The organism is Nostoc sp. DedSLP03, from assembly GCF_034530815.1.
GTDB lineage: Bacteria > Cyanobacteriota > Cyanobacteriia > Cyanobacteriales > Nostocaceae > Nostoc.
On record NZ_JAVRCK010000020.1, the window covers coordinates 57,672 to 104,135 of the forward strand.

Below are 46,464 nucleotides of genomic sequence, written 5' to 3' on the forward strand. Positions count from 1 at the left end.
AATTTGAATGGGGAGTGGACAACGTTATTTACGTCGCAATTTTTACATGGTGGTTGGTGGCACTTAATCTCAAATATGGTGTTTCTCTGGGTTTTTGGCAACAATATTGAAGATCGATTGGGTCATGCCAAATATCTAATTTTTTATTTGGCGTGTGGTGCTTTAGCTGCCTTGTGCCAATGGTTTATTGGAATGAATTCTGAGATTCCTTCTTTGGGGGCAAGTGGTGCAATTTCTGGGATTTTAGGTGCGTACATTATCCGCTTTCCCCACGCTCAAGTCATGACTTTAATCTTTTTAGGGTTTTTCATCACCACAATCAGAGTCCCAGCACTAGTAATAATTGGACTTTTCATTGTGCAAAATGTAATTTCCGGTCTTGCTACCCTGCAAACAGCCGCTAACATGAGCGTGGAAACTGGTGGAGTTGCCTATTGGGCGCACATCGGTGGTTTTATTTTTGGGGTAATTCTCGCTCCCCTATTTGGCTTGTTTCGACGCGACTAAATACAGCATTTCTTAAATTCATAGCCAAAAAATTGCTAACTGTTTTTAATTGTTTTAACCTGTTACGAATAAACTCACACGCTTGGCTCAGTCTAATGGTGTGTAAATATCTTCCGAGTTAGGATTGAGATAAGGACGCTCTATGTCAAGCCCCAATCGCTCAAAGTGTTGGATGATATATTTGATCCGAGCTTCTTTTGATTCATCACCGTTTTGATGAGCTTCAAGCATTGCATTGGCAACAATTTCGCAGCGGTTTTCTCCAAACTGTTGTTGAAGTCCAAACTTCAGTTCGGAAGCAGGATGTTCGGCTAACCCAATACCCGGTGCGAGTACCTTGGTAAATATGGGAACTTGCTCCCGAAAGTGAGATTTATTTTCTGCATAAATCGTCTGTAAGACTGGTAAAAGAATTTCTTTGTATCGGTAAGACTCGTCTGGATTATAAGGAAACTTGAGAAATCCTGAGTTATACAAACTGTAGTTCAAAGGGTTGTGTAATACCTCGAAGGCGAAGGGAACTTTGACTTCATTCAATTTTGTCGTTAAATATTTCATAGTCCAAACAGCACCTTCTGGACTGAAGTTGAAGTAAACAACTATTCCGCCACTGTGAAATTTCATCGGCGGTAAACCACCTATGCGATCGCCATTTGCTCTATACCTATTTCCATGAATAAAGCTAGAAGGTAACAATACTGCTACTGGATCGTTTACAGTAGCTGATTGCAAAGATAAAGGAAGATGACGTTCTCGCTGGATGTGTAGAATCATACCATCAAACTCTGCGGCAAGGCTACCATCAGCTTCCTGTCTTATGATGCGGTATCCTGGATGAAAAAAACCTCTCCCATCATTGTTTTTGTCCAGTTGTTCATAAAATTCCCAGTCTATTTCTCTCGAATCTATTTCTTGTAGAATTTCTTTGTTTGTCTTAATTCCTGGGCTGATTTCTGTTGTACGCGAACCTTCAAAGTAAATGCTATATATAAATTTTAATAACTGAAAATTTAAATATTTGTATTGAATTGACTGAGGCATTTTTTGCAGTTGTGCCACAGTAGCAGCAGGAGTTTCTATAGGAGGATAGTGAGAATTACTGATGCGAAATTCTGAGAATTCTATTTGAATATTGCCAGCAATATCATGTAAAGTCTCCTGTAAAGTAGGTGGTAATTGCACGATAGTTACTCCCACATTCTATTTAAAAATCTCTTAATTTATTCCTTTATTCCCTGTTTCCAGTTCCCTTAATTTGTTAAATTGACAGAAATTTTTCTGGCTTACAGAGTAATTGTGCAGCAATGAAAAAATATAGTTGCTGATGGCTTAAAGCTATCTCTGGCTGAAGTTGAAATTCTGTAAGGAGTTGATAAATCAAACCAAGTCCAGCAAACTGAATAACTCGCTTGAGAAATTCTGGATAATCTTCTAAAACCTTTGGGTAAGTATTGATATAAGCTTTTGTCATGGCTATAATTGAAGGACGAACGACTTCTAGAGGAATTGTGGCTAGCTGTAGAGATTTTTTAATCTCAATAGCAGGATGCGCGATCGCACTGTTGAGCCAGAATAAAAAATAGCCAAGAATTGCTTTTCCTAAATCGCAAGCTGGATCTCCCCAACTATATACTTCCCAATCAATAATCTTAATTAGGCTTCGATCGGTATTCGGAATTTCCGATACTAACTTCTCCCAATGCTCAGGTATAAAAATCTTATGAAATTGAATATTATTGTGTGTTAAACAGCAGTGACGATGATTAAACACCAACTCTGTAACAATTTGCCTCACAGCTTCAGATTGTTGAAAAATACTAATAAATCTCCAAGAAAGGGCTTGACTCTTATTTAAACTCTCAGGTTCAATCCGGCTGACAAGATATTCAGAAAGATGATCGGGATAAGGCAGTTGGTAGTTAAGTTTAAATTCTTCCAGCTTAGTCAGAAAAGTGTAGCACGCCTGAGAATTCATCGTCTGTGAATGTAGCTTTGCTAAAGTTGTTCCTAGCAATTCTGCAAGCGGAATTGGGAAAGTTACTTGATTTTCATAATAACTTTGTAAGGTAATATAATCATTTTGGCATTTGTATATTAGTATCGAATTACTTTCATCAAAATGTAGGACTTCTGGAGTTAATGATGAGATGTAATCTAAATCTTTGTGAGACTGCAAAAAATTATAAAGCTTCCACTCTTTAGAAATCCCAAAATCGTAATCAATACTTCTGTAATAAGGTAACTGCTTAACAAATAGCTTGTCCTGATTTTCGGTCAACTCGATTACCCAATCAAAAGTCTTGCTATTAACATCAACTTTCAGATAGTCTAAGTCGTCTTTTTGGCATATACCAGCATCAATTAAGTAATCAAATAAGTTTTTATAGTTGAGTTTGATAGCCACAAAAAGTTTCTTTCTTCTTATCAGACGAGTATTTTTTCTGACCTACTGAATTGAATTAAATAAATCATAGAGTGGGCTAATACCCACTCTATATTTAACTAGGCAAAATTAGTTTTACCTGCCAAGTATCAAGCTTTGGATGAGCAATTAAGCTTGAGCACAGAGTAATAGGCTTAGTTCCTTCCCCCGCCGCCACATTCGACTGCACTTAGGTTGCTAAAAGCACCACCGTTTATTTGAACCAATTCACTATCGAGCAGTTCATTCAAGAAGTTTTCAGAATCGGCAAACAAGTCAGTTCCGGCGACTGCAATTTGATTATTTTTAGTATCGCTCATTTGAGTTTTCCTTTTAGTATGTGTTTAATTTATCTTGTAGATAATATTCTGCTTGAGTAATAATGCCTCTCTGCCACATGGAGGAATCTTCATTACAAGTTCAACGGTGTATATATGTCAAAGGAGGTAGGGTTGAGGTAGGAACGCAGTAATTCAACTTTCAAAAGTGAGAATTGCTTGAGAATAGAAGTCATCCGCCCCTCTGGGGAATCATCAAGCGAGTGCCAAGCCTCCAGTAAACCATTGGCAATAATTTGGCAGCGGTTCATCCCAAAGCTTTCTTGTTCTGCAAATTTGCTGTCTGGTTCCTCTGCTAGACCAAGCCCTGGTGCCAAGAACTTGGTGAATAGGGGGACATCTGGGTTAAAATACGCTTTTGTTTGTGCATAGACACTCTCAAGCACCTGCCGGACGGCTTCATAGTTACTCTTCTCGAAATACAGAACTCCTGAGTCATAGCGCCTGTATTCACCTGGATTGTATAGCACTTTAAAAGTAAAGGGAATTGAGATATCGTTCAACTCGCGTGTCAGACTACCCATGACCGCCACCGCACCTTCTGGGCTGAAATTGAAATAAATTCGCACGATTTCTGGCTCGCGGTTTGGATGACTATAACTTCGCGGCCCTGCATTGCCAACTGCCATGTAGAACCCGCTTTGCACAAAATTTTTCGGCATTCGGATAGCCACCAAGTCATCTATAGCGGGATTTTCGGCAAGTTGGAGATGCTTTTCTGGTTTAATATGTAAAGTTAAGCCGCCCTTAGTCACAGCAAAACTACCATCACTTTCTTGCCCCCAATTATTGTGTAGGAGAATGTTGTTGAGTTTGAGGTCATTGTGAGTCAAGCAACAGGGTTGGAAAACATCGGCAAGTTCTTTCATTGCTTGCCTTAAGCTTTCGTATCGCTGATAGAGCTTAAAGAATTTCAGCCCATCTGCGGGAACTACACCAAAAATTTCTGGTTCTATCCGCTCTATACTGCCAATCCAGTTAGGCACATGAGCAGGGCTAAGATTATTAGGTTTTGCCGAGAAGAATTCCTGATAGTCTTGGCGATTGAAAGTAACTCGATGGATAGTGGCGAGGACGGTGGCTAGAGCCTCAACAATTTGAGTTGGAAAAATCTTTTCTTTGCCGTAGAAATCTGCCAAATCCCGATAGTCATCCAAGTAGCTGAAAACAATGATAGAATGTTCCGCCTCAAAATGAAGCACCTCTGGCATCGAAGATCGAAGGTAGCTAAGTTCTGGAAATGTTTGTAAAAATTCTTGAATTCGCCATTCACTCAAAAACTCGCCGGCTGTTTTGCCTTCTTGATTGTGTCGTTCCTGCTTAATCAGTAGTTTCCTACTGTTTGGCAAAGTCAGTAATAAGTTAAAGTTTTTTGCTCTTATCGACTCAACCTGATACAGGGCTGACTCCAACTGAGTAGAGAATCCATGCTCAATTAAATAGTTAAAAATATTTTTATTACTTAATATAAATGGCATAAACTCTCGTCATTCTATGTATCCATCCTGCTGGCTTTGAGGAATTGTCCAACTTCTCCTCTTACACAACTAGATTTATGGGCTGTCTTACAGCGTATCATTTTTACTGATGTATCTAGCCCTATTAGAAGCTAAAGTCAGTAAATCACAAAGTTTTGGAAACCCCCAAGACTCTTACGGGTTCGCCAATAGCTTCAAGTTGGGAACCCGCCTTTCGCGCCTGCCTCACCGCACTGCCTTTCCCAAATTGTTTAAATTTCCACCCTCAATTCGCCAAGGTTTTACCCAAAGCTGTACAAGCAATTCACTATTTGGAAACTATTAGTTTTTGTTAGCACTCGCTGAAACTTCTTCTGAGTGTTCTACTTCAGATGTAAATGTTGATGATTTTGCAACTTCTTCAGGTACAGAAACGATGATATCAGCACCATTGATAATTGCTCCCAATAACCCTAGTTCCGATTCAACCAATTGATCGATAGCTTCACCGAGCATATTCTCTTGCGTATAGTTTGGTCGCGCCACTAGTACGATCCCATCGCTGTAGGGTTGAATTAACAATGGATCATTGGATATGCTGAGGGGACTAGTATCTAAAATGACTAAATCAAATCGCTCGCGGACATCTTCTATCAGCCGTCTCATTTCGCTGGATTCAAGAATAGCAGCGGATTGCCGTACTGGGCCAGGGCTGGGAAGAATGTATAAATTTTCCACATCAGGAACTAAACGAATACATTCACTCAAATTAGCGTAATAACGTAGGGGTTCAATAGTGGCTTCAGGGTCAGGGATTACTTTTAACGATGTACAACGGGAAGGCGATCGCAAATCTGTTTCGATAATTAAGGTTCTTTTACCTGCACGGGCAGAAGCGACACCCAAATTATAAGCACTTGCTGTTTTACCCTCTAGGCTACTGGTGCTAGTAATCAATACTACCTTTAAGTTTTTACCACCAATCCGGCGCATATTACTACGGAATTTCTCATAAAATTCTAAATAAGGAGAATCTTGGGAAAATACTACCGGTACAGCATCTGGCTCTAAATCATCAACTGGCATTAAAGGCAATTCTCCCAACAGTGCCACTTCTCGTTGCTTGAGGCTCTCGCGGATATCCTCCCTGGTTTTGAAAGTCCCTTCCAGCGCTCCTAACAAAAATATCACCCCGCCACCAATCAATACACCTAAGAAACCACCCACAGCAAGGGTAATAGGCACACTCTTCGGAGGTTTGGGATCGACAGTGACTGCGGGGCGTCTGGCAATACTGAGGCTGCTAGTAGTTTCTGCCTCTGCGGTTTTGGCATCGGTTAGCTTCGCCTGCATTTGGTCATAGATAGCTTTTTTGAGTCCAACTTCCTGTTCTAAACGCGATCGTTCTAATTGCTTATTAGGTATTAGAGCATACTCTCGCCGGAGTCGCGCTTCTAGTTGGATTTCTTGAGCTAGTTGTTGTTGTAGTGTCTCCCTTTGGGTTTGTAAAGACACCATTTGGTTTGCCAATTGCTGGCGTGTTGGATCTAAACTGCTTTGAGTCCTAATACCTGCAACGCTACCCTGAAGCGGAGCCGCCGTTCCACCACCACCTAAAACTTCAGCAGCACGTTGTTGTAGTAATTCCTCAGCAGCTTGTTTCTGACGCATTAACTGCACCATTGTTGGATGTTCCGGCCGCAAATCTTTTCTGAGTACAGCGATTTGCGATTCACTTTGATAAATTTGCGCTCGTAAGTTCCCAATAATTGGATCGGCACTCAAAGCAGAAGAAACATAAGCTTGTCCGACTGTTAAGCCTAACTTATTTTGTAAACTGCGAACTTGACCATCAACCCCAGAAATAGTTAATTGAATTTGCCGTTGGAGATTTTGGCTGGCAGTAATGGCGCTTAACAAGCTGCCATTCTCTGCGGCTAAGATTGCTGTTCGCTCGACGCGATCGTACTGTTCCAGCTTCTTTTCAGCAATTTGCAATTCCCGTTTAGCTTGTGGTGTGCGATCGTTAATCTTTTGAATAATTGCTTGTAAGCGCCCAGTATTGATGTCACTACTCAACTTGATCATTGCTTGCATCAATTCTGTCACAACCTGTATGGCTCGTTTGGCGTCACTATCTACATATTTAAGTTCAAAGGTAGAAGATTCTAATTCTCCACTCTTAGCATTTTTTTTAGGTAGAGCAAGAGCAAGACTTGCACCGAGTTGTTTCGGCTTGACACCAACTTTCTCCGCCACACCTGCAATTATCTGGTTTGATAGTAAAACTTCCTCATTTAGTTCCTTCCCTTGCTGTTGGATTTCATTACCCGTTGCAGAGAAAGAAACTGGTGGCCCACTATAAGTAAGTGCCCCAGATGCTATATAGCTAATAGGTGGCTCTGGTTGCATAGCTACCACAGTTGACCCAGCGACAACTAAACCAAAACTAGCTAGTCCAATCCATTTATATTTATCAAAAGCAATCAGATAGCGTTTAACAATTGGTGGGGTCATGGTCGCTTCACTCCAATTCAAAATTTAAAATACAAAATTCAAAATTTAGGAAGCACCAAACAAAGATAGTGGCTTTGATACAAGGACGCTATCAACTTCCTACTGTATATATCGATTGATATCTTTAAGATTTTTCCATTAATAAATTCAAAGATTGGTTGGAGATGTGGCTTCCTACACTTCAAAATATTTTCAGCTTGTATACTTCTTTTAATGTTACTAATTCGATCCACCACCGATGTTGTCAAAAAACCGGAGAAAGGATTGAACATTGAAGAAAGGCTGGGTAATAGTGGTCAGGAAATTAGTAATTCTACCAATGAGGTTCCGACCAACAACAATCACATCGTTATCTTGAAGTGCCACATTTTGAGACGCATCACCGCCTAGAGCTTTTTTAGCATCAAGTTTTTGGGTAATAGCTCTGCCTCGTTCCGAATCAAAGCGAACCAAAGCAATATCTCTCAGATTAGCAGTGTCTAGATTTACACCTCCTAAAGCATCTACAAATGTACTGCCGTTAGGCAGTGCTTGAATGGAAAGACCACCCGCAGCATAGTTTAAAACTCGGACTCTAATCTGTGGTGTGGCCAAGGATGAACGTGCTACTAAATTGCGGTCATAACCATCCTCACTACCAACTTCACGACGGGGCACGAGTATCGCATCTCCATCTTGTAAGCGTAAATTCGGGATTGAACCGCCATTTTGCAGTGCTGCGTATAAGTCAATCGTTTGTGAAATCACAGAACCATCGATTAACTTTCGGCGTACTTGCACTTGTCGCAGGTCTGCATTCAACGTTGAACCACCAGATACTAGCAAAGCATCAGCAACACGGGGTGTTGGTGAATTAATTGGATAAATTCCTGGTCGAAATATTTCCCCGCTAATGGTAACTTGAACTGGTCGCGTTCCTGCCAAGGATACTACCACGATTGGATCTGGGAAAAAGCGACTCAAGCCCAGGCGAATTTTTTCTTGAGCTTCTTCCAAGGTTAAACCTTTTAATGACACCGTTCCCACTTGTGGCACAATGATGTTGCCTTCTGGACTAATTACAGCTTGAAAACTGAGGTCTGGACGCTGCGTTACTAAAGCTAAAACTATGATTGGATCGACGACATAACGATTTAAACCCAAGCGAATTTTTTCTTGAGCTTCTTCTAGGGTTAAACCTTGTAAAGAAACTGTTCCCAATAATGGCACTGCAATATTACCTTCTGGGTTGATTAAAGCTTGAAAGCTTAAATCTGGAAAGCGCTGAACCGAAACGCTAATTCCATCTCCTATGCCTAAACGGTATGGGCCGGGAGGACGCTGAAGCACAACACCAATTGCATCTCCTGGCCCCAAGAGGTAGCGACTTAGTTGCGGAGAAATTTCTTCATTTACACCACTAGGTGCAACTTCATTAACTGGCACAGGCGAGGGGAATAGGTTTGGTGATTGTCCTTGAGACGGAAAAGGCTGGGCGACAACAAGTTGGATAGGTGTTGTTAAGAAAACTCCTACTTGAAGACTGACAAAACACAAGGCGCTGAATCCACGCATATAATAACTAGCATCTATGAACATTGGTGCAGAAAATATTTAGATAGAAATTAGTCGCGCCGAGTGGTTATTTTACTCTAAAAATGCCTTCAATGTCTCTTTTACCTACAAGTATTTACCAAGAAAAAGAGAATAATTTTGCTAAATTTAATTTCTAACTTGATGTTGTTAACATCATTTTAGATGAGTTTCAGCCTGAACACAATTTATAGAGATACTCTTGATAAATCTCTGCGCAAGGGCATCAAAACAGACTCTACAAAGGGCCTGCCATTAATGCAGCTTGAACTGTTTCCCCAATAGACTGGGCTAAAGACCAAGATGTTTCTACCTGCCCCAAAGGTTCCATTGGAATCAGAATGCTCACACCAACCCAAGGAGTGCGTTGTTTGCGCCATTGTGCCAGTTGATCTGCCAAGAACCAGTGAAAAGGTGATGGATTTCCACCGTCTGGCATCGCATACCATTGCAAAACAGCGAAGGTTTGCTGTGGTGTAGAGGCGCGAAAAAACCTAGCTTCTACTTTAGTTTCGACATTAGAAGCCAACTTTGCAGATGGTTTGACTGTAAAATTGGCAGAGCGAGATTGAGCTATATCCCACTTTCCCCAGCGTGACCTTCCCCAGCCATTAACATCTGTCCACTCTACCTCTGGTTGATCCATAGGCCCATTTTGCGGCAACAAAAGCAGGATTGCTTGGGATTCGGAACCTTCTTTTTTAATTACTTGCAAAGACCAATTATGTTCGCCAATTTGCTGTTCTGCTTGTTCAATAGTTTGCCAACCAGGAAGGGTTAACCCAGTCTTGCGGATCTGTTTTAATTCGTGGAGGGTAGGAACAGGGGGCGGTTGTTTCCATTGCCAGTGTCCTGTTAGATATCCGGGAACCCCCGCCATTGCTAGCAGCAGTAGCAATAACAAAAGTGCTGCTACCTGAGTCAATTGGTTTTCCTTGAAAAATTTAGAGAAGGAAATCATCAGTAAAATTTGCAATACTTAGGCAAAATCTTACTTTATAAAATCACATTGTGAGTTCAGTAATATTTAGGACTTACGTATAAGTAATGAAAAATTAAAGGAGTTGGGAGTGAAGAGTGGAGAACAAAAGAGAAGTTGCAGAAAATTTTCTTTAACTTTCTGCCTCTTGCTCAGTTTCTAGAGATGCTGAAAAATAGTTATTAATCCAATTCAGTAAGGGCACTAGTGACACCAGCATACAAGCAGAGTAGAGATCGCCACCCCAACCCTCATGTAGCCATTTAAAAGCCGCTTCTTGACCCGTGCCGTGAAAGAAAGTCAGTAAAGTATTACGAATGATATTGGCAGTAATACTAACGATCGCAGCAAGAGATAAAAACGATATAGTTGTCCGCCGTGAAGACAAAGCATCTGTCCAATAAAGCAGCATTAAGCCCACGTAGAGAGTCGTAAATAACATTTTCAGCCCTGCACAATAGGGAGCAACTTCTACAATCCGTCCTCCCACGTAAAGATTGATCTCATCTACGGTTACTTCCATACCAAATTGATTCAGTATGAAGCCTGCTGTGCCAGCGATGAAGCTTTGCAGAGGCAAAGTATAGGGAGCAATAAGATAGGGTAATGCTGTTGGGGTGGCTAAAAATACTAGTAGTAGGGGAAATCCTTGTAATTGCAAACCTGCTATTCCCTTAAACCACAAGCATAATCCGATTAATATCACGGGCAAGGAAAGGTTAACCCACTCTGTAACACCGCTAAGATAAAAAACTGCCCCTAATAACAATAAAACAGCGCCCAAAGGATTGATGGTATCTGGCAAACGTTTCCACTTTTTCCGGTTCATCCAGCCCAGATAAGCCGCAAATGGTAGGCCAATAATTCCGTGACTGAAATATTCGTGTTCTGTACTGATATTTTTGTGCAGCCAACCATCCAACCAGTGTAGCAATATTGGAGCATAAAGCAGCAGCAAAACGCCTAAAATAGCTATATTTAACAAGCCTGATGCGTTTATATTTTTAACCTGTTGCTGGAGTGCCATGATTTTCAGTATTAGTCATTGGTCATTAGTCATTGGTCATTGGTCATTAGTCATTGGTCATTTGCAAAGGATAAATGAGAAAAGACAAATGACAAAGGACATAGACGCGCCAGGGGCTTCCCGCAGGGTAGGACAAAGGACAAATTAAGTATGAATTAACTTCAGGCTACCACGCTGCCAAGGTTAGCAGGAGATAAATTGTCTGCCTGATAACTTGTTGAGACTGCATTGGCGATCGCTGCTACAACTTCTTTGACTTGGCTACTACTTAAACCAGGATACATCGGTAATGATAATATTTGCTTTGACAACTTCTCTGCTTGGGGAAAATCTCCCAGTTGATAGCCTAAGTTGGTGAATGCTGGCTGGAGATGACAAGGAATTGGATAGTGAATACCAGTTTGTATTCCCGCTGCTGTGAGTTTTTCCTGGAGTTGCTGGCGTTCTATTGGGCAAGAATCATCTACTTTAATCACATAAAGATGATAAACGTGTCCTGTATCACTTTGATTTTTTATAGGAATAATTCCAGTAGTTGCCAAAGGTGCTAGTTCATTATCATACTGCTGGGCAATAGTCAGGCGATCGCGATTCCACTGCGGTAAAGATGGGAGTTTTTTGTGCAAAATTGCTGCTTGCAAAGTATCCAAGCGGCTATTCGTACCTGGTTCAGTATGAAAATACTTTTGCGATGCACCATAATTTCGCAAGCGCACCATCTTCTGGGCCACATCTGAATCTCGTGTCAGCAGCATTCCCCCATCCCCAAATGCTCCCAAATTCTTGCTGGGATAGAAACTAAAAGCTGCTGCTATTCCTACTGAACCAGCATAATATCCGTCTCTTTGGGCCAGATGTGCTTGGGCGGCATCTTCAAAAATTAGGAGTTTGTAGGTATCGGCAAAGTTTATTAGATCGCGTGGTGATACCATCTGACCATAGAGATGCACGGGGATAATTGCTTTAGTCTGAGGCGTAATTGCCTTTGCTGCTTCTCTTAAATCAATTAAAGCAGTTTGGCGATCGCAATCTACTAAAATTGGCTTGGCGCCAGCACGTAGCACCCCAATTAAGGTGGCGACAAAAGTATTTGCGGGTAAAATTACTTCATCGCCAGCACCAATATTACACGCTTGTAATCCCAGAGCGATCGCATCTGTTCCTGATGCCACACCAACTCCATAAACAGTACCAGATACTGCCGCAAATGCTGCTTCAAAATCTGAAAGTGCTTGCCCTAAAATAAAATCTCCCCGTTCCAATACAGATTGGATTGCATCTTGCAATTGCGTTTGAATTGGTTCATGTTGTAACTTTAGGTCTACAAAAGGAACTCTAATAGTCATTTTATTCATTACCAGTCGTCCTCAAAAAATGTTTCCTCACATGGAAAAATAGAAAATCTTATACAATTTTCGGCATGAAATTGTCATAGATTTAATCTATTGGATAAAGGCTTAGATCAATTATTTAATCGATTATGGCTTTCAAAATTACGCCCTCTTAATTTGAGCGCCCGAAGTTGCCATCAGACTTCTCTCAAAATTCAAAAAGTTCAGAAACTGGGCTTTTCAATAATTTGGTAGTTTGCTAATCCGTGGAGAGATGGTTGGCCTATTTAGGTCATCCTGCATTAGGATTATCATCTCTAAGTGCTAGCTGTTATCAGTAAAATGTCTATATTTAATTACACTAACATCTATTTTTTAAGTAAATTTACTTTGAATGTTCTTGTCAAAATTTTCCCTTATATACATAAATAATGACAGCCCCTTTGTATTGTATCCTTAGCATTAGCTTACCCTGACTGAATTCAAATCTAACGCAGTCTGATTGCAAAATCTCAAGCAATAAAGACTACATCAGTGCTAAATAAAGAACATTCAGCACCAGTAACTAGTAACTAGCAGACACCACATCTTGGCTTAATGCAAGGGAGGAAAAATTTTTGCCCTAAATTTGTTTGTCAGAGGCAAAATTAGGGAATGCTTAAAAATAGCAATTGATAACCTAGAAATAGGACTTGGGTCAATTACACGATAGAGAAATTATTAAGGTAGCAGTGGCAATGATCGAGCCTGAAAACAAATTATTTGCCCTAAAGGATGGTTGGGATTCTCATGAATCAAGAGAACAGCAACGCCTCAAAGCTTTGTCCGATTTAGGTTTGCGGCAACCAGAAACGATTCCGGTTTTTGAAGAAGCCACACAGACTGCTGCCCACTTTTTGGAAGCACCAATTTCGATATTGGGATTTGTGGATCAGGAACGCCATTGGTTCAAATCGGCGATCGGCTTATCTAGACTGGGACTAATGAATCATTTGGCACAAAGCCGCCAACTACTACGCCGGGAATCATTTTGCACTCAGGTAGTAGACAACTTTCAAGTATTTGTAATTAATGATACACATAAAATTACCGATCCAGTACTTGCTGGCAGCAAGTTAGTGCAAGATTATGGTATTCGTGCTTACTTAGGAGCGCCATTAATTGATGCTGAGGGAAATTGTTTAGGTGCATTAGCGGTGATGGATTTAGTCCCGCGCAATTTTACAACCCGAGATATTGAGTTTTTACAAATCATTGCTCGTTGGAGCATGAGTGAATTTGAACGTAATAGACTCCTGCAAGGGAAACTCGAATCAAGCGCTGCCAAGAACGTTCCGATATTTTCACTGAATGAGGAACGCAACACTGAAATTAAAATCACTGCATCCACTCAAGATAGCGATTCTGTTTCTACTAAGCAACTGAAGCTAGAACTTTTGAGTCAGCTAACTCAGGAGTTACGCACGCCTTTAACATCTGTACTCGGTATGGCTAGTGTTTTAGGACGTGAGATTTATGGGCCTTTGACGACTAAGCAGAGAGAATATTTAGAAATTATCCAACACAGTGGTCGATATTTACTTTCCTTAGTAAACGAAATTACCGAACTAGGAGCGATGGATGAAAACTCAACTGTATTAAATCTAGCTCCCGTGGATATTGAAATGCTATGCCAACAAGCTATCAATACCCTAGAAGAAGTAGCTAATCGCCGCGAGCAAGATATTCGCCTGTCTATAGAACCGGGACGCAATCGCATTTGGCCTTTAGATAAAGACAAGGTGCGGCAAATGCTTTATCATCTGGTTTTCAGTGTGATTCAACTTTCGGCTACAGGTAGCATTGTTCGCATTCATGTTTCTTACAAAGAAGATACGCTCAACATTACTATTTGGGTTTCCCATCCCTGGTTAGGGGATGGCATAACAGAGGTCGATCCTTACTTCCGTCTCAATTCTTTGTCGCTGCTGGAACTGACAGGTGAGGTAGCAACTTACAATATTCATACAGAAAGACAAGAACAATTAGATACTTTATCAGTAGCAGTGGAAAATTCCAAAAACTTGAGTGATTCCCACTCAAATTTCTTTGCTACTAGTTCAGGTATAAATTTAGCTAAATCACATGGAAGTCTTTCTCGTGAAAGCTTAGGTCTATTACTAAGCTGTCAACTGGCAGAATTACATGGTGGACATATTTTGATTCAAGGTTCACCAGAATCAGGATATCGTTATGTGCTTTCTTTACCACTGCAACTAGCGACTTCCTCACAAGCAATTAGCGATGTCTAATTGTGGGGATAAGGGGAAGGTGGGGTACCAAGAAGGGGATAAGGGGTAATGGAGATTGGGAAAGACGTATTTTCTATCTAGATTTGATTAATTCTCTGTGTGCTTCTGCGCTTACCTATGCCTTTAAATTTCAATCCTCAATTCGCCACTAATTTACATCAAGCTGTACTAAGTATATGAAGAACTATTCTTAACTTCCTATTGGCTGATGGCTAGGAGTAAGAGCGCCATCACGCGATCGGCAATTTCTGTTATTACCTTTTTATAGCTATAGGCATTATGATCGATTCCAAGTTCTGCGTCGGCAGACTAATCGATCGCAATGTTTTTTATGAATTTAGTCTGGCAACGATTTACTCTATCAACTTTACCGCTCAAAGAATATCTTGCTACCAGTTATGTACACCGCTCTCTGGTGGGACTGCTAAGTTCTTGGCGGCAAACTAGCGTCTTGCTTCAATGGGGAGATGCGATCGCAGCGGCTTTACTCAGCTTAATATATGCTTTAGCACCTTTTGCTTCGAGTACATTGGTAGGTTTTTTGCTGGTGGCTTGTGTCGGATTTTGGCTGTTGTTGACTTTATCTGATGAAGTAACACCAGCAAATGTCTCGTCAGTCACTCCCATTCACTTACTGGTATTGCTCTACTGGGGAGTCGCTGCAATCGCAACAGCATTATCACCAGTGAAAAAAGCGGCACTTAACGACTTGGGAACCTTGACCTTGTATTTGCTACTATTTGTCCTTTGTGCCAGGGTATTAAGGTCGCCTCGCCTCCGTTCTTGGATTATCATCCTTTATCTGCACGTATCGTTAATTGTTAGTGTATACGGGTTGCGGCAATGGTTTTTTGGAGCCACAGCACTGGCGACTTGGGTCGATCCAGAATCTCCTATGTCTAAGACTACAAGAGTCTATAGTTATTTAGGCAATCCCAACTTATTAGCTGGATACCTCTTACCAGCAGTAATTTTTAGCTTAGTGGCAATTTTTGCATGGCAAAGCTGGCCTAAAAAAGCTCTTGCATTAACGATGCTAATTGTCAATAGTTCCTGCCTGATTCTGACTTTTAGTCGTGGCGGTTGGATTGGACTAGTGGTGGCAGTTTTAGCTGTGATGGCATTGCTAGTTTTTTGGAAAAGCGTGGAAATGCCTCGTTTTTGGCGTACTTGGTCAATACCGATTGTTTTAGGAGGTTTGATCGGTGTATTGTTGCTAGCAGTGATATTTGTAGAGCCAGTGCGGCTGCGAGTGTTTAGTATTTTTGCCGACCGTAAGGATAGCAGTAATAATTTTCGCCGAAATGTGTGGGATGCTGTATTTGAAATGATTCGCGATCGCCCGATTTTCGGCATTGGGCCTGGTCACAACTCTTTTAATAAAGTTTATCCCCTCTACCAACGTCCTCGTTACACTGCTTTGAGCGCCTATTCGATATTGTTTGAAGTGACTGTAGAAACTGGCTTTGTTGGTTTAGCCTGCTTTCTCTGGCTACTAATTGTCACATTTAATACGGCACTTTTGCAAGTACGACGATTGCGACAAATCAGAAGTGTAGAAGGATTTTGGTTAATCGGAGCGATCGCTACTTTGTTGGGTATGCTAGCTCACGGCACCGTAGATACTGTCTGGTATCGTCCTGAAGTCAATACCCTCTGGTGGCTGATCGTTGCCTTAATTGCCAGCTATTGGACACCTTTAGCTCAAAACCAGACAAATACAACTAACTCAGATCCAGCAACAAACTAATATAAATAAGTTGTCAGTTGTTTACTTACCGAACAATTGACAACTTTTGAATTTTCCATGAATAAACTTTGAATTGTCTAGTACAACACGGTGTAAATAAACCACCATTCAAAATCAATGAAACGCTTACGCTGTATTAATTTTGAATTTTGAATTTTGAATTCCGCCTTGCGGTACTAGTCTCTGTAGGTAGTGGCACTTGGAGCATTAGGGTCGCGATAAGCTACAGATTCGCGATCGTTCTTTTTGCCAACCAACCCAGCTAGACCGAATAAACCAAGCAATCCCAGCCAACCCCAATCAAAATCGTTGCGGTTGTCAGTAGTCGTTGTTGGAGCAGTAGTAGTGGCTCCAGTGTCATTAGTTGTCTGAGCTTGTGCAGATAGAGTTAAAGGTAAAATTCCCATACTCAAGGTGAGAATGCCAGCGCCAACAGCGGTAATGAAATTACTTTTCATAAATTGTAAAAGTTCCTGATGCTATCCAAAGTCACTCACCACTGTATCGGTTCTCAACCTTAACAAAATCAATCTGCGGCTATAAACTAAACATTTTTATAACTCACGCTGTAGACATACGACATAGCTTTCACAGCAATACGTTTCTCACTCTTTGTGGTAGTTTAGCAACACTAAATCCTCAATAACTTTTCATTGCCCGTTGAATGTCCCGCTGGTCTTGGCGTCGTTTCAGGTCTTCTCGTTTATCGTGGAGCTTTTTACCTTTGCCAAGAGCTATACTGACTTTTAGCCAGCCTCGTTTGAGATACATTTTCAAAGGGATTAAAGTTAAACCCTGCTGTTCAACTTTGCCAATTAGCTTACGGAGTTCTTGACGATGCAATAGAAGCTTGCGTGTACGCCGTGGTTCATGATTAAAATATTGTCCACTGGCGTTGTAAGGCGAGATATGCACATTGATTAACCATGCTTCGCCATTGCGAAGCAAAGCATAGCCATCTAGGAGATTGACTTTACCCGCACGAATCGACTTCACCTCTGTTCCTGTCAACTCAATTCCAGCTTCGTAAGTTTCTAGAATTTCATACAAATAACGGGCTTGACGGTTGTCGCAAATGACTTTGTAACCTTCGTTCTTGTCGCTCATTGATAATTTTGTGTGCTTGAAATGTACCTAAAAAATTATTTGGATTGGCTTATGAATTATACGGTGTATCTTAGAACCGCTATAAATGGTGAACTGTATATCACTAATTTAGCTTTTCTAAGTTCACAATTAAGGTTTTCTGGCAACTTTAAGTTAGCTGATACCGATTACCTCTAAGATTTCATAAAACAAGTTGCTTGAGCAAGTTGTCTCACCAAGCCTGATTTTGTGCAGTTTCACAAATAGGGCTTACACATCAAGTAAAGGCAATACCTTGTGGTAAGCCGATTCTTTAGGAAAAACTTTGTGTAACTTGCTTCTTGGCGTTTACATGAATTGTCTCTACAGAAAATCAAGATTTTCACTTCTCTTTTGCATAAGTCCTGACAAAGAATTGGTATGACGCTAATGATGAGTTGTTACAAATTACAAAGCTCTCTATGCCTCCTAAGCACAGGGAGTCTAAGGTGGTTACATTTCGTTAACCTTCCTAATGATTTAAGATTTCCTTTATAAATAAACCCTGAGAGCAGTCATTAGCTGGTAATCCTGTCATAGTATGAAACATAAGAACACTATTATTGCCTGTGTTCATTAACGGAGTACATAAAAGCAAATTTCTGAGTAAAAAAATGCTAGGGGTGTATTATCCATGCCCTTGACGATCCTTGTAGTGGATGATGATTTGGGCACTCGTCTGTCTGTTAGCGACTATCTTGAACTGTCTGGCTACTCAGTAATCGTGGCTAATGACGGTCAAGAGGCTTTGTTTATGGTGGATGAGTATCATCCTGATTTGATTGTCACGGATATTGTTATGCCACGGATGAATGGCTATGAACTGGTGCGCCGGGTGCGTCAACAACCAGTGTTTCGTTTATTGCCTGTAATTTTATTAACGGCACGCATTAAGACCCAAGAAAGAATTCTGGGCTACCAGTCAGGGTGCGATTTATATTTACCCAAGCCTTTTGAACTGGAAGAGTTAGCAGCAGCAATCCGCAATCTTTTGGAGCGATCGCAAATCATCCAATCAGAGTATCGCTTTTCTCAGAAAGATAGTTTGGGCATTTCCGGCTCGATAAAAGCGACGGATGCCCATAATTCTCTGTCCACTCAAATTCAGAAATCCCATCTGCACTCATCCCTAACTCATAGAGAACAGGAAGTCTTAGAGTTATTGACTCATGGTCTTTCTAATGCCGATATGGGTCTTCAGCTACACCTGAGTCCTCGAACTGTGGAAAAGTACGTTAGCAGTTTATTAAGAAAAACCTCAACCAGCAACCGCGCGGAATTAGTCCGTTATGCGATGAAGCATGGTCTGGTGGAATAAAAGTTAGGAGTTAAAAGTGAGGAGTGAGGAATTAAAACTCCTAACTCCTAACTCCTAGCTCCTAACTCCTAACTCCTAACTCTTCTCTTTTAACTTTTGTCAGCAGACCTTCACAAGCATCGATCAATAAATCAATAACCTGATTAAATCCCTCTTGACCACCATAATAGGGATCTGGAACTTCCTTTAGAGTGTGTAGAGAGCAAAAGTCGCACATCAAACGCACTTTATGCTGATATTGCTTAGTTCGATCGAGAGTGAGGATGTTCTGATAATTTTCTCGATCCATAGCCAAAATTAAATCAAAGTCTTGAAAGTCTGACTTTTCAAACTGGCGCGCTCGACCACGCAGTTTAATTCCCAACTTACTAGCCGCCGCCGCACTCATGCGTCTGTCAGGTGGGCTACCAACGTGATAGCTAGATGTACCAGCAGAGTCACAGAGGATATGTTCGCTCAAGCCAGACTGCTCAATTAGATGATTCATGATATTTTCTGCCGATGGCGATCGGCAGATATTACCTAAGCAGACAAACAGCAACTTGTAAGGCATAGATATAATTTGTCCTTTGTCAATAGTCATTTGTCCTTTGTCCAATGACTAATGACTAATGACTAATGACCAATGATTAAAATCCAGGTAACTCCAACCCACTGGTTAATTCTTCCATGCGTTCCCGCATTGTTGCTGTGGACTTGTTGTAGGCTTCTTTCATTGCCACTGTTACAAGATCGGAAAGTACTTCTGCACCTTCTGCTAAAGCATCTGGAGAAATTTCTACCCGCTTGGGTTCTTGGTTTCCACTGACAATCACCCTTACAAGACCACCGCCAGATTCTCCTTGAATCTCCATTTGCTCCAATTCTTCTTGGAGTCGCTTTGCGCCTTCTTGAACTTGCTGCGCTTTCTTAAAAGCTTCGGCTAATTCTTTCATTTTTCCTAAGCCAAAGCCGAATCCCTGTCCTTTTCCTGTCATAATTATTTGTACGCGTATGCGTTGAATAACAAATCAAATTCAATTATAGATGCGGTAAGTAATTTGACTCTTTTTTTACCAATAATTAATGCGTCATAGAGTGGGGAGTATGGAATAGGGAGTAGGGAGTAGGACATTGGTTATTAATTCTTCTCCCTCATCTCCCAATTCCCCATTTTTTATCCACAAGCACCTTGAAACTCTCCGAGCATTTTGACTTCTGGCTCTAAATTAATAGACCAACGGTCTTGTACTTGATGTTGGATGTGGCGAATGAGACAGAAGATATCACTAGCTTTTGCTCCACCACGATTAACGATAAAATTAGCATGTAGTAGTGCTACTTGTGCGCCACCAATTTGGTAGCCTTTGAGACCAGTTTGTTCAATTAACCAGCCAGCACTGTAAGGTTTGGGATTGCGAAACACACTGCCACAACTGGGAAAGTTGTATGGTTGAGTGTTTAACCGATGCTTTTTGTGTTCTTTGGTAATTGCCACAACTTTTGCTGGATCTGCACCTGGCGCGAGTTGTAAGGTGGCTTGGGTGACTATGCGATCGCCACCTTGCAATAATGAAGTGCGGTAGCTATAACCTAACTGTTCCGGGGTTAGAGTTTCCAGCGTACCATCGGGTGAAAGTACCTCGGCACTAACTAACATATCTGCGATACAGCTATTATGTGCCCCTGCATTCATTACCACTGCACCTCCGGCTGTTCCAGGGATACCAACAGCCCACTCCAATCCTTGCCACCCTAATTCTGCTGCCGCCCATGCCAAGCTAGGAATTGATTCTCCGGCAGCAACGGTTAATTGACCGATTTGAGGGTCAAAGTTGCTGAAGCGGAGATGACGAGTAGCAATGACTAAGCCTGATATACCACCATCACTCACCAGCAAGTTAGAACCTGCTCCCAGTGTTGTCACCTTTAAATCGCGTTCTTTAGCGTATTTAAGACTTGCTTGCAGTGCTTCTAAGTTTCGGGGGGCAACGTATAAATCAGCGGCTCCTCCAACTCTATAGGAAGTAAACGCTGACAAAGAAGCCTGGGACTTGATCGCACAATCAGTATTGGGTAAGTAGATTACTTCACTCTCCACCGAATTAGTTATTTGGGGTTTCTTTGTATTCAAAGCAGAAACTGTGCAGACGTTTCCAGCTGCCTGGGAAATAGTCATTTTTACTTTAGTTTGGTAAAATTTTTACATTAATCTACCGCAAATATACGGTAATAAAATTCACAGATGAAACCGTTGCCAGAGGAGCGCTTTGCTCAGAAATAAAACTTCACAAAGTCTCGACTTAAGATGTGGCTTTAGTCGGCTCACAAAGTGTCGTAATTATTTCAGGAATCACCTGGTTCAAGTTTCCAGCCCCTAAAAACAGTGCCAAGTCTCCTGGGCGTAGTGTTTGTAGCAAGTACTCACACACTGTGGGTAAAGTTGGTTGATAAACGACAGGAGAATGCTGTTTAGCAATTTCCGCCGTTAGACGTTCACCACTAATTTGCCCTAAATTAGGTTCACCTGCACTGTAAATATCAGTCAGCACCACCAAATCAGCGTGGGTAAATGACTCGGCAAATTCATCTAAAAAGGTCAGTGTACGGCTATAGCGATGGGGTTGAAAGATAGCAACCACTCTTTGCCCTGGTCTTGCCTGTAAACGGGCTGCGGCGAGAGTAACGCGAATCTCGCTAGGGTGATGAGCATAATCATCAATAAAGGTAATGCCATTGACTTCACCTCGGAACTCAAAGCGTCGTCTTGCTCCTTCAAAAGTGGCGATACCTTTGGCAATTGCTCCAAATTCTAAACCCAAAGCGCGACCAACAGCTACTGCGGCTAGAGCATTGCTGAGATTGTGCCGACTGAGCAACCTTAATGTCAACACGCCCAAAGCTTTGCCTTTTTCCCAAACCAAAGCCGTGGTACCATCAGCACGATAATCAATATTGGTGACGGTGTAATCAGCGTCGGTATCTGAGTGCAAGCTGTAGGTAATTGTGGGTTGCAAGCGATCGCGCACTGTCGCACAGTCAATACTACCTATTAAAGTTTTACAACCCTTAGCAAATGTCTGGAAGGTGTCAATGACTTCTTCTAATGTATCGTAGTGGTCGGGATGATCGAGTTCAATATTGGTGATGATGCCAATTTCGGGAGCGTGTTTTACTAAAGAACCATCTGATTCATCTGCTTCGGCTACCAAATATTGGCTTTGTCCTAATCGAGCATTACCTTCCCATGCATTGACTTCGCCACCGACTAAAATTGTTGGATCTAGGCCTGCTTCCAGAAGCATATAGCCAATCATACTACTGGTTGTAGTTTTGCCGTGTGTTCCTGCCACTGCAATACTGTAGTAATCCGCAATTAAAGCTGCTAGGACATCTGAACGATGAAAAACTGGACAACCTAATTCCAGCGCTGCTTTGTATTCTAAATTATTAGTGTTAATTGCTGTTGAACAAATGACTTGAGGCAGTTTTGACTTAGTAGCAGTAGGTAATTCTTCTGGTGAATCTAATACTACTGGATTAGCTAATACCTGAGGGTGAAAGAATTCGAGATTGCTTGCCTCTTGTTTACCAAAAATATGAGCACCGATAGATTCCAACTTGTGCGTAATGTGGTTGGGACGAAGATCCGAACCTGATACTGGAAATTGACGCTTTGCAAGAACGTATGCCAGAGCAGACATACCTATGCCACCGATGCCAATGAAATGAAATGGTCTACCACTAAAATCTACAGAATTAGTCATTTATTGCTCCTTTTACACCACACCACACCATAATCACAAAAGACACGCGTATCATAACAGGAATTTGATTTTTACCGTAACTACTCCTGTATCATGTTCATGTTTGATGCCCAAATGATATTTCTGCTCTGGCTTTCCTGGTTGAGAATGATTTTACCTTGGTTGGAGGTTTTTGCTATTTCTGAACTGTTCTTAAGATTATTCTGAAAATTTTGGCTGCATCGGGAAAGAAATTCTTGTAATGTCAAATACATATTTTTGGCTACCTTACTGGAATTGGCTACATAATACATTGTTTAGTGAAACTAAATTGAAATTGCATCAAGTTTAGGCGTAAATTGAGTACAATAGTACATTGGTAATGAAACTATTTTTCAATTGCATATAACCCAGGCTGATCTGGATGCAGCAACTAGCAATTTTTGGTGGCACATTCGATCCAATTCATTGGGGACACCTGCTCGTAGCCGAGACAGCTTTGCATCAAGTATCCCTTGAAAAAGTAATTTGGGTGCCATCCTTAAACCCTCCTCACAAAGAAGCAGCATTGTTTGAGCATCGCGTGCAAATGCTGCAATTAGCCATTAAAGATAACCCAGCATTTACTGTCTCACTAGTGGAGACTAATCGCTCTGGGACTTCTTATGCCATTAACACCCTAATTGACTTATGTGCTTGTTACCCCAATACTCATTGGTACTGGATTGTGGGCTTGGATACTTTCCAAACCTTACCCAGTTGGTACCGGGGACACGAAGTAGCACAAATGTGTAATTGGTTAATCGCACCCCGACAGCTCGGTGGTGAGACTATAACTCAAAGCAAATTAATCTGCAAGCAAGTAGAGCAACAACTCAAAAAGCAGTCTTTGCTCATTCACTGGCAACTCTTGAATATACCAATAGTCGGAGTTTCGTCAAGTCTAATTCGCAAATTTTGCCGCGATAACTTCGTCAACGCCAAGGGCGAACGCCAGTCAATTCGTTATTTAGTCCCAGAATCGGTCAGATCATATATCACTAACAACAATCTCTACTCTTACAAATCTGAATAAATTATGTGTTTTTTTATTGATCTAACACTTTATGGTTAAAAGTGCCCCCCCCCTTTGCGATATGATTGGGGTCAACGATATCAACATAATAAGCATAAATACAGAGGGCAAGACACTGTGATTAGAGTTGCAATCAACGGTTTCGGACGGATTGGACGTAACTTTGCGCGTTGCTGGGTGGGTAGAGAGAATAGTCGGATCGAACTTGTCGCTATTAATGACACTTCAGACCCTAGAACCAATGCTCACCTGCTAAAGTATGACTCAATGCTAGGGAAGATCAAGGGTGCTGAGATTAGTGCCGATGATAACTCTATCATCGTCAACGGTAAGACCATCAAATGCGTATCCGATCGCAACCCAGAAAACTTGCCCTGGAAAGATTGGGGAATTGACCTAATTATCGAAGCAACCGGGGTATTTACTAGCAAAGAAGGAGCGCTCAAGCACGTAAATGCTGGAGCCAAGAAAGTTCTGATTACCGCTCCTGGTAAAAACGAGGATGGTACTTTTGTGGTTGGTGTCAATCATCATGATTATGACCACAACAAACACCACATTATCAGTAACGCTAGCTGTACTACCAACTGCTTGGCACCAATCGCCAAGGTGTTGAACGATAAGTTCGGCATCATCAAAGGTACGATGACCACTACCCATAGCTATACAGGCGATCAGCGCTTGCTAGATGCTTCTCACCGGGATTTGCGACGGGCAAGGGCCGCAGCGATAAACATTGTACCTACTTCTACTGGTGCAGCAAAAGCAGTGGCGCTGGTTATCCCAGACCTGAAAGGCAAGCTAAATGGCGTTGCCTTGCGCGTACCAACCCCGAACGTCTCAATGGTAGATTTCGTAGTTCAGGTTGAGAAGCGTACTATTACTGAAGAAGTTAACCAAGCTCTCAAGGATGCTGCCGAAGGTCCACTTAAAGGGATTTTGGACTACAGCGAACTAGAACTAGTATCTTCTGATTATCAAGGTACTGACGCTTCTTCGATTGTCGATTCCAGCTTGACTTTGGTTATGGGCAGTGACTTAGTAAAAGTTATGGCGTGGTATGACAACGAGTGGGGTTACAGCCAGCGAGTCTTGGATTTGGCAGAGTTGGTAGCCGAAAAGTGGCAATAATTAATTTGTCATTAGTCATTAGTAATTAGTCATTAGTCATTGGTCATTGGTTTTTCACAAATGACAAAAGACAAAGGACAAATGACAAAGCACTATTGACTAAAATGTTGAAATCCCTGGCTAAGATTCAGAACTTGGTCAGGGAATTTTTTTTGCTCATTGTGTAATATTACTGTCGATCCGGCTGTAATCCTGCCTGCGATCGCAGCACCTTCTCCAAGGTGTTGCACTAAGGCTGATGCTAATTCTTGTGGTAAGCACAGCACTAATTCAAAGTCTTCGCCACCGTATAGAGCATATTCCAGCGCTTGCTCTGGTGTCAGCCAATGGTTAAAAGTTTTTGGTAGGAGAATTTGTCTGTGTTCTAAGACAGCGCCAACGCCACTCGCGCGGCAAATTTGAATAATCGCATCTGCTAAACCATCGCTACTATCCATCCCAGCAATCGGGAGTTGAGAGTTATGAGTTGAGACGCGATTAATCGCGTCTATACAGGAGTTAGGAGTTAAGATTTTCCAGAGGATTGGTAAGACATCTAATCGTGGCTGTGGGCGTTGGTGTGCGTGGATTAGAGCCGTCTTTTCTTCGTTGTTGAGGTTTTGTCCTAATTCGGGATGTAAGAGCAGTTCTAAGCCTGCTCTTGAGGCTCCATGAATGCCTGTAACGACGATCGCATCACCCACAACAGCAGCAGAACGGCGGATAATTTGACTAGGGTTAACTTGACCAAAAGCGGTAATTGCCAGAGTAGTAACAGGCGATCGCACCACATCACCGCCAACAATCGGGGTATTGTATTTTTGCAGGCATTCTGTCATTCCCTGGTACAAGCGTTCTATCCAACTCACCCTAAGTTCACCGGGTAGTCCCAACCCGACAGTGATTCCCAATGGGGAAGCGCCCATTGCTGCTAAATCTGATAAATTGGCAGCAACAGCTCGCCAACCAGCATCTTCTGGGGAAGTGGTGATGTTGCTAAAATGCACGCCATCAACCAGTACATCTGTAGTCACTACTAAAGATTGCCCTGATGCAGTCTCAAGTACTGCGGCATCATCGCCGATAATTTCTGGTGGGCAGAAACGCTGTAATCTTTCTAAAAGACCTTGTTCGCCAATGTCTTTTACTTGTTGAGAAGATAACTCACTGTTCACAATCGGTTTTCCGTGTTCCAAAATTACGAAGAAAACTGATGATTTACTTTACTGTTTAAGATAAGGGTATCGTCTAGGAGTTAGTTGGAATGGTAACAACACCAGTAACCAGCATCACGTTTGAGGAGTACTTAACCTATGATGATGGCAACGGTTTCCATTATGAACTGGTGGATGGCAAGCTAGAGCTAATGAACCCACCTACTATTGAACATTTTCTGATTGTCGATTTTTTGGATACTGCTTTCAAGGCAGAAATTAAACGTTATAACTCTACTTGGCTGAGTTTTCGGGAAAGTGGGGTGAGAACGGGTAGAAATAAATCTAGGTTGACTGATTTGTGTGTAGTCACACTGGAACAAGCTAGAGAATTGTTAAATGCTTCAGCAGTATTTGAGTCACCACCGTTACTAATTGTCGAGGTGGTTAGTCCTGAGTCGGTGAAACGCAACTATCGCCATAAACGCTCAGAATATGCGGCGTTAGAGGTTCCTGAATATTGGATTGTAGACCCACTACAAGCAAAAATTTCAGTGTTACTACTCGAAGATGGATTTTACGAAGAAACAGTTTTTACAGATACCCAGCAACTTATATCGCGGACTTTTCTAGAATTAAGGATCGTAGTTGAGCAGATATTCACCGCCGGAAATCTGAATCAGGGGAGTTAGAAGTTAAGAGTTAGGAGTTAGTAGTAATTAATTATTCTCCCTCTGCTCCTCTGCTTCCCCTGCTCTCTTGCCCTATCTTATGCAGCTTGCGGCTCAACCAGATTTTCTATTCCCTGAACCACAGTTGCCGATTCAATTTTGTCACCAGCCTTTAGTTTATCCAAAACTTCTTTACCTTCGGTAAGATAGCCAAAAACGGCATAACGACCATCCAATAGATTGCGTCCGGCGGGGGTGAGTTCTGGTTCAAACAAAAAGAAGAAAAATTGTGATGAACCACCATTTACTTCACTTTCGGGACGAGCCATCACTACTGCACCAAAGGCAGAAAAAGGTAGAACTGGCATATCAACGTAACGACCAGCTTCTTCTAGAGTAATGCCATAAGTAGGTGCTTTATCTCCTTTAACTAAGATTTCTAAGGGTATAGCGCGATATTTGCCCGTTTTGGGGTCAATGAAACCCACGTCTTTACCAGCAGGATCTCCAGTTTGGAGAAAGTAAGATTCTTCAGAACGGGTAAATTCTAAGCCATTATAAAAACCCCTCTGCACCAAATCTACAAAATTACCAGCAGTTACAGGGGCGCTGTAACCATCTACGACAAGGGACAAATCGCCTTTGTTGGTTTTGATTTCTATAGTGGCACGACCTTGAAGTTGCGGCAGATTACTGTACTCAGCAGGCACTTCAAAGGGAAATTGTTTCACCATTGACTCTTCTAGCTGAGTAACAAGATTCAAAAGTTTGCTTCTCTCTTGCAGAATTTGTTCTTTATCTTTGCTGTTTGCTAATTCTTGTAATTTACTCACCCCAGATTTCAACTCGGTAATCCAAGCTTCGGCTTGGGGTTGGCGTTCTGCGGGAACGCTTGTTAAGATTTGGGAAGGTTTATCGAGAATGCGGGATGCTTGGCTGATGTCTTTGGAAATAGCACCCCAACGCCGATTCGCCCGCAGTTGGGCAGAGATGTCCTCTAAGCTGCCTTGTAGTTGTCGCACAGGTTTGTTATCTATCGGGAGTGCATACCGCAACAAAGCCTTTCCGTCAGTAATTGCATTGCCGGCTGGTAGTGCGGCGCTACTGGAGGGAGTCCACCCAGCTGTAGTTATGCCTAAAAATATTGTTATCAGCAGTATTGCCATTAGGCTGTTCTTCAGCCAGGACTTTAATAAGTTAAGCATGGGATAACTCAAATGCAGCAGTGAATTGTTGACTGGACGTAACCCATAAATAATCTTCCCACGTTAAGGGCGGAGGATAAATGACAAATGACTAATACTTCGACTCCTTTCGACTTCGCTCAAGGCAAGTCGCTCAGTACAAGTGACAAATGACAACTAACTAATGAGAAATGCCCAATGACGACCCTAGAAGGGTACAATAAATGCCGATTGTCTTCCAAAATTTGAAAGTTTCATGATCTCCAGTAACGACTTTCGACCCGGTGTTTCAATTGTATTGGATGGGTCTGTATGGCGAGTGCTTGAATTCTTGCACGTCAAACCAGGCAAAGGTTCTGCCTTTGTACGAACTAAGCTAAAAAATGTTCAGAGTGGGAGCGTTATGGAAAAAACGTTCCGCGCAGGGGAAACAGTGCCGCAGGCCACTCTAGAAAAAAGCACGATGCAGCATACCTATAAAGAAGGCGATGAGTTTGTCTTTATGGATATGGAAACCTACGAAGAAGGTAGATTGACTCGCGAACAAATTGGCGATCGCGTCAAGTACCTGAAGGAAGGTATGGAAGCTGAAGTTATTAAGTGGGGCGACCAGGTGTTAGGAGTAGAATTGCCTAAGTCTGTGGTTCTAGAAATTGTCCAAACAGATCCAGGTTTAAAAGGTGACACTGCCACAGGTGGCTCAAAACCAGCAACTCTAGAAACTGGTGCAGTTGTGATGGTTCCTTTGTTTATTTCTCAAGGAGAACGCATCAAGGTTGATACTCAAGAAGATAAATATATCAGCAGGGAATAACTTTCATCTCTACGGAGATGCAAGTCCCGATTTAAATCCCTACATAGGGATTAATTCCCTGCCACACTTAAGATGCTCATTTACGGATAGGTCGAGGTAATAAAAACTGTGCCATTGGACTTTAATGAAATCCGCCAACTTCTGGCAACTATCGCACAAACAGATATTGCAGAAGTCACGCTCAAAAGCGATGATTTTGAGCTAACAGTCCGTAAGGCTGTGAGCATTAGCAATCAGATGTTGTCGGTAGGTCAAGGGACTTTAGGCGGTGTGGTAGGTTCAGGCTTGACATCAGGTTCATCTGGGGGAAACCAGATGAACTCAAGTCAGGTAACGGAGATGTCCACATCTCGTGTATTTGAGAATACTGGAACTAGCACACAAATGCAGTTATCAGTAAATTCTCCCTCAACCATTGACCAGAGATTAGTAGAAGTGCCTTCCCCAATGGTAGGAACGTTTTATCGCGCTCCTGCGCCTGGGGAAGCGGCATTTGTGGAAGTGGGCGATCGCGTCCGCAAGGGTCAAACAGTCTGTATCATTGAAGCCATGAAGCTGATGAATGAAATCGAAGCCGAAGTCTCTGGACAGGTGATGGAAATTCTCCTCCAAAATGGCGACGCTGTAGAATATGGTCAACCTTTGATGCGAATTAACCCTGATTAAGTATTAATGTATATATGATGTGAGTCATTGTTAAAACTTTCAGTCCTTGTGGGTCAACCCTGATGAAACAAACGTTGCCTTTACCACCAGAAGTGGTGCAACAAGTAGCTGAATACTTCAGCCTATTAAGTGAGCCAATGCGCCTACGGCTGCTACACTTATTACGGGATGAAGAAAAATGCGTGCAAGAGTTGGTAGAGGCAACACAGACTTCTCAGGCAAATGTGTCAAAGCACCTGAAGGTAATGTGGCAAGCAGGTATCCTTAGCCGCCGCAGTGAAGGAACTTGCGCCTATTACCGGGTGGAAGACCAAATGATTTTTGAGTTGTGTAATCGGGTTTGCGATCGCCTCGCCACAAGGTTGGAGCAGCAAGCCCGTAATTTTCGCGTATTAAATAGCAAACGTTAGGTCATTTGTCCTTTGTCATTTGTCCTTCGTCATTTGTCCTTTGTCATTTATGAAAAACTAATGACTAATGACCAATGACTAATGACTAATGACTAAAGCGGATAATCTTTTTGAAACTGTTCGCGAGTGAGTGGTTGTTGTAACTCTAGACCCTCGCCGCCTAAAACATCTAACGGTTTGCCGTTCACGTCAATGTACACTTTGGCTTTGGGATTTAAAGTTGTTGCAGTGTAAACAACTTGTCCAATGCGGCCCATCATTGAAGTGCTACCACCACCGCTAGTAAAATCTTCAGATAAATTAACACGAACTTCATCTTTTTCCGCCTTCAGCCCCAACAGTTTGGTTCCTTTGGGGATGGTTGTGGAATCTGTTCCTTCTGTTGGGCCTGCTAACAAACTTTGGAAAGCTGCTTCTAAAGCCTGGTTGGGTAGTACAGAAGCTACTTTAACAGGCTGGGGAACCAAAGCAACATTTTTGTCTTTTGGTCTTAGCCAATAAACGTTGGGGGTTTGCTCATTAGCTGGCTGCCTAGTTGATGGCTGCGCTGGCTGTTCAATGCGGCTAGAAGGGTTTGACGGTGTGGGAGGATTGTTGGATTGTGTGGTAAACCAAGCTACACCGCCACCCACCGCTATAACCGCTGCTGATACAGCTGCAATTACGCCTGAAGAAATACGATTAGATCCTTGTTGGTCTTTCATGTTCAAAACCTTCCTAACTGAGGGCTGATATGGTAGTTATGTGAGGAGCAGCCTGGTTAACGACGATACTTGTAACTGAAGAGTTTCTCATAACCGGGAGGAGACTTGATGCCTCAAAATACAACATTAGTCTTGTGACTCCCTGATTCAATTCTAGAATTTTTACTTCCGATCCGTCACCTGCCAAATTATGTAAATCTCATTCTTTGTGGAGATGATCGAAAATTAAATTTACAAGGCAGAGGAACGCAAAGTATTTCTCATAAAAAATACTCCGCGAAACTCTGCGCTTCCCTTTGCGCCGCTCTGCGTTTAATCTTTACCCTCTATTGCTTGTGTAATCCACTTATGAAGTGTGGTTGTCACTTCATCAATGGCAATTTCTTGAGATTTACGGGTGGCTCTTTCTACAACTTCAACTTTGCCATTAGCGATCGCGCGTCCGGTTACAATTCTATAAGGTATGCCTATCAAGTCAGCATCTTTAAATTTAACTCCTGCCCGTTCGTCGCGGTCATCTAGTAGAGTTTCAATTCCCGCCTGATTGAGTTCTGTGTAAAGTTTTTGAGCGATTTCGATTTGTTGAGCATCTTTAATGTTGGGAATTGTGACGATCGCGTGGTAGGGTGCGATCGCAACTGGCCAAATAATCCCATCTTTATCGTAAGATTGCTCGACGGCAGCTTGGGCTAATCGTGACACGCCTACACCAAAACAACCCATAAATAGCAGTTTTTCTTCACCTTGTTCGTTGGTATAAGTTGCACCCATCGCTTGAGAGTATTTCGTACCTAATTGGAAGATATGACCTGCTTCAACTCCACGGGCGCTTTGTAGGATTTGTTCTGTGTTATGGATGGCGCGATCGCCTGGTCTTGACTTACGAATATTTACTATTTGCTCTGGTAACTTAAATTGCTCGTTCCAATTAGCACCAACTACGTGATAACCAGCTTCATTCGCGCCTGTAACAAAGTTTTTTAAATCAACTGCTGTTCGATCCACCAAGCGCAAAAACTTGGGATGGATCTGTTTATTAGCAGTAATATACTCATCTGCAATATCTGGCGCAATGTAGCCTAAAGGCAGAGATTTAGTTGTCCATGCTTGCTGGGCTTCTACATTTGGAACATTCAAACTAATAATAGTTTTAGCACCATATTCAGAAGCTAATTTAGTCAGTTCATTTTGCAATTTGACCTCATTAACTTCCTGATCGCCTCGAATGCTCACCAAAACTAACACTGTTATACCATTATCATAAACTGTCTGATAAAGGACATTTTTCACCAATTGAGTCGGAGAACAGTTGAGGAGTTTACACACCTTTTCAATCGTTTCTGTTCCAGGTGTATCGCGTTTCTCATAGGTTGTAAACCGTGAGGTTTCGGCGTCAATTGGTAAAGAAACAGCCTTTTCTACGTTAGCGGCGTATTTACCATCTTCAGTGTAGAGAACTTCGTCTTCGCCAGCTTCCGCCAAAATCATAAATTCTGTAGAACCAGAACCACCAATTGCACCAGAATCAGCTTCCACTGCGCGAAAAGCTAAACCAGAACGCCGCAGAATATTACTGTAGGCTTTATACATATCCTGGTAAGTTTCTTTGAGGCTAGCTTCATCGGTATGGAAGGAATAGGCGTCCTTCATGATAAACTCGCGTCCGCGCATTAAACCAAAGCGGGGACGAATTTCATCGCGGAATTTGGTTTGAATTTGGTAGAGATTTAGTGGTAGTTGGCGATAAGAGCGAATCATATCACGAGCGATCGCTGTAATTACTTCCTCATGAGTTGGGCCTAATCCTAATTGTTGCTCGCGGCGGTCAATTAGGGAAAACATGATCCCCTCAGCTTTCGTGTAAGTGTCCCAACGTCCCGCTTCCTTCCATAAATCAGCAGGTTGTAATTGTGGTAGGAGACATTCTTGTGCGCCTGTAGCGTTCATTTCTTCCCGGACAATTTGGGAAACTTTTTGCAGTACCCGCCACATCAGAGGTAAATAAGCATAAATACCGCTACCGATGCGACGAATGTAACCTGCACGGAGTAATAATTTATGACTGGGAATTTCAGCATCAGCCGGATCGTCCCGCAGTGTAACAAATAACATTTGTGAAAGTCGCATCGTTTATTCCCTTTCCAGAATCTCTAATTTGTTTATAAACCAACTGGCGATTAGAAATCGCGCGTCAGAAAAGCATCTTAGTTTTTGAACTTGCGTGGTGTGCGATGGCTTTGCCCGCCGCAGGCATCGGCATCTTACAGCCATTAAGATATCGCATGATATAATTTTTGCAACTATTTAATCTAGGTCTAGGTTATGAGTCCTTTGACATTAAAACTAGACACCGTTCACTTGAGTGACGAACAATTTTATCACTTATGTCAAAATAACCGCGAATTGAAATTTGAACGCACTGCCAAGGGAGAATTAATCATCATGTCCCCCGTTGGAGGTGAAAGCGGCAATCGAGAAGCAGATTTAATTATCGATCTGGGAATTTGGAATCGGCAAACTGGCCTTGGTTACACTTTCAGTTCTTCTACTATATTCAAATTACCCAATGGTGCTGACCGTTCCCCAGATGCCGCTTGGATTCAACGAGAACGTTGGCAAGCACTTACACCTGAACAAAGACGCAAATTTCCCCCCATTGCACCCGATTTTGTGATTGAATTAAGGTCGGCAACAGATGATTTGGAAATGTTGCGTTCCAAAATGCAGGAATATATGGATGCAGGGGTGCAATTGGCATGGTTAATTAATCCCCAACAGCAGCAAGTGGAAATTTATCGTCAAAAACAAGATGTAGAAGTGCGAAATTTACCCACACAATTATCGGATGAAGATGTATTGCCAGGATTTAGCTTGAGTCTTTCTTGTTATTAAGATTTGCAAGTGCTGCTAAACTCCACTATCTGCCAACACTTTTCATTGCAGCAGAAAATACTTTATAAGTCTGCGTAAGTACGCTTCATTAAAATAATCTGCGTAGACTAAGAAGGTATCCTAGTTTTCTAACCTGAGTAATGTGTCAAGCACAGCACAATAGGCCAGTTTTACTTTGACTTCATTACTCAGGGCATATTACAGCCGTTAGGATATCTTAAAAAAATAACCATCAGGCGATTATAATCAGGGCATCTTTAGGAGAAACTACTTTGGCAGATGTAATTTATCAAGCACAGGCACCCTTAGAATTTATTCCTCCCGCGTTTAACCCTTTATTGCTACGAGTTGTCCATCTGTTGCTACCCAGTTGGCTAAACTGGCAAACACCTATTAGCCAAATTGAAGCAGATAACGTAGAGGTTCTAGTGGATCTTTATCGCCAGTTTCAGGAGGGTAAAATCCGTTTTATGCTGGCATTTCGCCATCCGAAAACAGACGATCCGTTTTGTTTGGGTTACTTGCTGTCTCAAATTGTACCAAAGACAGCGCGATCGCAAGGTACAAAACTACAACATCCCATTCACGCTCATTTTATCTACGATCGCGGCATTCCTCTATGGGCAGGTTCCTACGTTGGCTGGATTGCTTCTCAGTTAGGTGGTACTCCGATTCAGCGAGGTAAGGCTGACTGGACGGGGTTACGTTCGGCGCGTGACTTGTTCGCCAATGGGAAATTCCCAATGGCGGCTGCACCAGAGGGTGCTACCAATGGTTTATCGGAGAATATTAGCCCGCTAGAACCTGGTATCGCCCAATTAGGCTTTTGGTGTGCTGAAGACTTGCACAAAGCTGAACGCCCCGAACAGGTTTTAATTGTACCAGTTGGGATTAAATATAGTTACGTTAATGCTCCTTGGGATGCGATCGCAAATCTTTTAAGTGAATTGGAAGCAGCTAGTGGTTTACCTGTGAATCCAGCAGAAAACGCTTCTATAGAGTCGCTTTATCCCCGGTTGTTAACTTTGGCAGAACATTTACTTTTGCTAATGGAAGAATTTTACACCCGGTTTTATCATCAGAAACTGCCAGATCCCAAGATTGTCAACGGGCAAATTCCAGATAGAAATGAAGCATTAGCAGTTCGTTTACAAGCGTTGTTGAATGCAGCGCTGTTAATCTCAGAACAGTATTTTAATTTGCAGTCAAAAGGTAGTTTGAGTGACCGTTGTCGGCGAGTCGAGCAAGCAGGTTGGAATTATATATTTAGAGAAGAATTTAAGGATGTCAAAGGAGTATCTGCGGTTGAAAGAGCTTTAGGCGATCGCATTGCAGAAGAAGCGAATGCACGGATGTGGCATATGCGTTTAGTAGAAAGTTTTGTGGCAGTTTCTGGTAATTATATTCGTGAAAATCCAACAACAGAAAGATTTGCTGAGACAACTTTAATTTTATGGCAAATGATTGCTAAAATCAAAGGCAATAAAACTGTGCAGCGTCCGCAATTGGGTAAGCAAAAAGTAAAAATTACTGTGGGTAAACCGATATCTATTTCTGAGCGTTACCCAGGGTATAAGGAAAATCGTTTGGGTGCTAGACAAGCTGTTGCTGATGTGACCAACGATTTGCAACATGCATTGGAAGGTTTGATTTGATTAGAAGGGTTGCATTTTTTGCTAGTAACTATCATAAAGCTGTCAGTCCTCAGGAGGCTTATTGATTTCGACCCCTGCCTCCTGACTCCCTTAAATAACAAGGTGCAATGTAAATGTCCAAGTGTTCATCCGAATCGGATATTACTTTCTAAAGTAGATCGCGGGTTTAGATGCCCTGTACGGAGATGCTGGCGGGATATAGTTTATTAAGCTTACACAAACCCAAAAGTTTTTTAAAATTATCTAATTAAATGGATGCAGATAATCGTAGGCTGCTAGACCTGCTTGCCTTTGCTGCTATTTCACTTTAATACAATTGGGTTAGATCGAGGCAATTGTAACTAAATATGTCATTTATTATTTGAGTTTTATAAAAATACCGTTAAGTTATTCAAATTATATTTTCAGAGAAATCACGCTTTTATATTTTTGTAATTCCAATTACAAATAGAGCAGTCCAAAAAATTGTGATTCTCTAAATCAATCAATTTATAAATAATGAAAACTCAAAACTTATTCAATTTACTGAAGGTTGGTATTGCTACTTTTGGAATCTTCTTTGTGGCTGGTCAAGGAGCCTATGCTTCAGACTTAAAGGGAACAGCATTTAGCATATCTTTGGAGTGTCTGAACGACACTACCGGTCTTTTGATGGGTCAAAACTCCGCTGCTAACGGGTGGCAGTATGCATTTGATTCAAACAAAGATGGGATGAACGGGAATTACTGGGTTGGTGCCGCGCCAGGAAAAGTAAACCCTTATGATATCTCTGGTATGGCTATTAAAGAAACTGCTACCAGTATCATTGTGGCAATCAACGGCAATATGAAGTTAACAGGAGAGGCTGAACAGGGTGCTGCCGGTGGTCAGATTGGATATGGTGATTTGTTCTTCAATATGGCCGGTAAGACCTTTGACAATGCTATGAGCGGCGGGGATTTGTTTGGGATTCATTTCGCTTCAGCGAATGCTTCAGGAGTACAACAACTAGGTGTTTATAGTGGTGTTCAAGCAAAGACAGTTACTAATATCAAAGAAGGCTACACTGTGGCTACATATGGTGGTTTAGCAGGAGGAGGAAATTCTTACGAAAGTCAGGTAAAACAAGGTGGTGGTATTGTCGGTTATGGTGATTTGACCAGTAGTTATTTTACTAATAACGGCAAGGACAATACATTTAATCTCAATGTCATCAACTCTGGAAATTATCTGAGTGGAATCTCGTTCCTAGCACAAGGTAATATAACGCAGCAGTTGCTAACCACTGGCTATGATGCCAGCAAATTCAACGGCACACAAACCATTGCATTTGAATTCAAGAAATCTTCTATTGTCCAATCGACTCCTGAGCCTGCTAGTCTCGCTGGTTTAGGAATCGTCGGTCTGGCTTTGGCTAGTAGCAAGCTACGCAAGAAATTAGCATAGCAATTGGTTAGGGACTATTCGCAATACGGCTTGATTTATCTTCAGTGATTATAGACAAGATAAAAGACTATTTTCTCTCATGGAAATGATCGCTGGAGTAATGGAATTTTGGATGAAGTTTAAGCGAAAAGTATCCCAAACCGTATAGATTTACTCGTTAAATATTAAATAGGTAAATTTCAATGCCCTTACTTTCTAGCAAGGGCATTTTTTTCTAATATAGTTATCAAATACAAAACTACTCAGGCAATTCTCTAAAGAATCTCGGTAATGCTCATGACACCTATACTCGCTATAAGGCTTGCAGCGGCTAGTTGTCTGACATCGCTCCTTACACCTTAACCTGGAAACACCTTAGATAAATCCACAACTAAATCAGAAAAACAGGGCAGATTAACTGATTCATTTGGCAGATAAATAAATTTGCGACGATAACCAAATTTACTTTGCAATGCTTGATAAGGTTCGCTATAGCACTCCAGATAGTTATCTACTAAATTAAATATCCAATAATCAGAAATACCTGCTTCGGCATAAATAGGTAGCTTTTCCTCTTGGTCATATTTTAAGGATGAATCAGCAATCTCAATTAAGAGTAAAATATCAGATGGGCTGGGATGATTCGCTAGATAGTCATCATCTCTATTTTTTGCAATTACTCTGTCTGGTTCAGGTTCACTGTTGTTAGACAAAGTAATTGGTTGTTGTCCTCGTAGGGTTGCGCGATCGCCTACTAACTTATATAATTCTCGCTCTAGGCGTGTTTCACAAACAGAGTGCGGTGTACCTTTTGCTGCCATCTGGATTATTTCACCCTTAATTAGCTCAACTCGGTCATTCTCCTCAAAGAAGCCGAGTTCAGCTAGACGATGATATTCAGCTATAGTAAAGCGTTTAGCAGTGGTAAGGCTCATAACAACTACGAGAATGCAGAGTTACTTTTATCTTAATATAGCTGTAGCTGATTAAACTCCACCGATAGAAGATAATAGTATATCTGGATATTCTTGTTTCTCGGCTTCTGTAGTTGTTTCTAGACTTACACCAGAGATAATAGGATTGTATGCAAGTTAAAATAACACTCAAAAATTACCGATGTTTCTCAGACTCTAAGCCAGCTAGGATAATGATCCGAAAAGGATTCACAGCATTTATAGGAGTCAATAATTCAGGCAAATCTTCTCTACTTAAATTTTTTTATGAGTTCCGGTCTCTTTTTGCCTCACTCTCTAATCCTAGCAATCTAGTAAATACTCTAAGCGGAAACTCGCAAGATTTGAACTTTCCCAGAGAAGTTTTATATCCCCAGGAAGTATTTTGTAATACTAATGATCGTCCACTCACAATAGAATTTTATTTTCTACCTGAAGGTGAAATAGGAAAGGACAGTTTACCTATTATTCAGGAAATAAAAGTAGTAATACCGAGAAATAATTCTTACACTACCTTTATCACAATTAATAATCAAAAACTCAATATAAAACAAGAAAATATTAACCTTGACAATGGAATAATACTCAATATAAAAAAGCTAGGTGAACTCATAGCTTCTGTAGATATTTCTTATATACTTGCAGAATTTAAACATTTAAGTAAAACATTATATATTGGACCATTTAGAAATGCTATTAGTGTCTTACCAATTTTACATCCTTCTGTAATGAATGATATTGATAACCAATATTTAAGTTATTTTGATATTAATGTAGGAAGAGCTTTTATTCGTCAATGGCGACAATTTAAAACTGGTGCTGACAGAAATCGTAGTATAGCTACTCTTGAATTAACAGATGATATTAAACGCATTTTTAGCTTTGAGCAATTAGAAATTAATTCTTCCAATGATGACCAATCTATGCAACTATTTATTAATAGAAAAGTCTATAATCTTTCAGAAATTGGTTCTGGTCTTGCTCAATTTATTTTAGTCATAGTTAATGTAGCGATACAAAACCCTTCTTATATTCTTATTGATGAGCCAGAACTTAATCTCAATCCCGTACTCCAGCTTGATTTTTTAACTACATTGGCTAAATATGCTAGTCAAGGAATGCTCTTTGCAACTCACAGCATTGGGCTAGCACGAGCAAGTGCAGAATATATTTATACAGTACGCCAGACATCACAAGGAAGTGAGGTGAGTGAGTATGAAAAAAATTCTAGCTTACCAGAGCTACTTGGAGAACTGAGTTTTTCTACATATAGAGAGTTTGGCTTTGATAAAGTTTTACTTGTTGAAGGTCCTAGCGAAATAAAGACAATTCAGCAGTTTCTCCGAAAGTATAAACAAGACCATCATTTTTTACTTTTACCATTAGGTGGCAGTGCTTTAATTAATGCTACATCTAAATCAGAGCTTGAAGAAATAAAACGTATTTCTGATAAAATTTTTGCATTAATCGATAGTGAGCGCCTATCTGCTGATGAAGCTTTAGGTGCTGAAAGACAAGCATTTATTACAAATTGTCAAGAGATAGGAATAAATTGCCATGTTCTTAACTACCGAGCTACTGAAAACTACTTTACAGATAAAGCAGTTAAATTAGTTAAAGGAGATAATTATTCAGCGCTTCAACCGTATGAAAAACTCGAAAATGCTAGATACGGATGGCGAAAATCGGAAAACTGGCGAATAGCTAAAGAAATGACCCTTGATGAACTAGAACTCACAGACTTTGGACAATTTCTTAAAAGTCTATGTTGTTAGTAGCTTATAGATTTTTTTGCATCTTAACCTTTTACATTGAAAATAGGTGGATCAGGAGCCTACCCTTTCCACCTGTAAAATTAAATTACAAATATCTTTGTAACTTAAGTTAAGTGACTTTCTAGCAAAGATGCGATCGCGTCAGGATGAATATTCTTGTATTTCTTTTTACCAAGCTGTAAAACACAGTTGGGAGCGCTGCCACAGCATTTTTGGCAACTTGTATGTTCAATAGTAACTTTGTCTAACAAACCGCGATCGCACAAAGTTTTTTCTAATTCTGATAATAACCCTTTACCACCACGTTTCAGGCAACCGCCCTTTTGACATACCATAATCCTCGCTTTGGTTTGAGGTGGTAAATCTTCTTTTGGACACGTATCAATTGGTGTCACCTTATAGGCTTTAATTTTAATTTTACTTGTGCGCGAGTCTATCTTACTATGACCACAAATGCGAAGTTGCTGACCAGGAACTAAGGATGAACTTAGTAAACGGCGCAACTCTTTAGGCAGTTTAATGTCTACATTTCCAGATGGAACTGCCAATTGCAAGTATTTATATTTTCCTGGTTCACCACCAACAAAACCTAGTAACTGTCCCTCAAGGTTCAATTCTGATAACGTCAAATATTTGTTACCCATGATTGATAAAAAGTTAGGAGTGGGGGATGAAGAGTTAGGAGTGAGGAGTTAGGAGTGAGGAGTTAAAAATGAGGAACTAAGAGTTAATAATTCATAACTCTTAACTCATAATTCTTAACTTCCAACTCATAACTCTTAACTCATAACTATTTTTAAGCGAGGCGTTTAGCTTCTACTGTTTGAGGTAAATTTGCTGTATCTGGCAATTCACGAAATTCTAATTCCCAACCATTTGCTAGAGTGAGAATCTTGCCATCATTTCCATCGGTTTGTTTGACGACTTCTTCTTCCAGGTCTTTTTTAGCAACGTAAACTACTAAAGTGCCGGCATCATTCATCCGTAGCATTACTTTCATGAGACTCCTCAACCGATTCTAGTTCTTTTTTCTTGCAGCCGACGACAAACCCTGTTTCTAAGAAATGCACAGCATATATATAGGAAGTCTGCAAATATGTGCCTATACTCGCTATGTAACCGATATCTCCTTTGTTGACTAAAACTTGGCCGACTTCCTTACCGGGAAAGGTACCATCGTTTTTTAGCAGTTTACGAACTCTGACTTTTTCACCAATTTCAAAAGCGGGTGGCAAGTTTAGTTCTAATTCATCGCGTTGCATGAGAGTACCTCTGTTCTCTGACCAAATTCAACAATTCTTCTGTCGTCAAACTGCGTTTTTTCTGTACCGATTGATGGCGTACTGCATCTAAAACAGATTGGGTTTCTTGGGGGTTTAAGAAAATTCCATGCTGTTCTAGTAAGTTAGCAACTAAATGCCGTCCAGAATGTTTACCTACTACTAAACGCCGTTCCCAACCCACCTCTTCGGGTGCAAATGGTTCGTAGGTGATGGGATTTTGCAATACCCCGTGAGCATGGATTCCAGATTCGTGAGCAAAGGTGTTTTCGCCAACGATCGCTTTCCAAGGTGGTACGCTAGCTCCTGATGCAGCTGCAACTAGTTGAGACAGTTCCAGCAAACTGGGTGTGTCAATGCCCAAATTAACGCCGTAGATGCGTTTAATCGCCATGACGACTTCTTCTAATGCTGCATTTCCCGCCCGTTCACCCAATCCGTTGACTGTGGTATTCACTGATGATGCTCCGGCTTTGATACCCGCAAGGGCATTGGCAGTTGCCAGACCAAAATCATTATGCGTGTGGATTTCTAGGGGAATCGTCAACGCTGAAACCAGCCTTTGGACTTTGGTGTAAGTGGTGAAGGGGTCGAGAACTCCTACAGTGTCGCAGAAGCGGAAGCGGGATGCACCCCAATCTTGGGCATAAAGTGCTACATCTAAGAGGAAGTTTTCATCAGCTCTAGAAGAATCTTCTCCGCCAACTGCTACCCAAAGACCTTGGTCGAGGGCGAAGTGGATTGAGTCTTTGAGTTTTTGCAAACTTACTCGCCACTGACCATGAAATTTAGTGGCAATTTGGATACCAGAGACGGGAATAGCAATATGCACCCGATTCAAACCACAAGCGATGGAAGCCTTGATATCTGAGATGACAGCACGGTTCCAGCCCAAGAGTTTTGCTTGTAACCCTAAGTTAGAGATTGCAGTGATCGCCCGGGTTTCTTCGTCGCCCATTGCTGGTATACCGACTTCTAATTCCGGTATACCAATGGCATCGAGAAATTTCGCGATCGCTACTTTTTCTTGTAGAGTAAAGGCAACACCTGCTGCTTGTTCGCCATCACGTAATGTAGTGTCATTAATTATGATTTGATTCATTGCAAATATCCCTCTCTTGGAAGTATTCTTAATATCCTTTCCCTCTACAATCCCCAGCGATGGCAAATGCTAAAAATATCACAATTCATAATGTAGGATACATGATCCTTAATTATTGCCTTATTATTAGCATCACATCTGTATGACAGGGAACTAAAACAATGTATAAATTACTAATCGTTTTCACCGATGTCAGTTGAAATGTCTTTGAGTAGCAATGAACTAATATAACTATTAGCAAATCCCGAACAAAGTAATACACAAAAGCCAGCAATTAAGGATGTAATCATCTTCGTAACCTCGTATTTTCTAGTGCATTTTGGTGTAATTTAGGCAGGTAATGGTACTCAACGTTAAGAAGAACAAATTCGCTAACTTTGGTCTGCTAGCCAATCAAATATTTTTCCTAGCTGCTCCAAGTCAACGAAACCATACTGCCAAAGGAGCATCGGTAACGGGCCATTTTCTAATTCACGGTATCGCAGAGCTACAGCAATATCGGCATTTGAAAGTTCAAGTTCATTGTGCAAAAAATTGAGGAGTTTTATATCTCTGTTCCGAGTCGCCATAATTGAACTTTCAATTTCTTAATTTGGGAAAAGGTTAAAAATCAGAAACTCCAATTTATATTTAGGAATTTCGTCTTTTTAATTGTTGCTATATGTCAGGGAAGTTTCAGATTTAGTAGACCCAACAAAATCTAAACCCCATCTAATCCATCTCAGTCTGCAATAAATTCTGCTAGCGGACAGTAGCTTCAAACTCTAAACCTATTTGAGCTTTGTGCATCTATGAACAAAAAGGATAAAGTCCAGTAGTTGCGTCATGAATTCAAGATTAATCGTCTTTGAATTAGGTCTTTTTGAAATAATCATGACTCATCACTGTAATGCCAGCAACGCTCTAACCACTCTAATAATTCGTGACGAGAAGCCAAAAATTGCATAACTGTACTGCGAATTAGAATTACTTCCAGCAAATTGTTCACTTGCACTCGCAAAGAACCATCAGGGGGACAAGAGCAATTAATTTTTAACTCTTGCAAACGGTGATAGATTCGCCAGCGATCGCTCAAAGGAATCTGCAAAACGTGATTTGTCATTTGTCATTTGTCCTTTGTCATTTGTCCAATGCCCCATGCCCAATGCCCCATGCCCAATCCCCAATGACTAATGACTCTTGACTTTTAAAATTTGCAGTTGTTTTTCGAGTTCTTCAATGCGCGAGAGCAAAGAACGAATCACGGTTGCTTCCACATCGGGTAGCTTTCCATGTTCTAAAGGAGAAAGGCTGGCGTTTTCGTTGCGAGAAATAATTCTGCCGGGAATTCCGACAACTGTGCAGTCGTTGGGGACATTTCGTAAGACAACCGAACCTGCACCAATACGGACGCGATCGCCAATTTGCAGATTACCTAAAACTTTCGCACCCGCCCCAATCACTGCATTTTTGCCGACTGTGGGATGACGCTTACCAGTTTCTTTACCAGTTCCGCCAAGGGTGACGCCCTGATAAATCAGTGTATAGTCGCCGACGATCGCAGTTTCGCCAATGACTACACCCATTCCGTGGTCGATAAACACGCCTTCACCAATCTCTGCACCTGGGTGAATTTCAATTCCGGTCAAAAATCGCCCCAAGTGAGAAATTAAACGGGGGATAAAACCGACTCCTCGATTATGTAACCAGTGAGCAAGACGATGCAAACATAGCGCGTGCAATCCAGGGTAGCAAAACACCACCTCTAGCCAATTCCGTGCTGCGGGATCGCGCTCAAAAATAATGCGAAAATCACTCAATAATGGCTCAAAAAAAACGCCAGAGAAGAGATTTTTCAGCATGGATGTATGGGCAAAATCCTGCGTTTTAGTACTTGGGGAATCGCTAATACTGTCTAAAGACTGTTGCATCGGTAATGTCTATCTGGTAAATGAGTCATCTGCTATTTTTATGCTTATATCAGGTGACATCCAACTCGATACCAAACCCAATGCTGATTGGATTTATTGGATTGATTGAGGTTGTACTCAAACGCCGAAATCCCGACTCCAGATAAACTGAAAATTTATCTTGGGGTAGGGGCACTAGTATTTAATGATAGGGGTACTAGTATTTTTGGGGCAGGGGTTAAGAATTTATGTTCGCGCTACAAGAAACTTTACCCGTAAGCATTTGCTAAGATTTTGTCAAGATATTTTGCAATATATTAAGTTGTACTCAGATGTACTCAAGCATGAATTTGATAAGGCTACAAATCTATTTTCTGTATATCCTATTACTATTAGTATCTTATTATTGGGTTAAACGAAAGACAGGTTTCTTTATTTTCTTTTAGGATTTGCTGTCTGTATGTATGTATACGTTTCAAAATATAGTTATCGCTTATCGTGACTGTTTTCTTATTATATAGATGTGTGGGAATAGCGATCGCCAAAATTTTTATCAATCTCGTTTCCAGATTTAAATTTCGTTCCAGGTAGAACCTAGAAATGTACTTCATTGCGACTCTGCCGCGAATTCGGGAGGTAGAAGCTGCAAATAGGCATTCCCAGCCATAGACTGGGAATGAGGTATCTGAAGATTTGTTAATGGAGTTCAGAGGTGCATTAATGGAGTTCAGAGGTGCATTAATGGAGTTCAAAGGTGCATTAATGGAGTTCAAAGGCTCATTAATGGAGTTCAAAGGCTCATTAACGAGTATCAAAGGCTAATTAATGGAGTCCAAAGACTCATTAATGGAGTTCCAAGACTCATTAATGAGTATCAAAGGCTGATTAATGGAGTCCAAAGGTTCATTAATGGAGTTCAAAGGCTCATTAATGAGTATCAAAGGCTGATTAATGGAGTCCAAAGGTTCATTAATGGAGTTCAAAGGCTCATTAATGAGTATCAAAAACTCAAGAACCAGATGCAGCTTTAGTCGGTCTACCTTTGATAGCCTTAAAACGTTCGCCCAACTGTTCAGCGACAGTTTTTAAACCTGGAGTCTTTTTCGATGCAGTCTTCACGTAATCATAAACAGTCAAACTGCTAGTCATAGCTTCACTACCGACAGCCATTAAAGTATCATCTACCTGTTCGGTAAGTTGCTGCATGGAGATTAAAAGTTCGGTAAGCGCAGCTGCTAATTGATAATCTTGAACCAGTTCCTCAACGTCAAAAGTTGCTGGAAGGATTTCGCGGTTAGACTGAGCAGCAGTAATGCTATTGTTCACAAAAGCTAGGCTTTTATCGCCCATTTTTACTAACTTACGCCGTTCTTCAGTGCTGAGAGTAATCAGAAACGGCATCTTTCTTTGGACTGTCTGTAGCGCGGCTTTAATTTCTTGGATATCTTGTGGCGAAAGGGTAGCTGCAATATTTTGATAAGCCATTATATATTTACCTTGGGAGTTCTAATGGTGAAGTAGCAATAGTTGCTAAGTATAGAATTCCCATTGGTAAGTGCGATCGCACATCATAACTTATTTATTTATCTGTTTTAGAAAATTTGTAGGTTGGGTTGAACGAAGTGAAACCCAACAAAACCCGAAAATGTTGGGTTGCGCTTTGCTTCACCCAACCTACAATTTTTCTTAACTCAACTGTATTGGCATATAAACAATACTCGCATAGATGGGCAGCGCGATCGCTAACTAAACGCCGCAATTCTGCATTAATATATGGACAGACACTTTGAATACTTACTTTGCGCTGATGTGCTGAGTAGCTCTTGCTTTTGCTAGTAGCATAATATGCTCTAGCGTGAGGAAACGATCTAATTCTCGCTGGTCACTTCCTATAAGACCTTCAGTTTTTGCGCGGTAAACGAGATCCTCTAAACGGTCTTTGGCTGCATCCGAGAGTTTGAAATCGATAACGCTTTGGGGAGTGGTTCCAGCAGCAATAAACTCTATAATTTCATCGTAGACTTTGGCTGTATTTACAGATGTGTTCATAAGCTACCTTTTTAATTCATGAATTTTATGCAACTTCCAAAGACTTTCCTAGCGTTTGAGGTTCTGGTAGAGTTTCACCATCAGCCAAAGATGATTCAATCAGCATCTCTAAAACTTCTTGAGCATTTTTAAGAGCGTCTTCGTAAGTCTCTCCGTGAGTGCAAGGCTGCATTATATCCGTAAACTCAGGTAGCGAAACCACATAACAATCGTCATCTTCTGACCATTGAATCACGATTGTATATTTCATTCTTCTGTCTCCTCGTCTTCTTTAATTTTATTTAGTTCTTCTAGTGCTTCATTAACTTGCTTTTCTAAATAAGTTTGGCATCGCTACCATCTTTACCAGCAATGATGATAGCTTTAGGTAATTGTGGATGTATTCATTTACTATGGCTACTCTTTGCAGGTTTATAAGTAAACCCTGCTTGCAGCAACAAGCTTTTGAGTTCTCTGATTTTCTTGGGCATAACCTCAGCTTACATTTTTATTCTTAACTTTGAGAATCTTGCTTGCTTTGATTTGCTTGCTCAATGCGTTGCCTAATTGCTTCTTCTGCTATGCGAATGTTCTCTTCTATTGGCGTACCGTCTTCAGCTACCATTGGCCCGTACCATGTTGCTTCCGAGTCAGGAGGATTACGGCGACTAAACAAGACACGAATAGCCTCATCATCATCTCGATGTGCAACTATGTAAGCTTTTAATTCTTTGTTAGTCATTGCTTCAAAGTTCGGTTTCATTCAAAAACCTCCAGAGTCCACTAGGGGGTACGATAATTTCAATATTCTCGCCTGCCAAAATATACACATCTCTAGTTTGGATTTGAAACCGAAACAGGTGGATATCTTTGTAAGTGTTTGATAACATTTGGCAGACTCGCACACAGGCTTGTGCTTGTTCATTGGTTGGGTTTATTGTCTGTTCCTCAATTGTGACATAGATAATATTAAGCTTTTTTTTGCTTTGAGTTATTTGATTGTCTTGGGCATATACTCAGCTTACATTTACCCTTCCAACTGCTTTAATTTCTTCTGAGCAAATTCCCGCACTTGCTCATCTGGGTCATTGTTGGCGCGATCGCGCAACAGTGGTAAAGTCTGGGGATGCTGAGGAAATTGCTTAATAATTATCTCTAGTGCAATGTGTCGAGGATTGGGTTTAAGTGGGGGATTATGGCTATCCTTAAAGGGGTCATTAACAGCGCAGTGGTGGTAAATTTCAAACAGCTCAAGCTGATATTTAAAGTGTTTAGCTAATTCTTGGACTGCTTCACCTCGCACATTTGCACTATCATCTTGGGTAGCGCGTTCTTTGAA

At 41.3% G+C, this 46,464-nt stretch carries 46 protein-coding genes and 2 pseudogenes (1 of these 48 cut by a window edge); 14 read left to right on the forward strand and 34 right to left on the reverse strand.

Features of this window, described 5'->3' with window-relative positions; translation table 11 throughout:
- Nucleotides 1-507: the 3' portion of a rhomboid family intramembrane serine protease gene (locus tag RM368_RS12315; RefSeq protein WP_322694350.1), read on the forward strand. It extends 165 nt beyond the left edge of the window; 507 of the gene's 672 nt are visible here — the last part of the coding sequence; its start codon lies beyond the left edge, outside the window; it ends in the stop codon at nt 505-507.
- 87 nt (nt 508-594) lie between these two features.
- Here RM368_RS12315 and RM368_RS12320 read toward each other — a convergent pair whose 3' ends face one another.
- The 9 genes from RM368_RS12320 to RM368_RS12360 form a co-directional block, all read right to left on the reverse strand.
- Nucleotides 595-1,689 carry a T3SS effector HopA1 family protein gene (locus tag RM368_RS12320; RefSeq protein ID WP_322694314.1) on the reverse strand — a complete coding sequence of 365 codons (1,095 nt, stop codon included), beginning with the start codon at nt 1,687-1,689 and terminating at the stop codon, nt 595-597.
- A 76-nt stretch (nt 1,690-1,765) separates the two neighbouring features.
- Complete coding sequence (locus tag RM368_RS12325) at nt 1,766-2,911, reverse strand: hypothetical protein (RefSeq protein WP_322694315.1); 1,146 nt, start codon at nt 2,909-2,911, stop codon at nt 1,766-1,768.
- Between the two features lie 173 nt (nt 2,912-3,084).
- Nucleotides 3,085-3,249, reverse strand: a complete 165-nt coding sequence (locus tag RM368_RS12330; RefSeq protein WP_322694316.1) for a hypothetical protein — start codon at nt 3,247-3,249, stop codon at nt 3,085-3,087.
- Nucleotides 3,250-3,341: 92 nt separating this feature from the next.
- Nucleotides 3,342-4,745, reverse strand: a complete 1,404-nt coding sequence (locus RM368_RS12335; protein WP_322694317.1) for a T3SS effector HopA1 family protein — start codon at nt 4,743-4,745, stop codon at nt 3,342-3,344.
- A gap of 321 nt (nt 4,746-5,066) precedes the next feature.
- Nucleotides 5,067-7,241 carry a polysaccharide biosynthesis tyrosine autokinase gene (locus tag RM368_RS12340; RefSeq protein WP_322694318.1) on the reverse strand — a complete coding sequence of 725 codons (2,175 nt, stop codon included), beginning with the start codon at nt 7,239-7,241 and terminating at the stop codon, nt 5,067-5,069.
- A gap of 219 nt (nt 7,242-7,460) precedes the next feature.
- Nucleotides 7,461-8,819 (reverse strand): polysaccharide biosynthesis/export family protein, encoded by a 1,359-nt coding sequence (locus RM368_RS12345; protein WP_322694319.1) that lies wholly within the window; start codon nt 8,817-8,819, stop codon nt 7,461-7,463.
- A gap of 232 nt (nt 8,820-9,051) precedes the next feature.
- On the reverse strand, nt 9,052-9,774 hold the full coding sequence (locus RM368_RS12350; RefSeq protein WP_322694320.1) for a cyanoexosortase B system-associated protein: 723 nt from the start codon (nt 9,772-9,774) through the stop codon (nt 9,052-9,054).
- 151 nt (nt 9,775-9,925) lie between these two features.
- Complete coding sequence (crtB, locus tag RM368_RS12355; RefSeq protein ID WP_322694321.1) at nt 9,926-10,819, reverse strand: cyanoexosortase B; 894 nt, start codon at nt 10,817-10,819, stop codon at nt 9,926-9,928.
- Nucleotides 10,820-10,980: 161 nt separating this feature from the next.
- Nucleotides 10,981-12,165, reverse strand: coding sequence for a DegT/DnrJ/EryC1/StrS aminotransferase family protein (locus RM368_RS12360; RefSeq protein WP_322694322.1), 1,185 nt, complete (start codon nt 12,163-12,165; stop codon nt 10,981-10,983).
- A 722-nt stretch (nt 12,166-12,887) separates the two neighbouring features.
- Between RM368_RS12360 and RM368_RS12365 the strand changes: the two genes are divergently transcribed.
- On the forward strand, nt 12,888-14,441 hold the full coding sequence (locus RM368_RS12365; protein ID WP_322694351.1) for a GAF domain-containing sensor histidine kinase: 1,554 nt from the start codon (nt 12,888-12,890) through the stop codon (nt 14,439-14,441).
- A 331-nt stretch (nt 14,442-14,772) separates the two neighbouring features.
- The gene (locus RM368_RS12370) at nt 14,773-16,191 is read left to right on the forward strand and encodes an IctB family putative bicarbonate transporter (protein ID WP_322694323.1); all 1,419 of its coding nucleotides are present in this window, start codon (nt 14,773-14,775) and stop codon (nt 16,189-16,191) included.
- 176 nt (nt 16,192-16,367) lie between these two features.
- Here RM368_RS12370 and RM368_RS12375 read toward each other — a convergent pair whose 3' ends face one another.
- On the reverse strand, nt 16,368-16,649 hold the full coding sequence (locus RM368_RS12375; protein WP_322694324.1) for a WGxxGxxG family protein: 282 nt from the start codon (nt 16,647-16,649) through the stop codon (nt 16,368-16,370).
- A gap of 181 nt (nt 16,650-16,830) precedes the next feature.
- Nucleotides 16,831-17,298, reverse strand: coding sequence for an SsrA-binding protein SmpB (gene smpB / locus RM368_RS12380; RefSeq protein ID WP_322694325.1), 468 nt, complete (start codon nt 17,296-17,298; stop codon nt 16,831-16,833).
- A 652-nt stretch (nt 17,299-17,950) separates the two neighbouring features.
- On the opposite strand from smpB, the gene RM368_RS12385 reads away from it, so the two are divergent.
- Nucleotides 17,951-18,634: a response regulator transcription factor gene (locus tag RM368_RS12385; protein WP_322694326.1), complete on the forward strand. Its 684-nt coding sequence runs from the start codon at nt 17,951-17,953 to the stop codon at nt 18,632-18,634.
- 61 nt (nt 18,635-18,695) lie between these two features.
- Here the strand turns inward: RM368_RS12385 and RM368_RS12390 are convergent, their stop codons facing one another.
- From RM368_RS12390 to murC, 4 genes are all read right to left on the reverse strand, one after another.
- Complete coding sequence (locus tag RM368_RS12390) at nt 18,696-19,187, reverse strand: low molecular weight protein-tyrosine-phosphatase (RefSeq protein WP_322694352.1); 492 nt, start codon at nt 19,185-19,187, stop codon at nt 18,696-18,698.
- 76 nt (nt 19,188-19,263) lie between these two features.
- Nucleotides 19,264-19,611: a YbaB/EbfC family nucleoid-associated protein gene (locus RM368_RS12395; RefSeq protein ID WP_322673862.1), complete on the reverse strand. Its 348-nt coding sequence runs from the start codon at nt 19,609-19,611 to the stop codon at nt 19,264-19,266.
- Nucleotides 19,612-19,790: 179 nt separating this feature from the next.
- Nucleotides 19,791-20,792, reverse strand: a complete 1,002-nt coding sequence (murB, locus tag RM368_RS12400; protein WP_322694327.1) for a UDP-N-acetylmuramate dehydrogenase — start codon at nt 20,790-20,792, stop codon at nt 19,791-19,793.
- A gap of 124 nt (nt 20,793-20,916) precedes the next feature.
- Entirely contained in the window at nt 20,917-22,380 is a 1,464-nt protein-coding gene (murC, locus tag RM368_RS12405; RefSeq protein ID WP_322694328.1) for a UDP-N-acetylmuramate--L-alanine ligase, read from the reverse strand.
- 403 nt (nt 22,381-22,783) lie between these two features.
- Here murC and nadD point away from each other — a divergent pair, with 403 nt between their 5' ends.
- Entirely contained in the window at nt 22,784-23,434 is a 651-nt protein-coding gene (gene nadD / locus RM368_RS12410; protein ID WP_322694329.1) for a nicotinate (nicotinamide) nucleotide adenylyltransferase, read from the forward strand.
- Between the two features lie 117 nt (nt 23,435-23,551).
- A complete protein-coding gene (locus RM368_RS12415; protein ID WP_322694330.1) occupies nt 23,552-24,565 on the forward strand; it encodes a type I glyceraldehyde-3-phosphate dehydrogenase in 1,014 nt (337 codons plus the stop codon).
- 92 nt (nt 24,566-24,657) lie between these two features.
- Here the strand turns inward: RM368_RS12415 and thiL are convergent, their stop codons facing one another.
- A complete protein-coding gene (gene thiL, locus RM368_RS12420) occupies nt 24,658-25,719 on the reverse strand; it encodes a thiamine-phosphate kinase (RefSeq protein ID WP_322694331.1) in 1,062 nt (353 codons plus the stop codon).
- An 89-nt stretch (nt 25,720-25,808) separates the two neighbouring features.
- Here thiL and RM368_RS12425 point away from each other — a divergent pair, with 89 nt between their 5' ends.
- A complete protein-coding gene (locus RM368_RS12425) occupies nt 25,809-26,390 on the forward strand; it encodes a Uma2 family endonuclease (protein ID WP_322694332.1) in 582 nt (193 codons plus the stop codon).
- 77 nt (nt 26,391-26,467) lie between these two features.
- Here RM368_RS12425 and RM368_RS12430 read toward each other — a convergent pair whose 3' ends face one another.
- Complete coding sequence (locus tag RM368_RS12430; RefSeq protein ID WP_322694333.1) at nt 26,468-27,574, reverse strand: peptidylprolyl isomerase; 1,107 nt, start codon at nt 27,572-27,574, stop codon at nt 26,468-26,470.
- 235 nt (nt 27,575-27,809) lie between these two features.
- Here RM368_RS12430 and efp point away from each other — a divergent pair, with 235 nt between their 5' ends.
- The 3 genes from efp (at nt 27,810) to RM368_RS12445 (ending at nt 29,443) form a co-directional block, all read left to right on the forward strand.
- Nucleotides 27,810-28,367: an elongation factor P gene (efp, locus tag RM368_RS12435; protein ID WP_109012189.1), complete on the forward strand. Its 558-nt coding sequence runs from the start codon at nt 27,810-27,812 to the stop codon at nt 28,365-28,367.
- Between the two features lie 108 nt (nt 28,368-28,475).
- Nucleotides 28,476-29,033: an acetyl-CoA carboxylase biotin carboxyl carrier protein gene (gene accB / locus RM368_RS12440; protein WP_322681368.1), complete on the forward strand. Its 558-nt coding sequence runs from the start codon at nt 28,476-28,478 to the stop codon at nt 29,031-29,033.
- A 62-nt stretch (nt 29,034-29,095) separates the two neighbouring features.
- On the forward strand, nt 29,096-29,443 hold the full coding sequence (locus tag RM368_RS12445; RefSeq protein WP_094349905.1) for an ArsR/SmtB family transcription factor: 348 nt from the start codon (nt 29,096-29,098) through the stop codon (nt 29,441-29,443).
- Nucleotides 29,444-29,535: 92 nt separating this feature from the next.
- Here the strand turns inward: RM368_RS12445 and RM368_RS12450 are convergent, their stop codons facing one another.
- Both RM368_RS12450 and RM368_RS12455 read right to left on the reverse strand, forming a co-directional pair.
- Nucleotides 29,536-30,147, reverse strand: a complete 612-nt coding sequence (locus RM368_RS12450; RefSeq protein ID WP_322694334.1) for a GerMN domain-containing protein — start codon at nt 30,145-30,147, stop codon at nt 29,536-29,538.
- 312 nt (nt 30,148-30,459) lie between these two features.
- Nucleotides 30,460-32,274, reverse strand: coding sequence for a proline--tRNA ligase (locus RM368_RS12455; RefSeq protein ID WP_322694335.1), 1,815 nt, complete (start codon nt 32,272-32,274; stop codon nt 30,460-30,462).
- 195 nt (nt 32,275-32,469) lie between these two features.
- On the opposite strand from RM368_RS12455, the gene RM368_RS12460 reads away from it, so the two are divergent.
- The 3 genes from RM368_RS12460 to RM368_RS12470 all read left to right on the forward strand — a co-directional run bounded on the left by RM368_RS12460 (nt 32,470) and on the right by RM368_RS12470 (nt 36,119).
- Nucleotides 32,470-33,039 carry a Uma2 family endonuclease gene (locus RM368_RS12460; RefSeq protein ID WP_322694336.1) on the forward strand — a complete coding sequence of 190 codons (570 nt, stop codon included), beginning with the start codon at nt 32,470-32,472 and terminating at the stop codon, nt 33,037-33,039.
- Between the two features lie 272 nt (nt 33,040-33,311).
- Nucleotides 33,312-34,694, forward strand: a complete 1,383-nt coding sequence (locus RM368_RS12465; RefSeq protein ID WP_322694337.1) for a 1-acyl-sn-glycerol-3-phosphate acyltransferase — start codon at nt 33,312-33,314, stop codon at nt 34,692-34,694.
- A 498-nt stretch (nt 34,695-35,192) separates the two neighbouring features.
- On the forward strand, nt 35,193-36,119 hold the full coding sequence (locus tag RM368_RS12470) for an XDD3 family exosortase-dependent surface protein (protein ID WP_322694338.1): 927 nt from the start codon (nt 35,193-35,195) through the stop codon (nt 36,117-36,119).
- Nucleotides 36,120-36,457: 338 nt separating this feature from the next.
- On the opposite strand, the gene RM368_RS12475 is transcribed toward RM368_RS12470, so the two are convergent.
- Nucleotides 36,458-37,033: a Uma2 family endonuclease gene (locus RM368_RS12475; protein ID WP_322694339.1), complete on the reverse strand. Its 576-nt coding sequence runs from the start codon at nt 37,031-37,033 to the stop codon at nt 36,458-36,460.
- A 149-nt stretch (nt 37,034-37,182) separates the two neighbouring features.
- Between RM368_RS12475 and RM368_RS12480 the strand changes: the two genes are divergently transcribed.
- A complete protein-coding gene (locus RM368_RS12480) occupies nt 37,183-38,826 on the forward strand; it encodes an AAA family ATPase (protein WP_322694340.1) in 1,644 nt (547 codons plus the stop codon).
- Nucleotides 38,827-38,930: 104 nt separating this feature from the next.
- Here the strand turns inward: RM368_RS12480 and RM368_RS12485 are convergent, their stop codons facing one another.
- The 14 genes and pseudogenes from RM368_RS12485 to RM368_RS12545 form a co-directional block, all read right to left on the reverse strand.
- Nucleotides 38,931-39,470: a (2Fe-2S) ferredoxin domain-containing protein gene (locus RM368_RS12485; protein ID WP_322694341.1), complete on the reverse strand. Its 540-nt coding sequence runs from the start codon at nt 39,468-39,470 to the stop codon at nt 38,931-38,933.
- Between the two features lie 152 nt (nt 39,471-39,622).
- A complete protein-coding gene (nifT, locus tag RM368_RS12490) occupies nt 39,623-39,826 on the reverse strand; it encodes a putative nitrogen fixation protein NifT (RefSeq protein WP_069070440.1) in 204 nt (67 codons plus the stop codon).
- Nucleotides 39,801-40,088, reverse strand: a complete 288-nt coding sequence (locus tag RM368_RS12495) for a nitrogen fixation protein NifZ (protein WP_069070441.1) — start codon at nt 40,086-40,088, stop codon at nt 39,801-39,803. The genes nifT and RM368_RS12495 overlap by 26 nt, the downstream gene beginning before the upstream one ends.
- Nucleotides 40,075-41,208, reverse strand: coding sequence for a homocitrate synthase (gene nifV / locus RM368_RS12500; RefSeq protein ID WP_322694342.1), 1,134 nt, complete (start codon nt 41,206-41,208; stop codon nt 40,075-40,077). Before nifV ends, RM368_RS12495 begins: the two co-directional genes overlap by 14 nt.
- A 371-nt stretch (nt 41,209-41,579) precedes the next feature.
- Nucleotides 41,580-41,777: a DUF2949 domain-containing protein gene (locus tag RM368_RS12505; RefSeq protein ID WP_322694343.1), complete on the reverse strand. Its 198-nt coding sequence runs from the start codon at nt 41,775-41,777 to the stop codon at nt 41,580-41,582.
- A 302-nt stretch (nt 41,778-42,079) separates the two neighbouring features.
- Nucleotides 42,080-42,310: an Asr1405/Asl0597 family protein gene (locus tag RM368_RS12510; RefSeq protein WP_322694344.1), complete on the reverse strand. Its 231-nt coding sequence runs from the start codon at nt 42,308-42,310 to the stop codon at nt 42,080-42,082.
- Nucleotides 42,311-42,377: 67 nt separating this feature from the next.
- Nucleotides 42,378-43,118, reverse strand: coding sequence for a serine O-acetyltransferase (gene cysE / locus RM368_RS12515; protein ID WP_322694345.1), 741 nt, complete (start codon nt 43,116-43,118; stop codon nt 42,378-42,380).
- Nucleotides 43,119-44,105: 987 nt separating this feature from the next.
- Complete coding sequence (locus tag RM368_RS12520; protein WP_322694346.1) at nt 44,106-44,582, reverse strand: hypothetical protein; 477 nt, start codon at nt 44,580-44,582, stop codon at nt 44,106-44,108.
- Between the two features lie 309 nt (nt 44,583-44,891).
- Entirely contained in the window at nt 44,892-45,146 is a 255-nt protein-coding gene (locus tag RM368_RS12525) for a hypothetical protein (RefSeq protein WP_322694347.1), read from the reverse strand.
- A 25-nt stretch (nt 45,147-45,171) separates the two neighbouring features.
- Complete coding sequence (locus RM368_RS12530) at nt 45,172-45,396, reverse strand: type II toxin-antitoxin system HicB family antitoxin (protein ID WP_322694348.1); 225 nt, start codon at nt 45,394-45,396, stop codon at nt 45,172-45,174.
- A pseudogene (locus RM368_RS12535) lies at nt 45,393-45,616 on the reverse strand (type II toxin-antitoxin system HicA family toxin). Before RM368_RS12535 ends, RM368_RS12530 begins: the two are co-directional and overlap by 4 nt.
- Before the next feature lie 23 nt (nt 45,617-45,639).
- Complete coding sequence (locus RM368_RS12540) at nt 45,640-45,888, reverse strand: DUF6887 family protein (RefSeq protein WP_322694349.1); 249 nt, start codon at nt 45,886-45,888, stop codon at nt 45,640-45,642.
- Nucleotides 45,872-46,120: a DUF6888 family protein gene (locus RM368_RS38745; protein WP_416212230.1), complete on the reverse strand. Its 249-nt coding sequence runs from the start codon at nt 46,118-46,120 to the stop codon at nt 45,872-45,874. Before RM368_RS38745 ends, RM368_RS12540 begins: the two co-directional genes overlap by 17 nt.
- 32 nt (nt 46,121-46,152) lie before the next feature.
- Nucleotides 46,153-46,464, reverse strand: a pseudogene (locus RM368_RS12545) (NTPase); the annotation flags it as partial.

Bases quoted from the DNA above. Each gene is read 5' to 3' on its own strand.
- RM368_RS12330 (WP_322694316.1), bottom strand. From the start codon at position 3,249: ATGAGCGATACTAAAAATAATCAAATTGCAGTCGCCGGAACTGACTTG.
- RM368_RS12335 (WP_322694317.1), bottom strand. From the start codon at position 4,745: ATGCCATTTATATTAAGTAATAAAAATATTTTTAACTATTTAATTGAG.
- RM368_RS12340 (WP_322694318.1), bottom strand. From the start codon at position 7,241: ATGACCCCACCAATTGTTAAACGCTATCTGATTGCTTTTGATAAATAT.
- RM368_RS12345 (WP_322694319.1), bottom strand. From the start codon at position 8,819: ATGTTCATAGATGCTAGTTATTATATGCGTGGATTCAGCGCCTTGTGT.
- RM368_RS12350 (WP_322694320.1), bottom strand. From the start codon at position 9,774: ATGATTTCCTTCTCTAAATTTTTCAAGGAAAACCAATTGACTCAGGTA.
- crtB (WP_322694321.1), bottom strand. From the start codon at position 10,819: ATGGCACTCCAGCAACAGGTTAAAAATATAAACGCATCAGGCTTGTTA.
- RM368_RS12360 (WP_322694322.1), bottom strand. From the start codon at position 12,165: ATGACTATTAGAGTTCCTTTTGTAGACCTAAAGTTACAACATGAACCA.
- RM368_RS12365 (WP_322694351.1), top strand. From the start codon at position 12,888: ATGATCGAGCCTGAAAACAAATTATTTGCCCTAAAGGATGGTTGGGAT.
- RM368_RS12370 (WP_322694323.1), top strand. From the start codon at position 14,773: ATGAATTTAGTCTGGCAACGATTTACTCTATCAACTTTACCGCTCAAA.
- RM368_RS12375 (WP_322694324.1), bottom strand. From the start codon at position 16,649: ATGAAAAGTAATTTCATTACCGCTGTTGGCGCTGGCATTCTCACCTTG.
- smpB (WP_322694325.1), bottom strand. From the start codon at position 17,298: ATGAGCGACAAGAACGAAGGTTACAAAGTCATTTGCGACAACCGTCAA.
- RM368_RS12385 (WP_322694326.1), top strand. From the start codon at position 17,951: ATGCCCTTGACGATCCTTGTAGTGGATGATGATTTGGGCACTCGTCTG.
- RM368_RS12390 (WP_322694352.1), bottom strand. From the start codon at position 19,187: ATGCCTTACAAGTTGCTGTTTGTCTGCTTAGGTAATATCTGCCGATCG.
- RM368_RS12395 (WP_322673862.1), bottom strand. From the start codon at position 19,611: ATGACAGGAAAAGGACAGGGATTCGGCTTTGGCTTAGGAAAAATGAAA.
- murB (WP_322694327.1), bottom strand. From the start codon at position 20,792: ATGACTATTTCCCAGGCAGCTGGAAACGTCTGCACAGTTTCTGCTTTG.
- murC (WP_322694328.1), bottom strand. From the start codon at position 22,380: ATGACTAATTCTGTAGATTTTAGTGGTAGACCATTTCATTTCATTGGC.
- nadD (WP_322694329.1), top strand. From the start codon at position 22,784: ATGCAGCAACTAGCAATTTTTGGTGGCACATTCGATCCAATTCATTGG.
- RM368_RS12425 (WP_322694332.1), top strand. From the start codon at position 25,809: ATGGTAACAACACCAGTAACCAGCATCACGTTTGAGGAGTACTTAACC.
- RM368_RS12430 (WP_322694333.1), bottom strand. From the start codon at position 27,574: ATGCTTAACTTATTAAAGTCCTGGCTGAAGAACAGCCTAATGGCAATA.
- efp (WP_109012189.1), top strand. From the start codon at position 27,810: ATGATCTCCAGTAACGACTTTCGACCCGGTGTTTCAATTGTATTGGAT.
- RM368_RS12445 (WP_094349905.1), top strand. From the start codon at position 29,096: ATGAAACAAACGTTGCCTTTACCACCAGAAGTGGTGCAACAAGTAGCT.
- RM368_RS12450 (WP_322694334.1), bottom strand. From the start codon at position 30,147: ATGAAAGACCAACAAGGATCTAATCGTATTTCTTCAGGCGTAATTGCA.
- RM368_RS12455 (WP_322694335.1), bottom strand. From the start codon at position 32,274: ATGCGACTTTCACAAATGTTATTTGTTACACTGCGGGACGATCCGGCT.
- RM368_RS12460 (WP_322694336.1), top strand. From the start codon at position 32,470: ATGAGTCCTTTGACATTAAAACTAGACACCGTTCACTTGAGTGACGAA.
- RM368_RS12470 (WP_322694338.1), top strand. From the start codon at position 35,193: ATGAAAACTCAAAACTTATTCAATTTACTGAAGGTTGGTATTGCTACT.
- RM368_RS12475 (WP_322694339.1), bottom strand. From the start codon at position 37,033: ATGAGCCTTACCACTGCTAAACGCTTTACTATAGCTGAATATCATCGT.
- RM368_RS12480 (WP_322694340.1), top strand. From the start codon at position 37,183: ATGCAAGTTAAAATAACACTCAAAAATTACCGATGTTTCTCAGACTCT.
- RM368_RS12485 (WP_322694341.1), bottom strand. From the start codon at position 39,470: ATGGGTAACAAATATTTGACGTTATCAGAATTGAACCTTGAGGGACAG.
- nifT (WP_069070440.1), bottom strand. From the start codon at position 39,826: ATGAAAGTAATGCTACGGATGAATGATGCCGGCACTTTAGTAGTTTAC.
- RM368_RS12495 (WP_069070441.1), bottom strand. From the start codon at position 40,088: ATGCAACGCGATGAATTAGAACTAAACTTGCCACCCGCTTTTGAAATT.
- nifV (WP_322694342.1), bottom strand. From the start codon at position 41,208: ATGAATCAAATCATAATTAATGACACTACATTACGTGATGGCGAACAA.
- RM368_RS12505 (WP_322694343.1), bottom strand. From the start codon at position 41,777: ATGGCGACTCGGAACAGAGATATAAAACTCCTCAATTTTTTGCACAAT.
- RM368_RS12510 (WP_322694344.1), bottom strand. From the start codon at position 42,310: ATGACAAATCACGTTTTGCAGATTCCTTTGAGCGATCGCTGGCGAATC.
- cysE (WP_322694345.1), bottom strand. From the start codon at position 43,118: ATGCAACAGTCTTTAGACAGTATTAGCGATTCCCCAAGTACTAAAACG.
- RM368_RS12520 (WP_322694346.1), bottom strand. From the start codon at position 44,582: ATGGCTTATCAAAATATTGCAGCTACCCTTTCGCCACAAGATATCCAA.
- RM368_RS12525 (WP_322694347.1), bottom strand. From the start codon at position 45,146: ATGAACACATCTGTAAATACAGCCAAAGTCTACGATGAAATTATAGAG.
- RM368_RS12530 (WP_322694348.1), bottom strand. From the start codon at position 45,396: ATGAAATATACAATCGTGATTCAATGGTCAGAAGATGACGATTGTTAT.
- RM368_RS12540 (WP_322694349.1), bottom strand. From the start codon at position 45,888: ATGAAACCGAACTTTGAAGCAATGACTAACAAAGAATTAAAAGCTTAC.